Annotated in this window: 51 protein-coding genes and 1 rRNA gene (1 of these 52 running past the window's edge); 22 read left to right on the top strand and 30 right to left on the bottom strand. The window is 39.0% G+C overall.

What is annotated here, in order from left to right:
* From M2419_RS20015 to M2419_RS20005, 4 genes are all read left to right on the top strand, one after another.
* Positions 1–1133 carry the 3' portion of an LptF/LptG family permease gene (locus tag M2419_RS20015; protein WP_159731129.1) on the top strand. The gene continues 352 nt to the left of window position 1, outside the view, so 1133 of the gene's 1485 nt are visible here — the last part of the coding sequence; the start codon falls outside the window, past its left edge; it ends in the stop codon at positions 1131–1133.
* 71 nt (positions 1134–1204) lie between these two features.
* Complete coding sequence (locus M2419_RS20010) at positions 1205–2419, top strand: bifunctional 3,4-dihydroxy-2-butanone-4-phosphate synthase/GTP cyclohydrolase II (RefSeq protein ID WP_075994158.1); 1215 nt, start codon at positions 1205–1207, stop codon at positions 2417–2419.
* A gap of 142 nt (positions 2420–2561) precedes the next feature.
* Complete coding sequence (locus M2419_RS27530) at positions 2562–2957, top strand: thiol-disulfide oxidoreductase DCC family protein (protein ID WP_153847265.1); 396 nt, start codon at positions 2562–2564, stop codon at positions 2955–2957.
* A gap of 77 nt (positions 2958–3034) precedes the next feature.
* The gene (locus M2419_RS20005; protein ID WP_159731127.1) at positions 3035–4468 is read left to right on the top strand and encodes an NAD-dependent succinate-semialdehyde dehydrogenase; all 1434 of its coding nucleotides are present in this window, start codon (positions 3035–3037) and stop codon (positions 4466–4468) included.
* A gap of 22 nt (positions 4469–4490) precedes the next feature.
* Here the strand turns inward: M2419_RS20005 and M2419_RS20000 are convergent, their stop codons facing one another.
* From M2419_RS20000 to M2419_RS19975, 6 genes are all read right to left on the bottom strand, one after another.
* The gene (locus tag M2419_RS20000) at positions 4491–5378 is read right to left on the bottom strand and encodes a DUF4476 domain-containing protein (RefSeq protein WP_159731125.1); all 888 of its coding nucleotides are present in this window, start codon (positions 5376–5378) and stop codon (positions 4491–4493) included.
* 75 nt (positions 5379–5453) lie between these two features.
* Positions 5454–5993, bottom strand: coding sequence for a CopD family protein (locus tag M2419_RS19995; protein ID WP_159731123.1), 540 nt, complete (start codon positions 5991–5993; stop codon positions 5454–5456).
* 171 nt (positions 5994–6164) lie between these two features.
* Entirely contained in the window at positions 6165–7202 is a 1038-nt protein-coding gene (gene hemE / locus M2419_RS19990) for a uroporphyrinogen decarboxylase (protein ID WP_153847269.1), read from the bottom strand.
* Positions 7202–7720, bottom strand: a complete 519-nt coding sequence (locus M2419_RS19985) for a hypothetical protein (RefSeq protein ID WP_227550269.1) — start codon at positions 7718–7720, stop codon at positions 7202–7204. The genes hemE and M2419_RS19985 overlap by 1 nt, the downstream gene beginning before the upstream one ends.
* Positions 7721–7730: 10 nt before the next feature.
* A complete protein-coding gene (locus tag M2419_RS19980) occupies positions 7731–8438 on the bottom strand; it encodes a response regulator transcription factor (protein WP_070563139.1) in 708 nt (235 codons plus the stop codon).
* On the bottom strand, positions 8428–9303 hold the full coding sequence (locus tag M2419_RS19975) for a sensor histidine kinase KdpD (RefSeq protein WP_088162930.1): 876 nt from the start codon (positions 9301–9303) through the stop codon (positions 8428–8430). The genes M2419_RS19980 and M2419_RS19975 overlap by 11 nt, the downstream gene beginning before the upstream one ends.
* 211 nt (positions 9304–9514) lie before the next feature.
* On the opposite strand from M2419_RS19975, the gene M2419_RS19970 reads away from it, so the two are divergent.
* A complete protein-coding gene (locus tag M2419_RS19970) occupies positions 9515–10219 on the top strand; it encodes a YjjG family noncanonical pyrimidine nucleotidase (protein WP_159731121.1) in 705 nt (234 codons plus the stop codon).
* A 32-nt stretch (positions 10220–10251) separates the two neighbouring features.
* Here the strand turns inward: M2419_RS19970 and M2419_RS19965 are convergent, their stop codons facing one another.
* The 3 genes from M2419_RS19965 to M2419_RS19955 form a co-directional block, all read right to left on the bottom strand.
* A complete protein-coding gene (locus M2419_RS19965) occupies positions 10252–11061 on the bottom strand; it encodes a DUF1080 domain-containing protein (protein WP_083663849.1) in 810 nt (269 codons plus the stop codon).
* Between the two features lie 67 nt (positions 11062–11128).
* The gene (locus M2419_RS19960; protein ID WP_182330777.1) at positions 11129–13570 is read right to left on the bottom strand and encodes a TonB-dependent receptor domain-containing protein; all 2442 of its coding nucleotides are present in this window, start codon (positions 13568–13570) and stop codon (positions 11129–11131) included.
* Positions 13571–13668: 98 nt separating this feature from the next.
* A complete protein-coding gene (locus M2419_RS19955) occupies positions 13669–13950 on the bottom strand; it encodes an ATP-dependent Clp protease adaptor ClpS (protein ID WP_046671971.1) in 282 nt (93 codons plus the stop codon).
* A 78-nt stretch (positions 13951–14028) separates the two neighbouring features.
* Here M2419_RS19955 and M2419_RS19950 point away from each other — a divergent pair, with 78 nt between their 5' ends.
* Positions 14029–15075, top strand: coding sequence for a 3-oxoacyl-ACP synthase III family protein (locus M2419_RS19950; RefSeq protein WP_159731117.1), 1047 nt, complete (start codon positions 14029–14031; stop codon positions 15073–15075).
* Between the two features lie 73 nt (positions 15076–15148).
* Here the strand turns inward: M2419_RS19950 and atpG are convergent, their stop codons facing one another.
* From atpG to M2419_RS19915, 8 genes are all read right to left on the bottom strand, one after another.
* A complete protein-coding gene (gene atpG, locus M2419_RS19945; RefSeq protein WP_153847273.1) occupies positions 15149–16048 on the bottom strand; it encodes an ATP synthase F1 subunit gamma in 900 nt (299 codons plus the stop codon).
* Between the two features lie 77 nt (positions 16049–16125).
* Positions 16126–17700: a F0F1 ATP synthase subunit alpha gene (gene atpA, locus M2419_RS19940; protein WP_153847274.1), complete on the bottom strand. Its 1575-nt coding sequence runs from the start codon at positions 17698–17700 to the stop codon at positions 16126–16128.
* Between the two features lie 54 nt (positions 17701–17754).
* A complete protein-coding gene (locus tag M2419_RS19935) occupies positions 17755–18297 on the bottom strand; it encodes a F0F1 ATP synthase subunit delta (protein WP_259255540.1) in 543 nt (180 codons plus the stop codon).
* 29 nt (positions 18298–18326) lie between these two features.
* Positions 18327–18827 (bottom strand): F0F1 ATP synthase subunit B, encoded by a 501-nt coding sequence (locus M2419_RS19930; protein WP_046671966.1) that lies wholly within the window; start codon positions 18825–18827, stop codon positions 18327–18329.
* 96 nt (positions 18828–18923) lie between these two features.
* Complete coding sequence (gene atpE / locus M2419_RS19925) at positions 18924–19112, bottom strand: ATP synthase F0 subunit C (protein ID WP_021188666.1); 189 nt, start codon at positions 19110–19112, stop codon at positions 18924–18926.
* A 34-nt stretch (positions 19113–19146) separates the two neighbouring features.
* Complete coding sequence (atpB, locus tag M2419_RS19920; protein ID WP_227550270.1) at positions 19147–20343, bottom strand: F0F1 ATP synthase subunit A; 1197 nt, start codon at positions 20341–20343, stop codon at positions 19147–19149.
* A gap of 488 nt (positions 20344–20831) precedes the next feature.
* Positions 20832–21047 carry an AtpZ/AtpI family protein gene (locus M2419_RS27525; RefSeq protein ID WP_075994172.1) on the bottom strand — a complete coding sequence of 72 codons (216 nt, stop codon included), beginning with the start codon at positions 21045–21047 and terminating at the stop codon, positions 20832–20834.
* An 83-nt stretch (positions 21048–21130) separates the two neighbouring features.
* Positions 21131–23356 (bottom strand): helix-turn-helix domain-containing protein, encoded by a 2226-nt coding sequence (locus M2419_RS19915; RefSeq protein ID WP_259255539.1) that lies wholly within the window; start codon positions 23354–23356, stop codon positions 21131–21133.
* A 196-nt stretch (positions 23357–23552) separates the two neighbouring features.
* Between M2419_RS19915 and M2419_RS19910 the strand changes: the two genes are divergently transcribed.
* The 4 genes from M2419_RS19910 to M2419_RS19895 all read left to right on the top strand — a co-directional run bounded on the left by M2419_RS19910 (position 23553) and on the right by M2419_RS19895 (position 27185).
* Positions 23553–24050 (top strand): cupin domain-containing protein, encoded by a 498-nt coding sequence (locus M2419_RS19910; RefSeq protein WP_046671961.1) that lies wholly within the window; start codon positions 23553–23555, stop codon positions 24048–24050.
* Between the two features lie 237 nt (positions 24051–24287).
* Entirely contained in the window at positions 24288–25034 is a 747-nt protein-coding gene (locus tag M2419_RS19905; RefSeq protein WP_159731111.1) for a hypothetical protein, read from the top strand.
* Between the two features lie 10 nt (positions 25035–25044).
* Positions 25045–26154 carry a hypothetical protein gene (locus M2419_RS19900; protein WP_088162938.1) on the top strand — a complete coding sequence of 370 codons (1110 nt, stop codon included), beginning with the start codon at positions 25045–25047 and terminating at the stop codon, positions 26152–26154.
* Positions 26155–26189: 35 nt separating this feature from the next.
* Complete coding sequence (locus M2419_RS19895) at positions 26190–27185, top strand: hypothetical protein (protein ID WP_182330774.1); 996 nt, start codon at positions 26190–26192, stop codon at positions 27183–27185.
* A 72-nt stretch (positions 27186–27257) separates the two neighbouring features.
* On the opposite strand, the gene M2419_RS19890 is transcribed toward M2419_RS19895, so the two are convergent.
* A complete protein-coding gene (locus tag M2419_RS19890; protein WP_153847278.1) occupies positions 27258–28367 on the bottom strand; it encodes a zinc finger domain-containing protein in 1110 nt (369 codons plus the stop codon).
* 23 nt (positions 28368–28390) lie between these two features.
* A complete protein-coding gene (locus M2419_RS19885) occupies positions 28391–29545 on the bottom strand; it encodes an SPFH domain-containing protein (RefSeq protein ID WP_159731107.1) in 1155 nt (384 codons plus the stop codon).
* A 166-nt stretch (positions 29546–29711) separates the two neighbouring features.
* Between M2419_RS19885 and M2419_RS19880 the strand changes: the two genes are divergently transcribed.
* The 3 genes from M2419_RS19880 to M2419_RS19870 all read left to right on the top strand — a co-directional run bounded on the left by M2419_RS19880 (position 29712) and on the right by M2419_RS19870 (position 34307).
* Entirely contained in the window at positions 29712–31565 is a 1854-nt protein-coding gene (locus tag M2419_RS19880; RefSeq protein WP_120333218.1) for a DNA topoisomerase IV subunit B, read from the top strand.
* A gap of 37 nt (positions 31566–31602) precedes the next feature.
* Positions 31603–32445, top strand: a complete 843-nt coding sequence (gene purU / locus M2419_RS19875; RefSeq protein WP_153847280.1) for a formyltetrahydrofolate deformylase — start codon at positions 31603–31605, stop codon at positions 32443–32445.
* Between the two features lie 83 nt (positions 32446–32528).
* Positions 32529–34307, top strand: coding sequence for a hypothetical protein (locus tag M2419_RS19870; RefSeq protein WP_182330773.1), 1779 nt, complete (start codon positions 32529–32531; stop codon positions 34305–34307).
* Positions 34308–34386: 79 nt separating this feature from the next.
* On the opposite strand, the gene M2419_RS19865 is transcribed toward M2419_RS19870, so the two are convergent.
* The 3 genes from M2419_RS19865 to M2419_RS19855 all read right to left on the bottom strand — a co-directional run bounded on the left by M2419_RS19865 (position 34387) and on the right by M2419_RS19855 (position 36902).
* Positions 34387–35292: a class I SAM-dependent methyltransferase gene (locus tag M2419_RS19865; protein ID WP_153847282.1), complete on the bottom strand. Its 906-nt coding sequence runs from the start codon at positions 35290–35292 to the stop codon at positions 34387–34389.
* A 107-nt stretch (positions 35293–35399) separates the two neighbouring features.
* Positions 35400–36158, bottom strand: a complete 759-nt coding sequence (locus M2419_RS19860) for an ABC transporter ATP-binding protein (protein ID WP_088162946.1) — start codon at positions 36156–36158, stop codon at positions 35400–35402.
* A 9-nt stretch (positions 36159–36167) separates the two neighbouring features.
* Complete coding sequence (locus M2419_RS19855) at positions 36168–36902, bottom strand: ABC transporter permease (RefSeq protein WP_046671950.1); 735 nt, start codon at positions 36900–36902, stop codon at positions 36168–36170.
* 246 nt (positions 36903–37148) lie between these two features.
* On the opposite strand from M2419_RS19855, the gene M2419_RS19850 reads away from it, so the two are divergent.
* Positions 37149–38096 carry a LiaI-LiaF-like domain-containing protein gene (locus M2419_RS19850; protein WP_182330772.1) on the top strand — a complete coding sequence of 316 codons (948 nt, stop codon included), beginning with the start codon at positions 37149–37151 and terminating at the stop codon, positions 38094–38096.
* A 45-nt stretch (positions 38097–38141) separates the two neighbouring features.
* Positions 38142–40151, top strand: a complete 2010-nt coding sequence (gene ispG, locus M2419_RS19845) for a (E)-4-hydroxy-3-methylbut-2-enyl-diphosphate synthase (RefSeq protein ID WP_182330771.1) — start codon at positions 38142–38144, stop codon at positions 40149–40151.
* Between the two features lie 116 nt (positions 40152–40267).
* Here ispG and M2419_RS19840 read toward each other — a convergent pair whose 3' ends face one another.
* On the bottom strand, positions 40268–40702 hold the full coding sequence (locus tag M2419_RS19840) for a T9SS type A sorting domain-containing protein (protein WP_153847285.1): 435 nt from the start codon (positions 40700–40702) through the stop codon (positions 40268–40270).
* A 259-nt stretch (positions 40703–40961) separates the two neighbouring features.
* Here M2419_RS19840 and M2419_RS19835 point away from each other — a divergent pair, with 259 nt between their 5' ends.
* Positions 40962–42908 carry a KUP/HAK/KT family potassium transporter gene (locus tag M2419_RS19835; protein WP_153847286.1) on the top strand — a complete coding sequence of 649 codons (1947 nt, stop codon included), beginning with the start codon at positions 40962–40964 and terminating at the stop codon, positions 42906–42908.
* Between the two features lie 77 nt (positions 42909–42985).
* Positions 42986–43897 carry a 23S rRNA (adenine(1618)-N(6))-methyltransferase RlmF gene (gene rlmF / locus M2419_RS19830; protein ID WP_153847287.1) on the top strand — a complete coding sequence of 304 codons (912 nt, stop codon included), beginning with the start codon at positions 42986–42988 and terminating at the stop codon, positions 43895–43897.
* Positions 43898–43985: 88 nt separating this feature from the next.
* Here rlmF and M2419_RS19825 read toward each other — a convergent pair whose 3' ends face one another.
* The gene (locus M2419_RS19825; RefSeq protein WP_153847288.1) at positions 43986–45680 is read right to left on the bottom strand and encodes an amino acid permease; all 1695 of its coding nucleotides are present in this window, start codon (positions 45678–45680) and stop codon (positions 43986–43988) included.
* Positions 45681–45760: 80 nt separating this feature from the next.
* Entirely contained in the window at positions 45761–46444 is a 684-nt protein-coding gene (locus tag M2419_RS19820; protein WP_153847289.1) for a hypothetical protein, read from the bottom strand.
* A gap of 103 nt (positions 46445–46547) precedes the next feature.
* Here M2419_RS19820 and tyrS point away from each other — a divergent pair, with 103 nt between their 5' ends.
* Positions 46548–47831 carry a tyrosine--tRNA ligase gene (gene tyrS, locus M2419_RS19815; protein ID WP_182330770.1) on the top strand — a complete coding sequence of 428 codons (1284 nt, stop codon included), beginning with the start codon at positions 46548–46550 and terminating at the stop codon, positions 47829–47831.
* A 121-nt stretch (positions 47832–47952) separates the two neighbouring features.
* Here tyrS and M2419_RS19810 read toward each other — a convergent pair whose 3' ends face one another.
* Positions 47953–48462, bottom strand: a complete 510-nt coding sequence (locus M2419_RS19810; RefSeq protein WP_120333207.1) for a GNAT family N-acetyltransferase — start codon at positions 48460–48462, stop codon at positions 47953–47955.
* A 272-nt stretch (positions 48463–48734) separates the two neighbouring features.
* Between M2419_RS19810 and M2419_RS19805 the strand changes: the two genes are divergently transcribed.
* Positions 48735–51470 (top strand): DNA translocase FtsK, encoded by a 2736-nt coding sequence (locus M2419_RS19805; protein WP_153847291.1) that lies wholly within the window; start codon positions 48735–48737, stop codon positions 51468–51470.
* Between the two features lies 1 nt (position 51471).
* The gene (locus M2419_RS19800; protein WP_153847292.1) at positions 51472–52125 is read left to right on the top strand and encodes an outer membrane lipoprotein carrier protein LolA; all 654 of its coding nucleotides are present in this window, start codon (positions 51472–51474) and stop codon (positions 52123–52125) included.
* A 110-nt stretch (positions 52126–52235) separates the two neighbouring features.
* Here M2419_RS19800 and M2419_RS19795 read toward each other — a convergent pair whose 3' ends face one another.
* On the bottom strand, positions 52236–53048 hold the full coding sequence (locus tag M2419_RS19795; protein ID WP_153847293.1) for a lytic transglycosylase domain-containing protein: 813 nt from the start codon (positions 53046–53048) through the stop codon (positions 52236–52238).
* 242 nt (positions 53049–53290) lie between these two features.
* On the opposite strand from M2419_RS19795, the gene M2419_RS19790 reads away from it, so the two are divergent.
* Both M2419_RS19790 and M2419_RS19785 read left to right on the top strand, forming a co-directional pair.
* Positions 53291–54982: a pseudouridine synthase gene (locus tag M2419_RS19790; RefSeq protein ID WP_159731098.1), complete on the top strand. Its 1692-nt coding sequence runs from the start codon at positions 53291–53293 to the stop codon at positions 54980–54982.
* 94 nt (positions 54983–55076) lie between these two features.
* A complete protein-coding gene (locus M2419_RS19785) occupies positions 55077–55544 on the top strand; it encodes a nucleoside triphosphate pyrophosphohydrolase family protein (protein ID WP_159731096.1) in 468 nt (155 codons plus the stop codon).
* Between the two features lie 150 nt (positions 55545–55694).
* Here the strand turns inward: M2419_RS19785 and M2419_RS19780 are convergent, their stop codons facing one another.
* The 3 genes from M2419_RS19780 to rrf form a co-directional block, all read right to left on the bottom strand.
* On the bottom strand, positions 55695–56636 hold the full coding sequence (locus M2419_RS19780) for a TIGR01212 family radical SAM protein (RefSeq protein WP_120333202.1): 942 nt from the start codon (positions 56634–56636) through the stop codon (positions 55695–55697).
* 16 nt (positions 56637–56652) lie between these two features.
* Positions 56653–57444, bottom strand: coding sequence for a hypothetical protein (locus M2419_RS19775; protein ID WP_159731094.1), 792 nt, complete (start codon positions 57442–57444; stop codon positions 56653–56655).
* Positions 57445–57583: 139 nt separating this feature from the next.
* Positions 57584–57671 (bottom strand): 5S ribosomal RNA (gene rrf / locus M2419_RS19770); the annotation flags it as partial.

The following is a 57671-nucleotide window of genomic DNA, read 5'->3' as shown; positions in this document are numbered from 1 at the left end:
CTGACTATATTCTCCCCGTAGTGAACCTAAAAATGGGTACCCTACTTACTGATGTACGTAATAAAAAGGCAGATTTCCTCATCAAACCCGGAATCTTTAACAACACCATTCCAGGTTACTCGATCCGCGCTAGAGGAAAAAACAAAGCGGGAACAATTCTCTATGACTTGATGATCTATGATCATCGTGGCGGTAATACAGCCAATAATGTACTTATGGCTAAAGAAGGGTATATCTATAACTCTCCTGACAACAATTATATGATCCTAAAACTTAAGGATGGTATCCGCTATGAGGAAGCACGGACTAAAAACTCAAAAACCTACGATCCACGTCAGCAATTTACGCGATTTAAGTTCAAGGAAACAGAGCAAAAGTTTGATATGGGAAGTTTTCAACAAGGTAAAACGGATGAAAATCTCTTCAAGAGCCACCATGCAATGTTAAACCTGAAACAGTTAGACATGTACATCGATTCCAACCATATTAAGATAGACAGTATGGGAAAAGCAATCGTCCGTACATTAGACACCCGATATAATATCTATTCGAAATATTTTAGTGCGAATCAACCTGGACAGCCAAAAGTCAAAGAAGCTAAGATCAAACCTTTTAAAAATTTGCTTACCGATCTGGTTCCCCAAGAACAACGGGCACAGATCACCATGAATGCGTTAAACCAGTTGAATTATTTAAAGGAAGATCTGAATGGCCGTACACTTGAATTTAAAGATTACAAATCGAAAGATATACGCTATCGTATTGAATGGCATCGCAAGTTTACCCTAGCTGTCTCCTGTCTTTTACTATTTGCAATCGGAGCTCCACTAGGAGCAATTATCAGAAAAGGTGGACTCGGTCTTCCGGTCGTGATGGCCATCATTTTCTTTCTGATCTATCACATTATCTCTACAGTTGCAGAAAAAACAGCGAAAGATGGTGCTATATCATCAGCCGTAGGTATGTGGATGGCCATTATTGTCTTAACACCATTAGCCGCTTTTCTAACGTACAAGTCGACGACTGATTCTGCCTTATTTGATATTGATCAATATAAATTAAAAATAGAAGCCGCTTGGAAGTGGATTAAGGAAAAGCTTGCAAAAAAGAATAAATTAAAAGAATCACATTAGATTGTGACAACGCTATTATAAATAAATTTAGATTCTACACTAACTTTGTACCAATTACAATATATCAATAAATGGATTTCAAATTAAACACGATCGAAGAAGCGATCGCTGATATACAGGCAGGAAAAGTAGTAATCGTCGTGGATGACGAAGATCGCGAAAATGAAGGAGACTTTGTCACTGCGGCCCGCAATGCAACCCCCGAAATCATCAACTTTATGGCGACTCACGGTCGTGGACTAGTGTGTGCCCCAATTACAAAAGAAAGAGCAGATGCATTACATCTTGACTTAATGGTGGGACAGAATACAGCGGTATATGAAACGAACTTTACAGTTTCCATTGACTTACAGGGATATGGTTGTACAACTGGTATTTCTGCGTCGGACCGCTCGAAAACAATTAAAGCAATGATCGATCCTAATATTCATTATGAAGAATTAGGTAGACCAGGACATATTTTCCCGCTCATAGCGAAAGATGGTGGTGTATTACGTCGCACAGGACACACTGAAGCTACAGTTGACCTTGCTCGATTAGCAGGATTTGAACCAGCGGGTGTATTGGTTGAGATTCTAAAAGAAGATGGTGAAATGGCCAGACTTCCGGAACTAATGGAAGTTGCTAAAAAATTTGATTTAAAGATCGTTAGTATTGAAGATCTGATTGAATACCGTCTTAAGCACGACTCTTTAATCAATGAAGAAGTCACTGTTAATATGCCTACGCAATATGGTGATTTTAAAATGAAAGCCTTTACACAAAAGGACACTGGCGAACAACATTTAGCGCTTTACAAAGGTGAGTGGAATGAAGATGAACCTATTTTAGTACGAGTGCACAGCTCTTGTGTTACCGGTGATATTTTTGGTTCTTGCCGTTGTGACTGTGGCCCTCAATTGCACAAAGCAATGGAAATGATCCAACAAGAAGGTAAAGGTGTTATTGTCTATATGAATCAAGAAGGTCGTGGTATTGGACTGATCAATAAGCTACATGCTTACAAATTACAAGAAAATGGTTTGGATACGGTAGACGCCAATGTGCAGTTAGGGTTCAAGGCAGATTTAAGAGACTACGGTGTAGGAGCCCAGATTCTTAGAAATCTTGGTGTCACAAAAATGCGTCTTATGTCAAATAATCCGACAAAACGTGCTGGCCTAGTAGGTTATGGTCTTGAAATCATAGAAAATGTACCTATTGAAATAACGGCAAATCCCTTTAATGAAGAGTACTTAAAAACTAAAAGGGATCGTATGGGACATACAATCATGAAAAATCTATAAAAAGGAATTAAAAAAGGCGGTGTTTCTATTGGAAACACCGCCTTTTTTAACATAGAGAATTAAACTCCGATGATGATAAAATCACTCCCATTTATGATCTTGTTATGGCAGTACTTTCAATAAATAGAAGTAACTTTATAATATGGAACAACAAGGGAGATATATCATCTTTTTCGATGGTGATTGCTTGATCTGTAATCGCTTTGTTCAACTATTATTAAGGATAGATCGCAGAAAGAAATTCTTATTTAGTTCCTTGCAGTCTGAATTTGCCCGGGCCGCGCTAACAAATATTCCCAAAAATACTGATTCCATCGTTTTCCTATCTCCAGCCGGTACCTATCTCAAAAGTGAAGCTGTTTTAAAGATTTGTAAGCAGTTGGGCTTCCCCTACATTACTTGTTATTTACTGAAGATTTTACCACTCAAGTGGAGAGATGTGCTTTATGATTATTTTGCTAAAAACCGCTATCGATGGTTTGGAAAAAATGAGTTTTGTACAATACCTTCAAAATCTGAACGAGAAAGATTCATTTGAACAAACAACAATCATATTAAAGTGAAGTTTTGTTCAGAAATCTTCTAATTATACTTGTGACAATTAAATTTACATCGATGAAAAATACACTTTTAATTGACAGTGCCTATATCAATGGGAAATTTATCAAGTCAAAACACACCTTTGATGTGGTAAATCCTGCAACAGGAAAAGTTATTGCTTCGTTGCCAGATCTAAAAGTTGTTGACTGTACTAAAGCCATAATTGATGCTGACAAGGCATGGAAAAGCTGGAAAAACACAACTGTACTGGAACGTTGCAACATCGTCCGCAAATGGTACGATCTTATTCAACACTATAAAGACGATCTTGCGGAAATCATGACCCTAGAAAGCGGCAAACCGCTAAGCGAATCGAGGGTAGAGGTTGACTACGGTAGTTCTTTCGTAGAATGGTTTTCAGAAGAAGGAAAAAGGGCCTATGGCGAAACGATACCCTCTCATAAAAAAGGAACGAGAATGCTTACAATTAGGCAAGGTGTAGGGGTCGTAGCTGCAATTACACCCTGGAATTTTCCATTAGCGATGATCACCCGAAAGGTTGCTCCAGCTTTGGTAGCTGGTTGTACCGTTGTGCTAAAACCGGCCTCCCAAACCCCATTTTCCGCTATAGCATTGGCTAAACTGGCTGAAGATGCTGGGATCCCGAAGGGTGTTTTTAATGTCATTACAGGAAAAGACAGTGTTGGTATAGGCAAAGAACTAGCTACGAACGACCTGATAAGAAAACTATCCTTTACAGGCTCAACCGAAGTCGGAAAAACACTCATAGAACAATCAGCCTCTAACATTAAAAAAGTATCTATGGAGCTCGGTGGTAATGCTCCCTTTTTGGTTTTTAACGATGCGGATATTGATGCTGCTGTCGAAGGAGCCATTGCCGGAAAATTTAGAAACTCAGGGCAAACTTGCGTTTCCATCAATAGGTTTCTAATCCAAGAAGATGTCTATGATGAATTTTCGATGAAACTTAGCCATGCTGTCAGTAAATTGAAAGTTGGCAACGGACTTGACAAAGACGTCCAGGTAGGTCCCTTAATCAATGCAAAAGGGCTAGAAAAAGTACAGCATCATGTACAAGACGCATTAAATCATGGTGCCGAATTGGCTACTGGAGGAAAGGTCATCAAAGATCTATTTTTCCAGCCAACTGTGCTGACCAACATTCCGAAAGAAGCGCTTATATTCCGCGAGGAGACTTTTGGTCCGATTTGCGCCCTTTTCAGTTTCAAAACAGAAGAAGATGGAATAGCAATGGCCAATACGACTGAATTTGGACTAGCCTCCTATTTTTATAGTACAAATATAAATCGCTGTTTTCGTGTCGCTGAACAGCTAGAAGCTGGCATGGTAGGTGTCAATACAGGCCTTATTTCAAATGCAGCAGCTCCTTTTGGTGGAGTAAAACAATCTGGTGTAGGTCGTGAAGGATCTAAACACGGTTTGGATGAATATATGGAATTAAAATATATCTGCTTTGGCGGTGAATAAAAAAAGGAGCAAAATGCTCCTTTTATTTTTTTAAAAAATCCACTAGCTTTTCCCTTGTTGAACTGAACGATAAGGCGTCCCCTACTTTCTCATAATTCTGTTTATCCACACAGGTCGGATAAGCATATTTAGCAAAGGCCAGTTTATTATCATCTCGTATAAAAAGTTCCATTAAATCAACAATTTCAGTAACACTTAGACGCATACTTTTTAATTCCTGAGCAGCTACAGCAAGTCTATCCTGATCGTTTTCCTTCTGATTTAATAGATCGTTCAATCGATTGGAATTCGTTTTATTCATTCCTCCTTTATCAGACTGACCACTATTTTCATTATATCCACGATGATCCTCTACACCGTTGCGATAAATCTGAGAGTCCCCTGTCTGTCTACTGCGATCATTACCCCAACCAGTATTATATCCATCTCGATTATTATTCGGTAAATCGTCACGATCTTCTGATTGTCTGTATCGCTCATTACCTTGTTCATTATTATATCTATCCAGGTTATCATAGGGTAAATCCTCACGATAATTCCCATTGTTATACCGATCAACAGGATTCATGGATTCCAAGATAATCCCCCTATTTCCGCCTCTGCTACTGACAGAAAATACAACGTTCATATATTGCCCATTTCGATTGACAAGTTGCACGCCACTGCCATTCAATGTGCGTTGCTGTCTGTCAGCAAATACAATACGCAAATCATAACGACGACTCGTCAAATTGGATACCCTAATATCCGTGGAAGCCCTATTATTATACAAAACGTTGTTGATATAAAGAAAAAATGGAACATCTGTAGAATAGATATTTAATGCCCCTCCAAAAGGTCTGTATCGCTGCGCAAACCCAGCCGTTGCGACAATAAGCAACGAGACCATAACCAAAATTTTCCTGTACATAATCCGATTCAATTAATAATCCTTCGACTACACAGAATAAAAAAGGATTAAGAAACCAAAGAATTTAACATTTTGTTATGCTTTCTTGTTCCGGTACTTCTTATAAAGTTTTACGGCCATCATTAAAGCGATGGATAAAATTAAGAGCCCCAAAACGCCAAATATCCAGTTCAGTGCCGATTTTAAGACAACAGTAAAAACAATCGCGAATAATAAAACTGTTGCGACTTCATTAAACAAACGGAGATTTGTTGAGGTTAATTTGGATTCTTGACGACTCAATTTGAACATAATCTTCTGGCAGCTAAAATGATAGATAATCATCCCCAGAACGAATGTCAGTTTTACATGCATCCACCCCATGGATAATAAACCAGGGGAATAGCATAACATAACTAGTGCAGAAAGGACTGTGATGTACATCGCAGGAGTAGTAATAACCCACCACAGTAATTTTTCCATCTTACTGAATTCTTTATGCAAAACATCAAACGCTTCTTGACTCTTGTCCTTAGCTTCTGTATGATATATAAAGAGTCGAGGCATATAAAACAGACCTGACATCCAACAAATCACAAAGATAATATGAACTGCTTTTGCATATAAATAGACCATAGTTACAAAAATAAGAAAAGTTAATAGCATTCAATACGTCCAAACATCAATTGCGCAAATCTTACATCCAATATACAAAAGTGCTATATCAACCGAAATAGATTAGATCTTGTTAAAACAAAAACGACTTGCCTTTGGCAAGTCGTTTTTGTTCTTGAAGCGGATAGCAAACTAATAGCTAAATTCCTTTACAACCTCAATGGCATATTTTACATTATCAAAAGGAATATCTGGCATGATACCATGTCCCAAGTTAAAGATAAAACCATTTTCACCTCTCATGCGCTCAAATAGTTCGATAATCTTCTTTTTGATAACAGGTTTATCTGCATACAAAACAAATGGATCCAAATTTCCTTGAACAGCAATACCCTGTGGCAGAGATTGTTTAATATTTTTTAAATCTGCGTTCCAATCGATAGAAACAACATCAGGTTGCGCTTCGACCATCATTGGTGCAAAAACAGAAGATCCTTTACAAAAGGAAATGACTGGAATATCCTTACGGTTCAACTTAGCGATAATCTGCTTATTATAATAATGCGAAAAATCACGGTAATCATTCCATGATAAAGCCAAGGCCCAGCTATCAAATAATTGAATCGCATTTACGCCAGCTGCGATCTGCATATTCAAATATTCAACCGTTACATCTGCAATCTTTTGAAGGATCATATGTGCCAACTCGGGCTGATTATTCAACATCAACTTCGTTAACTTAAAATCTTTTGAAGATCCACCTTCAACCAGATAACTTAAGATTGTAAATGGTGCTCCCGCAAAGCCAATCAAGGGGATACGGCTGTCAAGACGTTGTTGAATGACCTTGATTGCATCAGCAACATACTGCAATTTATCCAAACAATTGGTAGACAAAGCTTCTGCATCCTTTACAGAACGAACAGGATTAGAAAAACGAGGGCCTACACCTTGTTCAAAGGACAGATCCCCTCCCATAGCTTCAGCTGTAACTAAAATATCAGAAAATAAAATAGCTGCATCAATACCTAGCAAATCTACCGGAAGCATAGTGACATCCGCAGCGATTTCTGGCGTTTTACACATTTCCAAAAAGGAATATTTATTCTTGATATCCCAATATTCCTTCATAAAGCGTCCAGCTTGACGCATCATCCACACAGGGGGTCTTTCCGTTTGCTGCGAGAATGCAGCTTTAATCAATAAGTCGTTTTGTAAAGTAGTACTCACTATAAATGTTTTGAAATTTCGTTTTCTATTTTTGTAATAATGCTGTTCTGTCTAGCGGTCAGATGTAACTTATTGGCAACATCTGTATACGCTCTCGCTCTTTCATAATCCAACTTTCGCAGCGCTATATTTGCCAGATTAATCATGACCATGCCCTTTTCATTATCTTTTTTCCAAGGCAGACGTGAAGCTAGCTGAAAATGATATTCGGCCTCATCGACACGTTCTTCTTTAAGCGCAATATTTCCCATCATAAATTCATAGAAATTACGTCTACCCTTGCGAAGGGCATCAGGGTTCTTGATCTCATTGAGCAAATTTTTTGTCTTTTCATAATCTTGCCTATGAAAAGCCTGCGTTGCCAAAAAAACGGAGCCTTCTCTAAAATGGCTCCAAATCAAATAGCCTATCCCACCAGCTATCAGAACAGCCGTCTGATAATGCCCTTCATATAAGCCATAGCCCAAAAATAATGCAGCAATAAAAATAACGGCTATTCTAGCCCTGATTGTCATCATCTCTTTCTACCTATGCGTTATTGTCGGTAAACTTATAACCAACACCTCTGATAGAATGGAAATAAATCGGATGCTTTTGATCTGGTTCGAAATATTTTCGGAAGGTTAAGATAAAATTGTCGATGGTACGTGTAGATGGGTAAACATCGTAATTCCATACGGTCTCCAATATTTGTTCCCTGGATACAGCCTCATTACGTCGCTCAATCAACAGTTTCAACAGCATGGTTTCCTTCTTTGTCAACGAAGTGATCGTGCCATCCGCATGATGTAGCTCATACGAATTAAAATAGATCGTTTTATCACCTATTTGATAAGAATTTAGTTCTTTCAAATCATCCGGTTTCATGCCACGACGCACCAAATTTCCAACACGAAGGATCAATTCTTCTAAGTTGAAAGGTTTTACCAGATAATCATCCGCCCCTTTCTTAAGACCCGTAATTCGATCCTCACTGCTATTTTTCGCAGTTAAAAACATGATAGGAACCTCAGTGTTTTGCAGTCGAATAGTTTCAGCCACTTGGAATCCATCAATTTCTGGAATCATCACATCCAAAACCACCAAGTTGAAACGTTCCTCCTTGAAGACTTTTAGTGCTTTTTTTCCATCGGTAGCCGTAGTAACACGGTAACCTTCCATTTCGAGATTCAACTTGATAGCTTCTAACAAGTGTTCTTCATCTTCGACAAGTAATATTCTTTGTTTACTTTGCATTTCTTTCAAATGTTACTTCAAAAATACTCCCTTTAGGAGTGTTATCTTTAACTTTTATGGTCGCGTCGTGCTTCTGCAATACGGTTTTCACGATATATAACCCCAAACCTGTGCCTTTGGTTTTTCGTGTTGCCTCACTTCCCACGCGATAAAACTTATTAAAGATAAGTTTTTTCTCTTCATCACTGATACCGATACCATGGTCAGCAACAGAAAAAATTATTTTATTATTCTCCGTATATAATTTCACATCCACCATAGCACATGCCGGCGAATACTTAATTGCATTTTCTATCAGATTAGTAACCACATTACTAATCGCAAACTTATCCGCATGAATAATGATATCCGCTTCCAAATAAGGTTTCAAAACTTGTGAACTACAGGAATTCTTCTGAAGCCTATCTACAACCTGTTCTACCAAAGCAGTAAAATTAAAATCCTCTTTAGGCATACTGTAATTTCGGCTGTCCAACTTAGTTGTCATCAATACATTTTCCACCAGATCATCCAAACGCTCGATATCCTTCAGCGAGTTTCTCAAGAACGTTTGTTGTTGCTCTTTGTCAAGATCACGTCTCAAAATAGTTTGAATATACAATTTGACGGAAGCCAATGGCGATTTAAGTTCATGCGTAATAGCCAAGAGAAAGTTCTGCTGTTGTTGAAGCAGCTTCTGCTCCCTTTCAACCAGCCGCTTCAACCGCCATGCACCCCACAAGAAAATAATCAAGAAGAATATTCCCTCTCCTATAATCATGTTCTTTTTACTCGGATCAAAACGGATAAACATCACCCCCCACCATATCAGTTGCATAACCGCATAGAACAATAGAAAATAAAAGAGTAACAGCGCTTTCTTCATGTGACAAAAATAGGTATTCACCCATGTATTCGGAAATATCAGAAGGATTATGACACAAAGAAGAAAATTAACCGATTCGCAATAAGACTAAAATCACCAAACAGTCATATAAACCATCGGAGACCCCATATCGATAAAAGTGACCTTTAATTTCATCACTAGATAACCCAACTGACTTGGAATTTCAGGTTAATTTGTTTTAATTTTGCATATGTTTAATCACAAGAAAAAAGACATTTTCTTCGACCTAGATCATACCATATGGGATTTTGATAAAAATGCCGAAGAAAGTCTGCACGAGCTATATTTTAAATACAAGTTTGATCACTTGTTTAATCAACAGTCATCCACTCGTTTTATAGAAACTTATACGGTTAACAATCATCGACTTTGGGGACTCTATCATCACGGAAAGATTTCAAAACCAGAACTCAGGAAAGCTCGCTTTGCAGATACCTTTACTGAGCTCGGTGTGGATCCAGAGTTGTTTCCTGAAGAATTCGAACTGGAGTATCTCACTATCTGTCCCAAAAAAACAAATCTGTTTCCCCATGCACATGAAACCTTGGCTTATTTGGGTGACAGATACAATCTTCACTTGATATCTAATGGTTTTAAAGAGGCCTGTGAGACCAAACTGGAAAAGAGCAACCTAAACAAATATTTCAAACACATTTTTATTTCCGAAGTCATCGGTGTGAATAAACCGGATCCCCGAATATTTGAGTTTGCTATGACGACTGCTCAAGCGCAGGCCCAGCAATCACTGATGATCGGAGATAATCTTGATGCCGACATCCGTGGAGCCGTAAATGTAGGCATGGACGCCATTTTCTTTAACCCAAATGTTATTGAAAAACCAGACGATGTATCACATATGATTATCGACTTAAAAGAACTACAATCGATACTATAGAAAATAGAAAAAGCAGCTTTAAGCTGCTTTTTCTATTTTAGAACCTTAACGGTAATATTCTTAAACCATACATCATTTCCATGATCCTGAAGACCGATAAGCCCCGATTTGCTATCGCCACCAACATGGCTCAACAATTCAAAAGCCAAAGGCCATTTTTCTTCACTGAATTTACTTTTTTGCAATAAATCAATCCAGGACTTATCCCATAATGTATATTCAACAACCTTTACACCATTTTGAAAATGCTCTACCTTGCCATTGTTTACTCTGATCTTAACTTTATTCCACTCGCCATACGGTTTACCATTCTGAGGCTTAGCAGGGATCATATCGTACAATGATGTCGATTTACGATTTCCATCTACACCCATTTTAGCATCAGGATGGTTCTCATTGTCCAAAACCTGACATTCTGGAGACGAGATATAAATCGGTTGTCCTTCCACTTCCTTCGCTAAAAAGAAGATACCTGAATTTGCTCCTTTAGCAACTTTCCATTCCATCTCCAATTCGAAATTCTTGAAATCATGGGCAAAGACCAAGTCACCACCTTCTTCTTTACCAACATTGGCCTGACTATCAAATTTGATCGCCCCTTCGTTAATAACCCATCTTTTTGGGACTACCGTCTTATCATATCCTCTCCAGCCTTCCATCGAAGTACCATCAAAAATAACATAGGCTCCAGCTTTATTCTTTTTAAATTTCTTGATATCTACACGGGGTAAATCTAAGATTTTGTAAGCAGGAACCTCTTTTTTTGCTTGCGCTACGGCAGTATTAAGATGTGCTGAAAAAGCAATCACCGATACCGCAAGAACTGTTTTTAATAACTTCATTCTTTTTAGTTTTAGGTTTGTTTTAAAATTAAATTTAAGCATTTGAGTGTATAAAGAGGAATATTTTTTAATATTCCTCTCCGCCCCCCATTTCATTTGTATTCGACACTTTTTTCTTTGATTTGTTTAAATCTTGGCTACCAAACCGATAGGAAAGTGATAAGGTTACCATCCTCTTCATCCAACGGTGCTCAAAATTTGATATAAGTTGAGCTGTCTCTGTCACACCATTCATTTTTCGCGAATTAAATACATCTCTCACATTCAACATAATAGAAGATTTCTTCTTGAACACATCTTTTTTCAAGGCTAGATCCATACCTTTCATTGCATTCATCTGTCCCTGAGCCATTACACGCGAAGAATTATACTCGCCTCTCATTTGAGCAGAAAACGTTGATGTAAAACGATAATTAGCGGTCAGATTGGCATTATAAGCGAAATCCTTTCGTTCTGTAATATCGTAGTCCGGGTTTGCATTATACTGAATGTGGATCAAATTGAGATTAAATGTAAAGTCAAAATCCTTCGTTGCGTTGACTTTTGAAATAAACTCAAAACCCGAAAGATTACGACTGGTCATATTCTCCCATCTACTGTATGTTCTTCCATCCTCTATCTTGTAAACAAATGGCTGAATAACCTCACTAGCGTGATTGAAATAAGCCGAAGATATCAGGTTTACTTTACCAAAGGTTTTGGCAAAGCTCATTTCCAAGCTGTGCACATCTTCCGGTTTCAGATTCGGATTTCCCTGACGATAATTCAAATCATCGGATACATTTAAAAATGGGTTAACTTGCCAACCACGAGCCCGTTGGACACGGCGCGAGTAGCTAAATTGAACTTTATCCCCATTTTCACCAACATCGTAGGTTAAAAACAGTGTTGGATATAACCTGAAAAATTTCTGTTTAGCATTGGATTCCTTTTCCACAGCAGCTGGATCCTTGGAGAAATAGGTGGACTTGAGTTCAAATTGCTCTCCCCGGAGTCCGATTTGATAACCAATTTTATCTGTTAATTTATTTTGATAATTCGCATAGATCGCATGGACAGTACTCGTGAAATCAAAATCGTTGCTGATTCTATAGTCCGGCACATAGGTACCTATAGAATCGAGTGATCTGGAAAACTGGGTATCAAATGATTTTCTGATTTGAGACCTGTAGCCCGCCTCGAATTTGCTTACTTCGGAGAAAGGTAAAACATAATCCAATTGAAGGTTGATATTCTTGCCATCCTCAGACGTAACATTCTTCCGTGAGGTGGCCTTCCGTCCATCGGTGTAATTTTGAGAAAAATCATTTGTACCATCTTCCTTATCTCTCCCATAACTCGCATTCCCCGTCAACTCCTCTCCTTCTCGCTTAAATTGATGTCTAAAATCGGCGTTTAATTCATAACCAAGATCGTCTTCAAATTGTGTTGAATTTCGAACGCTCGTTCCTGTCATCTGTGACTGTTTAAAGAACTCATAATTCAAGTCTTCTATTCGCTTGTTATCACGTATACTTAAATTACCCGAAAAACTCAATGAAGTACGGTCTGACATATTATAATCAAACCCAGCTTTTACCGTATGGCTATTGCCCTTTCTTGACGATTCGGATTCGCTATGATTACGCGTGCTATCACCAAAAAACGTGTTGTCCGTTTTCCCACTTCCCACCATGTTTCGTTTATTGAAGTTATAGGATCCGAAGTAATTGAATTTCCGATCACGATAATTCAAGGTCAATCCCGCCATATAGTTATCATAGGATCCTGCAGAAGTATTTACAGATCCATTTAATCCCGTCCTAATATTCTTCTTTAAAACGATATTGATAATTCCTGTTTGCCCCTCCGCATCATATTTCGAGGAAGGGTTCGTGATAACTTCAACTTTTTCAATTGAATTGGCAGGTAGACTCTGAAGCAAAGAAGTTACATCGTTTCCTGCTAAAGCAGACTCTCGGCCGTCGATTAAAATTTTCACACTACTTGATCCACGCAAACTGACCGATCCATCCTGATCAACTTGCAAAGTGGGAACATTCGCAAGCACATCGGTCGCTGTTCCACCCGCGCTGACCAAACTCTCACCTACATTGAAGGTTTTACGGTCTATACCAATTTGCATAGCTGGAGCTCTTCCTTCAATAACAACTTCGTTCAACATATTACCTGTAGATTTCAAAGCGATTCGACCTAAGTCCTTACTTTTATCCCCTAATACCTCTATACTATCAATAGTATGTGTCTCGTAGCCAACATAAGTGATACGGACATTATATTTACCAGGTTTAATATCAGACAACAAAAGGAATCCTTGGGATACAGACTGTCCGCCCTTAACAAAGACGTTACTATTGACGTCCAAGAGCGCGACACTAGCCGATGAAATAGGTTTAGAAGTTTCGCTATCGACTAAAATAGCTTTGATTTGACCTGTTTGAGCAAAAAGGACAACAGGTAAAAAGAATACGAATAAGAAAGATTTAAACGATTTAGCGTAAAAAAACATGCTTCAGCTTAGTTTATAGTTATAGTGCAAAGAAAACTAAAACTTACAGACAAAATTGAAGCGTAACCATATTATTACGGTAACAAAAGAATAGCAAATTATTCCACAGAAACAGTCAATCCCTCGGCTTTCAGAATTTTACGATAGATCTCCATCTCCGTATAAGTACCCTCCAATACAGCACATTTCCCTTCAGTATGCACTTTCCAGGCAATCTTCTCAGCTTGCTTCTCGGTATATTGTAAATGATAGATGAGACAATGAATCACATGTTCAAACGTATTGGTTTCATCATTCCACAAAATGAGTCGATTAGACTCTTTGACAGAGGCTAATATCTCTTCTAACGTAAAGGTTTCTTCAGCAGTTTGGGTACCCATTCTGCAAAAATAGAATATTTTTTTCTAAATTAACGATAATATAAAAGGGAAGAATACAATCAATTAGAGGAATTTATTATGTTACAGTCAAAAATTGCAGGAATTGGCTACTACGTTCCAAAAAACGTATATACCAATAATGACCTAACACGCTTTATGGATACCAGTGACGAATGGATTCAAGAACGAACTGGCATTAAAGAACGTAGATATGCAGACCGAATAGGCGAAACCACCACCACTATGGGTGTCGAAGCAGCTAAAATTGCCATCGAACGAGCCCATATTACACCCGAAGATGTCGACTTCATCATCTTTGCCACCTTATCACCAGATTATTATTTCCCGGGCTGCGCCGTACTACTGCAACGGGAAATGGAAATGAAGGAGGTCGGGGCACTGGATATTAGAAACCAATGTTCAGGTTTTATATATGCGCTTTCCATTGCCGATCAATTTGTCAAAACAGGGATGTACAAAAATGTGCTAGTGGTTGGTTCCGAAAAACACTCTTTTGCACTTGACTTTTCTACGAGAGGACGAGCCGTTTCCGTGATTTTCGGCGATGGTGCTGGAGCAGTGGTTGTGCAACCCACAACCGAAAATGGCAAAGGAATCCTGAGCACGCACTTACATTCAGACGGAGCCGATGCTGAAAAGCTAGCGATGTATTACCCCGGAGCTTCTAGTGGAATTTGGCTGGATAAAATGCCCGACTGGCCGGATCAGGAATTGGGCGGATTATTGATGACCAAAGAGATGCTCGAAGATGGAACTGCGTTTCCAAATATGGATGGCCAGGCCGTCTTCAAAAAAGCTGTTGTCAAATTTCCTGAGGTCATTCATGAAGCACTAGCAAAAAATAATTTAAAAACCAGTGATATCGATTTATTGATTCCACATCAGGCCAATCTTCGCATCTCGCAATTTGTACAGAAAACTCTTGGATTAAGGGAAGATCAGGTATTCAACAATATTCAGAAATATGGTAATACCACTGCTGCCTCTGTACCGATAGCACTATGCGAGGCTTGGGAAGAAGGAAAGATTAAAGAAGGTGATCTCGTATGTTTGGCTGCTTTCGGAGCAGGATTTACGTGGGGTTCAGCCTTAATTCGATGGTAGATAATAGCGTATATAGAAAAAGGGCTAATCATGTATGATTAGCCCTTTTTCTATATATTCCCGAATAAAAAAATTACCCGTTTGATAATGCTGCTGCACCAGATACGATCTCCGTCAATTCTGTTGTAATTGCAGCTTGACGTGCCTGGTTGTAAGATAGCTTAAGTGATTTGATTAAGTCACCAGCATTCTCTGTAGCTTTATCCATTGCCGTCATACGTGCTCCATGCTCAGAAGCATTCGAATCTAAAACAGCTTTGTATAATTGAATCTTGATTGCTTTAGGAATCAACTCCTCGATAATCTTCTCTTTGGAAGGCTCGATGATATAATCCACCTCAGCTTCTATTTTTGCTTTATGCGTATGTTGTTTGTTTTCCTCCGCAGGTAATAATGGTAAAATCTGCTCTGCAGTCAACTCTTGAACTGCTGCATTTTTGAACTGATTATAAACCACTTCAACACGATCAAAATTACCTTCTTTGAATTGTTCCATGATAAATTCAGTCACCACAGATACAGAACCAAAATTTAAATCAGAAAACAAATCAGAGTGATTAGCTACCACATTGAAGTTACGTTTCGAGTAGAAGTCATAACCCTTTTTACCAATACCAATGATACTCAAATTACCCTTTGCATGTTGCTCGGCATATTTGTTAAAGATCAAGTTATTAGTCGCTTTGATAACATTTGCGTTGAATGCTCCAGCCAAACCTCTGTTAGAAGAAACAACAACGATCAACACCTTATTTGGCTCGCGGTCTACTGTAAAAGGAGAGTTACTTCCTTCAACACTCGCAGAAACATCCGCCAAAATATCTCTTAGTTTATTCGCATATGGGCGCAATTGTAAGATAGCGTTAGTAGCGCGCTTCAATTTAGCAGCCGAAACCATTTTCATAGCTTTCGTGATCTGCTGTGTTGATGATACCGAGGTAATCCGGTTTCTTACTTCTTTTAAATTTGCCATATTTGTTTTAAGTATTAAGTATCTAGTATTGAGTATCGAGCCTTGTCAATAGACTCAATACCAAATACTCATTACTATTAATATTTTGATGCTAAATCCTTAGCTACTGTTTCTAATACTGCAGTTAATTCATCGGAGAACTTATTAGCTTTAAAAGCTGACAAGACTTCTGGATGACGTTGCTCCAAATGCGTTAAGAATTCTTCTTCAAATTCTCTCACCTTGTTTACGGGAACATTACGCAATAAACCTTTTGTTCCGATATAAATAATCGCAACTTGTTTCTCTACAGAAACTGGAGAGTATTGACCTTGTTTCAAGATCTCAACGTTACGAACACCTTTATCTAAGACAGATTTAGTAGCAGCATCTAGATCAGAACCGAATTTCGCAAAAGCTTCCAATTCACGGTACTGAGCTTGATCTAACTTTAATGTACCAGATACCTTTTTCATCGGTTTGATCTGCGCGTTACCACCTACACGAGATACAGAGATACCTACGTTGATCGCTGGACGAATACCTGCGTTGAACAAGTTAGACTCCAAGAAGATCTGACCATCTGTAATTGAAATTACGTTGGTTGGGATATACGCAGAAACGTCACCAGCTTGAGTTTCGATGATCGGAAGTGCAGTTAATGAACCACCACCTTTCACCAAGTGTTTGATCGACTCAGGTAGATCATTCATGTTGCGTGCGATATCATCTGAAGAGTTGATTTTCGCTGCACGCTCCAACAAACGGCTGTGTAGATAAAATACGTCACCTGGGTATGCTTCGCGGCCCGGTGGACGACGTAACAATAAAGAAACCTCACGGTAAGCTACCGCTTGTTTAGACAAATCATCATAAACGATCAATGCTGGACGGCCTGTATCACGGAAAAACTCGCCGATAGCAGCACCCGACATTGGCGCATAGAACTGAAGTGGAGCTGGATCAGCAGCAGATGCAGCAACAACTACTGTATAAGCCATAGCACCTCTTTCCTCCAATGTACGCACGATATTCGCAACTGTAGAATTCTTTTGACCTACGGCAACGTAGATACAAAATACAGGTTCTCCTGCATCATAGAATTCTTTTTGGTTCAAGATTGTATCGATACAAACAGCTGTTTTACCTGTTTGACGGTCACCAATAACCAACTCACGTTGACCACGACCAACTGGAATCATCGCATCGATCGCTTTGATACCTGTTTGTAATGGCTCAGTTACCGGTTGACGGTAGATAACACCTGGGGCTTTACGCTCGATAGGCATTTCATACAAATCACCTTGAATAGGTCCTTTACCATCGATTGGTTGACCTAAAGTATTTACAACACGTCCCAACAAGCCTTCACCAACTTTGATGGATGCAATACGGTTGGTACGTTTAATAGTATCTCCTTCTTTGATTTCATCAGAAGGACCTAAAAGTACAACGCCAACGTTGTCTTCTTCTAAGTTTAATACAATACCTTGTAATCCGTTATCAAATTCAACCAACTCACCGGACTGAACTTTAGTTAAGCCGTAAATACGAGCAATACCGTCACCTACAGCAAGTACGGTACCCACTTCCTCTAGTTCGGCTTCTGATTTAAAGCCCGACAATTGCTCTCTTAGAATTGCCGAAACTTCATCTGGTCTTACCTCTATCATTTTAATTATTATAAGGGGTTTTTTGATTTATTTTACTTCAAGTATCAGAACAAATTAATTATTCTGATTCAAATATCTTTCCAATTTATTCAACTTACCATCAATACTTGCATCAATTTGGCGATCGCCGATATTGACTACAAATCCACCGATCAAACTATGATCAACTTTATTGATCAATATCACTTGAGCGTTGGTTTCTTTCGCAAGTACATCTTTCATCGCTGCCAAATTAGCTTCAGAAAGCGGCGCTGCAGATGTAACTGTAGCTTTCACAATTCCTTTTACCTCGTTGTACTCACGAATAAATTCTTGAGCAGTGGCATAAACAATCTCGCCACGACCTTTATTGATCATGATCTTAAAGAATGCCAAGATATTTGGATTGATCTTATCTTTAAATAGCGCATCCAATATGTTTTTCTTCTTGTCCAAAGGAACAATAGGATTGGCAAAAACCGCTTGCAATTCTGTACTGGATTTCAAAACAGCAATGAATGAATCCATATCCTCCTTGATTGTTTCCAGTGAGCCTTGCTCGCTAGCCAAGTCGATTAATGACTTAGCGTATCTTGATGCTACTTTAAATACTGACATAATTCTATTTCGTAATTTGAGTGACCGGATTAGTTCAATTTAACGTCATTAAGCAAATCTGCTACTAAAGCTTCTTGCTTTCCTTGGTCCTCAAATTCTTTGTTTAACACTTTACGAGCAATATCCAAAGACAAAGAAGAAACCTGAGACTTAACCTCAGCCAAAGCTTTGTTCTTTTGTTCGTTGATCTCGATTTTTGCTTGTGCAATCAATTTTGCACCTTCAGCCTGTGCCTGAGTTTTTGCCTCAGCTACAATCTTATCTTTAAGTTCTTTTGCTTCCTTAAGGATAACATCGCGTTCTGCGCGAGCTTCTTTTAGTAATTGTTCGTTCTCATTTGTTAAACGAGCCATTTCTAATTTAGCTTTTTCAGCAGCCTCCAAAGCACTTGCAATACCTTTTTCACGTTCGTCTAGGGCATCAACAATTGGTTTCCATGCGAATTTACCTAATAAAAAGATAATAACCACAAGGACGATGACCATCCAAAAAAACAAACCGTACGAAAACGAATGTATTAATTTATCCATTGTTATACTATATAATGATAATTCTTATTTTTTAAGATTCAGGAATAATATAACCTGCAACCAACCGTTGCAGGTTATACCATAAAACCGTTGTGACTATTTACCTAATAATAAAGCACCGAATGCTAAACCTTCAAGTAAGGCACCAATGATAATCATTGCAGTTTGGATTTTAGATGCTGCTTCTGGTTGACGAGCGATAGCTTCCATTGCAGAACCACCAATTTTACCTAAACCTAAACCTGCACCGATAACGATTAAACCGGCTCCAATTAAATTGTACATAATGTATGATTTGAATAATTAAAAAATTTACTAATTAATGATCGTGATGTTCTTCAACCGCCATACCGATAAATAAGGATGACAACATCGTAAAAATAAATGCTTGTAAGAATGCTACCAATAATTCGATAACCATCAAGAAGATTGTCAAGAACATGGAAACACCGATACTACCCACTACTGTCAATTGGTGTTGCAATAAATAAACAATTGCAATCAATCCCATTACGACCGTGTGACCAGCTGTAATATTTGCAAACAAACGTACCATCAAAGAGAATGGTTTTGTAAACAATCCCAATACCTCAATTGGCGCTAAAACAAATTTAAATGGAACCGGAACTCCTGGCATCCAAAAAATATGCTTCCAGTAGTTTGCGTTTGCTTTGATATTCACAATTAAGAACGTAAAAAGAGCCAAACATAAAGTTACCGTAATATTTCCTGTAACGTTGAACCCTAGTGGTGTCAAACCAACCAAGTTTAAAATCCAGATCAAAAAGAATACAGACAATAAATAAGGCATGAATTCCTTGTAACGATGACCAATGTTTGGAATAGCCATCTCATCACGTACATAGATAACCAAAGGCTCCAATACACGTCCAACACCTTTAGGTAAATTGTTAGCGCCTTTTTTATATGTTTTAGCCAAACTAATAAATGCCCAAAACATTAAAAATGCAGCCAAAAACAAACCAACAACACTTTTAGTGATCGAAAAATCTAAAGGCATCGCTACAGATGGATGAAAATCAACAGCATCATGAATTTCATGAGAACCAATCACATAAGAAGTTTCAAATTCCTTTTTCTCTTCTTTTCCATCTTCATTTATAGTCATAACATAACTACCATCAGCATTTTTACGATACTCATGACCAGTCAAATTACCAGTAGCATCAGTCTTATAAATTTTCCCGTGATACAATGCATAATATTGGCCATCAACCTCAGCAACTTTATTACCGTGATCGAATGCCGAAGCCATAAAAACTTTCAAGCCATTATCGATCAAAATTACCGGCAATGAAAAACCATAATGTTTACCTGTCTCTTCATCCGAAAAGAAGCTAAAATAATAATCATCTTGTAAGTGATGCTCAATATGGCTATTGATTTCCTCAGCCTGCGATTTTTCTCCGTGTGCATCCTCATTCGCCTTTGTTAAAAATGGCGCAACTGCAAACAGAATAACTGCTAAAAATTGAAGTGTTCTTTTAAGACTCACGATACTACTATTATGTTATTTAAAATTTTTTGCGAAAATACTATATATAAAGCACAAAAGCTACTTTAATATTACATTTTTTTGAAAAAACTATCGTTTTCTCCCTTAGGATTTGTTTAAAGCCTTGTAAGCAAATATAACATCGTAAAAAAGGAATAAAACGACAACGATCAAATAGTTATATTTTAAAATATCAGCCTGCGGTTTTGCCAACCCATTATGGATATATACATAATTTAGGACAAACTTTAAAGTCAATAACCCCAAGAAAACAAAACCAACATATTGCGGAAATTTCTGCGAACAGTAACTTATCCCCACCATGATGATCACGGATAATATCAGTTGAAAAATATAAATTTCATACAATGGAAAATGTAGATCTCCCAGGGAATGTATACCATCAAAAGACTTTAACAAAAAGAAATGAACGGCAAAAATTAATACCGCAACAAAAAATAAAATAAGGGCCTGCTTTATATATACTATCATCTATCGTTTAATCGATTCACTTGTCTAATGACTTGATATAGAGAAATTCCAATCCCTCCAAGGGTACAGATCTTCATCCATAATTGGTTCTCAGCATGAAACTTACCGTCCAGCCAATCCCCCAATAAATAAAATGCGTAAATGGTAAAAACCATCTGGGTTGAAATAGTCGTCAGCACAAGCCACTTGTTAGGATCTTTCTTGTTTTCCATAAGCAATCTTAAGGTTATCAATGGGCTTTCAACAAACTATATCACACAATTTGTTACAAATATACGCTATAAATTTTTATTGCCTACAATCCCAAAACTTTTTGTCCAATTTTAATATCCGGATAATCAATATCCGCCCCCAAAAGCATTTTAAGTTCCGAAGAAGACTTATCCGGATTTGCACGAATAACACCAAGAATACGATCCAACTTCTCCTGTTCGATCAACTCTGTTGCTTCCACTTCCGTACCAACAAAATTAATTAAATGTCCATATATCGTACCCGCAACCATCCCACGCTTAACCGCTATATTAGGAATACTCATACCATCCTTAAACATTTCTAAGGAAATATCCTTTGTATCCAACTTCTTAGGTCCTTCTTCATCTGCACTTTGTGCAGCCAATTCATCTTTTTCTTTGGTCTTCACGCTGGCAGCAACATCGAGCATCGCTGTTTGAAAATCTTCCCGTTTTGAAAGCGTTTCAGCAATAAGCAGACAATGTTGCAACTGCTCGCGTTTTCGCTTGTAATCAAGCAATAGTGCTTTTAACTCGTCAATATATTTCTTCGTACGTTTTCGTATCTGGTACTCTTCGATATGTTTGGTTAAAGCCTCAATCAGATCTACATCCATTTTCGGTAAAAACCAATTGACCGCAGCAGTAGAACGTTCACAGATTACGTCATAATCGATCGCGTTTTTATCCCGCAACAAATCATACAGTACAACAATAAACTTATGTGCAACTTTCTCTTGGGTCTGAAGGTGCTTGACCAATTGTTGAAAAAATAGTAATGCTTGTTCCTTTCCATCAATATTACGCTCCTCAAGTGATTTCAGTAACTCAGAAGTCTCGGCCAATAGACCGTCCCAACGGAAACCGTGCATTAAAATCTGGCCAAGATAATTCCGTTGGCATTTCTCTAGAATTTCATTGACATCAGCCTGACCCTGAGTACGCTGCGCAAATTCAACAACTTGATAATCTGTACGGATGGCATAAGAAGGGATGATCGATTTTAATACAAGTCCATCCAAACTCGTTAAACGGCTCAATGCAACGTATACCTGTCCCGCGGCAAAAGAGGTCCCCGCGTCGATGATTGCTTTTTGGAAAGTTAAGCCCTGGCTTTTATGAATGGTGATAGCCCAAGCCAGTCGAAGTGGAAATTGCGAAAATGTACCCAATATCTCCTCCTTAATCTGATCTTGCCCCTTATCGTAATTATACCGAATATTTTCCCAGGTCTCCCTTTTTACCGTTACAGATTCCGACCCATCAGGAAATGTAACCGATACTGTGCCCTGCACAGTATCGATGTCCTTTACCGTACCGATCTTTCCGTTGTAATATTTACGTTCATCTCCCGAATCGTTTCGAATAAACATCACCTGTGCCCCTATTTTTAAAGACAACGTTTCTTCAGCAGGATAGGAACCCTGCGCGAAATCGTCCTTTACAACTGCCTTAAGATTTAACATTTTACCCGATAATGACGCCAACTTGGCTCCGTTTATTTCATCAGCATTTCGATTATGGGAGGTCAATGTAATATACTGCTCAGCTTCGCTTGGAACGAAGTCTTTTTCATAGTAACCATTTAAGGTCGTGAGCATGTCACTTGTACACTGATTGTTTCGTATGGCATTCAAAATGGAAATAAAACCCTCATCTTGCTGGCGATAGATTTTATTAAGCTCTAACATCACCAAGGGATTATCTCTTAAAATTTTAGCGTTAAAGAAGAAAACAGAAGAATAATGATCCCGTAAAACATTCCATTCGGCGTCTTTCACAACTGGTGGCAACTGATACAAATCTCCGATAAACAGAACCTGCAACCCACCAAAAGGTCGCATATCGCGACGAACAGATTGCAGGATCACATTAATCGCATCCAATGTATCTGCACGGACCATTGAAACCTCATCAATCACCAATAGCTCAAGTTCCTGCAAGATAGCCCTGCGCTGCTTGGTCAGTTTAATCGTACTGAATAAACGTGATTTATTGTAAATATGACTATCCTGCTCGTCCCAACGTAATTCATAATCTTCTATAAAGGTTCCAAAAGGAAGCCAAAATAAAGAATGTAAAGTGGTCCCGCCCGCATTCATCGCCGCGACGCCCGTAGGAGCCGTAATAGCCATCTTCTTGTAGCTATGCTCACGGATATACTTCAAGAACGTCGTTTTTCCTGTACCCGCCTTTCCTGTAATAAATACGTTCTGGTTCGTTTGGTTAACAAAAGCAACAGCCTGCATAAATGCAGTATTTTCTCGATCGACTTGAAAGTTTGACATATCCTGAAATTAGATTGATCACAAAATTAGCAATTTCATTTTTAACTTCACGCGACACATTATAGCTTAAGACACCTAAAACCGCTCCATTATAACGTATTTAGATAAAGCTAAAACGGTTAACTTAAAATATTAATGGATTTTTTTTATATTTAGCAACTGAATTAACGAATAACAAATTTTTAGAATTTTTAATATGGCTATAGATAAAATCGCATTGTTTGAGAAAGTACAGGAAATGCTGACATCCAAAGGTTTTCGTATTGATAAATCAGATGCTGCACGCCCTTGGGGAGGATTTTTCGTTATTGACGAATCCCAAGCACAAGAATTTGCCGATGAATACTTCGGCGGAATGGATGTACAAGAGTTAAGAATCTCAGGGAAATTAAGTCCAAAAATTTTAATTGTTGCACCAGAGAAAAGACTTTCATGGCAATATCACCACCGTCGTGCCGAAATCTGGCGTGTTATCCAAGGTAACGTAGGCGTTATGGTTTCTGACACAGATGAAGAATCGGTTGTTTCAACATTGAAAGAAGGCGAAACGATTAGATTGCGTCAAGGGCAACGTCACCGTTTAATTGGATTGGATGGCTTCGGTATTCTAGCCGAGATCTGGCAGCACACAGATGCCAACAACCCTTCTGATGAAGACGATATTGTTCGCGTACAAGATGATTTTGGCAGATAATAGTCCCACAGGACCGTTACCGCCAAAACAAAGATTCCCAATCAACAATTGGGAATCTTTGTTTTTACCCTAAACATAAAGTGCCATAGAGGCCAATTCACTCCCCCTACTTTGCATTTCATCGCTTTTATTCAAGCTCCTATCACCCCCATGTCCATTTCGGGTATTCCATAGCGCAATTCATTAGAAGAGAATATTAATTTTTATTATTTTAGTAGAGATATAATCAACTATGACATGATGAGCAACGACGATACTAAAAGAGGATCCAGTATATTAAACAGTCTAAAGAAATTAATTTTTGAGGACGATCAGCCGCAGCAAACTCCACCGGTACAAGCCCCCCCGACTCCGAGCACTAATGCTGCTCCTGAAAGACTCCATGTACCACCGGCATATTCATCGCCCACGGCTCAGGCTCCAACTGGAAAGACACCGCCCCCAATCCCTATAACAGCCAATGATGGAACAACCGATCTCAAAGAAATGAAATTAAAGGTCTATGCCATTCTTGAAAAACTCAACGAGCAAGGTGTAGATTTTTTCGAAGTGTGGAACGCTGCTGCTGCAATGGGAAAAGTAGAGGAAAACACATTAAAAGCAGCCTATACTTCACTGAAATTTGTAGACAGTTCGTTAACCAAGGATAAACTGGTAGCAACTGGCACAAATTATGCTAATAAATTGAAAGAAACCATTGCCAAAGAATCGGAACAAAAACAGGCTGAAAAGAAAAAGACTGAACAGGACCGAACCATGGAGATTGCAAATCTGAACACCGAAATCAAAACAATAACGGAGAATATCGCCAAATTGCAAGATGATCTACAGAAAAAACAAGTCGCTTTGGAACAAATTAATGAAAAGTACGAACCAAGAATTAAAGATATCGAACAAAAAATAAACATCGGCAACGCGGCCGTTGATGAAGTGGTCACCGAAATCAACACTGCATTGCAGATGATTAATCAATCAATAACATAAAAATAAATCAATGGAAAGAAAAGATCAGTATGTTAATATTCCCGCTGAGATAAAGACGCAACTTCCGATATTTCAAGTACTGGGCGATCATTTGCCTGCACAATTAAAATCACCAGAAGCGAAGAAGACAGCTTCGTCGATCTTCTTTTGGGCACTTTTACTTGGTGGAGCCTTTGCTTTTTTCAAGTACTTACCGATTATGTTGGAATATGCCGGAAAAAGTATACTTTTTGTGATATTCAGTATAATCCTGATTACCTTATTATTGCTAGCTCCAAAGATCATTGCGCTATTGCACCGATTGGGAACCGTCCTACTTTTTAAAGGTGAAAAATCCATCATTAGAAATAACCCTATCGAAACCTTACAACTGTTATCAAGAGATGCAAAAGACACCCTGAAACGTGTGAAGGAAAAAATCAGCAATGTAGACGGTGTCCGCATCGACATGATTCAAAGCGGTGAAACTGCTCAAAAAACAGCCGAAGAGAAGTACACCTATGCGAAACGTTTCACCGCTGAAGCGGCTAATCTCGACGAGAAATCAAAAGAGGAAACGAGCAAAAATAATGCAGAGAAGGCAAATGCTTATGCAAGAGATGCCAAAGAAACACGTACCAAAGCATTTCTATTGGGAAAAGAAGGTGAATCTGAAGAGCAAAATGCGCGCAGTTATGTCCAATATGCCAATCAATTTGCAAAAGTATTGGAAGTCCTAAAAGATAATGAAAGCGCAGCGCGTATCTATGTCAGCACCTTGGATAGCAGCATTTCCATCATTTCCAAGAAGCTAGAAGCCACTCAAAAGATGAAAAATGCCACCGATGGCCTAGCCGATGTTTTCAATATTAAAGATGGCTGGGCATTTCAGGAGGCCATGAATGCAGCAACAGGTGCCATCAGTCAAAATATTGCCTCTATCCGATCGAATCTTGATTTCTTGGATCAAAACAACAACATCACCGTGGGTGGCACGCCTACTCAAGGTGAACTGGAAGAGTTTATCCGCAAAGTTGACGAACGTAATCTAAATGTATTAAACGTAACGCAAATGGCAGATGCTAGCTATGAACTCAAACCCGAAGAAAAAGTAGATAAAGGATTTACATTACTCGATTAATATTTAACTAAAATCAAACTTATTATACGAACATCATGGAAGAAAAATCAACATGGGCAAGATTAAGATGGCCAATCAAAGCAATTATCATCGCCTTACCTATTCTCGCAATCGGTTATTGGGCCATTCAATCGGGCAAATTTGATGCTAATTCGACAGTCCAAACAACAGATTCAACAAGCAATAATGGTCATGCGGTCGCACCTTCATCAGGCTCAGAAACGACTCGTTCATTCAACTATCAACCCGAAAAACCAGTCGACGGCGAATACAAGGGCGTCGTTGAAGTGGGCGCTTCGGGTTTCAATTCCTTTGTCGTCAATATGGACAAAGAAAATCGCTGGGAGATCATTTCCAAAGACTTTGGAAAGTCATTTGCATACGAAGGATTGGCAAATACGGAAGACATCCGTAAAGGATTAAAAGATTATATAGGCATGATGCTCGACAAAGGCGTCAAATCCAAAAACATACATTTCGTTATTAGCTCCGGAGCTCAAAAAGAACCTAAAACTTCAGTTATCAGTGCTGAACTTAGAAAAATGGGCTTTGTGGTCAACCTGGTTACAGCAGAGCAGGAAGGAAAATTAGCGTTAAAATCGGTTCTTCCGAAAGCTTACGAAGACAATTCATTTGTTGTTGATATTGGCTCCGGTAACACCAAAATCTCCTGGATCGACGGTGACACAAAATCGGTAGAAGCACCTGGTGCGAAATATTATGAAAAAGACCTCAAAGATGATGCGGTCTATACAGAAATAAAAAAATTAGGCGAAAAAATTCCAGCAAATAAAAGAGAAGTTTGTTTTATTATAGGCGGGGTTCCTTTTGAATTAGCATCGCAAACACGCCAAGGTGAAGAGCGTTTTACGGTTTTGAACGATCCAGCATCTTACAAAACAGATAAAGTGAAAACAAAGAGCGGTGTCAACATCTATAAAGCAATTAAAGATGCAACCAATTGCGACACCTTCGTATTTGATTGGGATGCCAATTTCACGATCGGATTCCTACTTTCATTAAACAAATAGTCAAGACGATTAACATAAAAAAAGCGCTGTTCTCTTTTATTGAGAACAGCGCTTTTTTTATAACCTTTTTTGTTATCCCATAAAACTCAATAGATACAAAATAATAATGATTGCCAACACCAAAAAAGCTATTTTCCAAAAGCTATAAGGTCTTTGTCCATAAACTTTACCGTTAAATGCATTGACCATGATCTGATAACTCTTTCCTTTGTACTGATAAGCAGATAACCACACAGGCAAAAGAATATACTTCAATTTAATGGATTTAAAATCGCTATCAATGGAATCAATATCCTGCGTATCACCACCGATGTCATTCTCAACCTGACGTTCGATTTCCCGATCCATAACAGTCCGGGCAGTTTCCGCCGCTTTTACATGATCCACACTAAAAGTTTCAGCGATAAAGCCACTTAAATATTGCTCATTGAAAGGTTTTAGATAGCCCAAATTCCAAGGTCCGATTTTATCAGAGAACTTTTCGGGAAGAGATGTTGATCCCGAAATGACAATATCCTTAAATTGACTATAGATACTACCTGAAGCTGGATACCAATTTGTTCGTCTTTCTTCGTATTCTTCCGTCTCACCATCCGAATTGCGTCTTGTACGCGTCACATAATAATACTCTCCACGTGACCCGACGTAATCAGAATGTACATCTGCATCATAGGACCAAAATGGTATATACACGCCTTTTAAACGATCATTTCTTGAATTAAAAATTCGCTTAAAGTCATTCGGAGCGAACCATATCTTACCGGCCCATTGTGTCAATAGCCCAAAAGCATTTTTGTAATCAACGGAAAAGGGAACAAGACCATGTGGCTTCACAATACGCTTTTGCTGATGGTCAATTACCAAAGGTGAAGCACAAAAAGCACATAAATCTGCTGTAACATGAGGATTCAAGCGCGAGTTTGCACCACAGTTACTGCAATGCACAACTTCAGCCAAATAGCTATAGCGCTCATCGGCGACTCCTTCCATTGCTTGTCCAAAGACTTTATAATCTGTTGATTCAATATGCCCATTTTCCGCTATCGGGTCCGCTATTTCATTTCTAGTTCCACAATAAGAACATTCTAAATAGGAAGTACCAGGCTGATAAGTCAAGATAGCACCACAGCCCTGGCATTTTAACCCCTGCTCTATTTCGGAGGTTTTTTCTTCAAAACTCATAAAACTCGGTCGTGCGTTTTATCCTAAACTCCTGGTATCGGTGGCGGGTTCTGCGAAAACAGATCCTTTAATTCGCCTACCTTTTCAGCCTCAATCCAGTTTTCAAGTCCCTCTTTCCAAACCAAGGTGGCAAGTGTCATCGTCCCCTCTTTTACTAGACCGCGTAGCTGTTCCGGATCAAATGGCCCTTCCTGTTTACCTTTAATGGCCAGGTAATAAGCTGCCGTTTTTGGCAATGGAGGCGGTCCAACTGCCCCGGCAGACGAAGCCACAGCAGCTGAGCCCGTACCGGCAGGATTATTCCCATCAAAGCTGTTTTGCTGAAATACATTGCCCATTTGACCAACCATTCCCGCCCCCAGTCCGGCGCCAAATCCAGCACCTACGATCCCCCCACTATTGGGATTCTCAGCAGCTTTCTCCATGGAATTAGCTGCTTGAAATTGGGCATATGCCCCTAGATTACCAACGACCCCCATACTGCTTCGCTTATCAAGGGCTTTTTCCACCTCTTCTGGGAATGAAATATTTTCGATTAAGAATTTCGTTAAGCTCAAACCCAACTCATCAAAATCAACCCCAATTTTTTGTTGTATCAAGGCCGAAACTTCATCGTAGTTGGATGCTAGGTCTAAGGCTGGTATCTTCGACTCAGCAATAGCATCCATCCCACGCGATACCGCAATATTTCGAAGCTGCTCTATGATATCTTCAACAGTAAAAACAGGCGTCGTCGCAACCAGCTGTTTCATAAAAACAGTAACGTCCTTCACCTGAAAGGAGAAATTACCGAAAGCCCGAAGTCGAATTGGTCCAAATTCAGGATCCCGCAGCATAATCGGATTTTTGGTTCCCCATTTCTGATTGACAAATTGTCGAAGGTTGACAAAATAGACATCGGCTTTGAATGGACTATTGAACCCATATTTCCAGCCTCTGATGGTTGTCATGATCGGCATATTCTGTGTTGTCAATTCATAGCGACCAGGCTGAAAGACATCTGCAACCACACCTTCATTTAAAAATACCGCAGCCTGCCCTTCCCGCACAGTCAACTGCGCACCCATTTTTATTTCATTCTGATACCGTGGAAACTTCCACACAATCGTATCTGTGCTATTATCGACCCATTCGATAATGTCGACAAACTCATTCCTGATTTTATCAAATAATCCCATAAATTATTCTCGTTACAATTACTTACACTAAATGTAAACATTTCCCAGCAAACCAGCAATTTTCTCCAGCAGCACGCAAACTATCGATATCTAAAAAATTTAGCCTTTTAAATACTTATCGTAGTTTATTTTTTTTACTTTTGTTAGCTAAGTTCTACATTAATTTATGAGTACATATAACGAAGACAGCATTAGGTCCCTGGATTGGAAAGAGCATATTCGCCTTCGTCCGGGAATGTACATTGGAAAATTGGGGGACGGTTCGGCCTATGATGATGGTATCTATGTTTTATTGAAAGAGGTCGTTGACAACTCGATTGATGAGTTTGTTATGGGCGCTGGTAAAATTATTGATATCACGGTAAACGAAAATAAAGTTTCCGTACGCGATTATGGACGTGGTATTCCAATTGGTTCTGTGGTTGATGTTGTTTCTAAAATCAATACAGGTGGTAAATATGATAGTAAGGCTTTCCAAAAGTCAGTTGGTTTAAATGGTGTCGGTACAAAAGCCGTAAATGCTTTGTCCAGTCAGTTTACCGTACAGTCATATCGTCAAAATATAACGCGCATCGCCCAATTCTCTAACGGAGAATTAATCAACGATGAACAAAAAGATACCACGCAACGAAATGGGACAGCAGTAACATTTTATCCGGACGATTCGATTTTCCGAAATTATAAATATAGACTTGAATTTGTAGAAAACATGATCTGGAATTATGTCTTCTTAAATTCTGGTCTTACCATTAATTTCAATAATCAGAAATTTATTTCCGAGCATGGTCTAAAAGATCTATTGGAACGGAATATCGATGCCGAGTCCATGCGCTACCCGATCATTCACCTCCGTGGTGAAGATATTGAAATTGCCATGACACATGGTCAACAGTACGGAGAAGAATACTATTCTTTTGTCAACGGTCAGCATACCACGCAAGGTGGAACACACCAGGCAGCCTTCCGTGAAGCACTTGTCAAAACAATTCGCGAGTTCTACAAAAAAGAATTTGACGCATCGGATATTCGTTCCTCGATCATTGGTGCTATCGCTATCAAAGTACAAGAACCTGTTTTTGAGTCTCAAACCAAGACTAAATTAGGCTCGCAGAGTGTCGGTCCAGAAGGTCCTACAGTAAGAGGGTTCATTAGTGACTTTATCAAAAAAGCATTGGATGATTACCTGCATAAAAATCCGGCTACGGCAGATGCTCTTCAAAAACGTATTCTACAATCTGAACGTGAACGTAAGGATATCGCCGGTATCAAAAAACTCGCCAACGAAAGAGCGAAGAAAGCCTCTTTGCATAATCGTAAACTACGTGACTGTAAAGTGCACTTCAGCGATAAAAATGAACGTAACCAAGAAACAACTTTGTTTATCACTGAAGGGGATTCTGCGTCTGGTTCAATTACCAAATCGCGGGATGTGCAGACTCAGGCAGTTTTCAGTTTAAAAGGAAAACCGTTAAACTCCTACGGTATGTCCAAAAAGATTGTTTATGAAAACGAAGAATTTAACCTCTTACAACATGCACTTAATATTGAAGACGGTCTCGATGGATTACGCTACAACAATATCGTAATCGCTACCGATGCCGACGTCGATGGAATGCACATCCGTCTGTTGTTATTGACATTTTTCTTGCAGTTTTTCCCAGACCTTGTCAAAGCTGGCCATGTTTCCATCTTACAGACACCACTTTTCCGAGTCCGCAACAAAAAGGAAACGATCTATTGCTATTCCGATGAAGAACGACAAAAAGCAATCGCAAAATTAGGCGCTAAACCTGAAATTACTCGATTCAAAGGTTTAGGTGAGATATCACCTTCCGAATTTGGATTATTTATCGGAAAAGATATCCGTCTTGACCCGGTTATCTTGTCCAAAGACAATAAAATTCAACAGTTATTAGAATATTACATGGGCAAAAACACACCAGACCGACAAAAGCATATTGTCGAAAATCTACGTGTTGAAGTTGACCTTGAAGAAGAACTAACAAAAAAAGCGGGTTAAAATAACCCGCTTTTTTAGCAACCTACAACCACCTTTCATGCACAACCAAACCTTAATTCTGATCCAATGTCAAGATGCCGTTGGATTGGTCGCCAACATTTCTAATACGCTAGCAAAATTTCAACTCAATATTGTCACCATGCGTGAATATGTGGATGAAGAAGCCAACAAATTCTTCGTGCGTGTCGTGTGTAACGGTCTCGTGCCAGAGCAGAAACAGCTTTCCGATTCCCTTGCCGAAGTACTTCCTCCATCCGCTCAAATACAGATAAACCCCAATAATCGTAAAAAAATCGTCGTCCTCGTGACCAAAGAGCATCACTGCCTTGCCGATATCCTGGTACGACAACACTTCGAAACATGGGGAGCAGAAGTGCAGGCCGTAATTGGTAATTATGAATCACTACGCTCCTTTACGGAAAAGTTTGATATTCCATTTCATTGTATCTCACATGAAAACCTGACAAAGGAAACATTCGAAAAACAACTGATCGCACAAATCCAAAACTATAATTTCGATTATATTATTTTGGCGAAGTTCATGCGGATCTTGTCTTCTCAGTTTGTCAGTACCTTTGAAAATAAACTGGTCAACATACACCATTCATTTCTCCCCGCTTTTATTGGCGCCAATCCGTACAAGCAGGCCCATGCAAGAGGCGTTAAGATCATAGGCGCCACAGCGCATTTCGTGACCGACCAGCTCGATGAAGGTCCCATCATCGTACAGGATATACGACATGTCAACCACACCTATACTGTAAAAGATATGGTAACTGCCGGAAAAGAAATAGAAAAGGCTGTTTTGAGCCGAGCAATTCGTCTGCTTAGCGAAGATCGTGTGATGCGCAACGATTACAAGACAATTGTATTCGAATAGTGATTACAATCATTTCCCGATAAAACAATCATTACTTTTTTTCAGCGTTATTCTCCATTATTTCGTAAAAGAAATATTTAAGAATGACGCATACTTTTCATATCCCCGTATTAGGCTTAGCTTTCTCCATCGACTCCGCACTTAAGGTCGCACAATACGGCATCTCCTCCGTAATGTCTATTGTTGACGATGAACTAATCGAGCGCATGCGCCGCTATTACTGCGGACAATATCAAATCTCCTATCGTCCGATCGCTAAAACAGAAGACGATTACCGAGCAAAGAGAATTACGGCCTATCTCAATCTTGTACAGTTTGTGGTCAATAGACAAATCGAGGCCTTAAAGCGTCAACCCTTTACCGAAAATTCCGAACTTACCAAATATTTTCAGCTTCTACCCGATTCACACCCTTCAAAACCAATTTATCATGCGATGGAAATTGAAAGCAATCGCGCGATTAAAACCGAGCTGCAAGATCTATTGATCAATTACCTCAAAGCGGGAGACATCGATGTTAACATTATGTCTAAAGTAGATAAAATGAATTACCAGGATAGTAACCTATTGGATCAGCGTTATTCTGATGCTTCAGCAGCCTTACGTGGTTTTGCAAATTCAACACTGCATTCCTCTCTTATTCTTTCCGCAGGGATGAATCCACACCTATATGCTTACCTCGCTGAATTACCGGGTTTCTTCCCCAATAGTGAAGGCCTATTTGACAAAAAGATCGTTTTGAAAGTAAGTGACTTTCGATCGGCGCTCATCCAGGCAAAATATCTCGCTAAGCGCGGTGTATGGGTGTCTGAATTCAGAATAGAATCCGGTTTGAACTGTGGTGGTCATGCTTTCGCAACCGATGGTTTTCTTCTAGGGCCAATCCTTCAAGAGTTTAAAGAGAAAAAAGAAAGTTTGAAAACCGAACTTTTCGAGATATACCACGAATATTGGACTTCCCAAGAGCGCTCATTAACAACTCCCCCCATCATCAAATATACAGTTCAAGGAGGTGTGGGAACTGCTTCAGAACATCAGTTCTTGTTAGACTACTATGGATTCGATGCCGTAGGATGGGGCTCCCCATTCCTGATGGTTCCCGAAGCAACCACGGTAGATCAAGAAACCTTAAAAGCATTGGAAACTGCCAAGCAAGAAGACTTCTACTGTAGCGGAGCATCTCCCTTGGGAATTCCCTTTAACAATTTCAGACAAAGTGGCGCGGAGCACCTACGATTGGAACGTATAAAAAAAGGGCGCCCCGGTAGCCCTTGTAAAAAAGAATACCTTATTTCGAACACAGAGTTTAGTGATAAACCGATCTGCACCGCATCACGCGTATATCAACATCAAAAGATCCAGGAACTACAAAAACAAAACCTGTCCGTTGCGGAATACGATAAAGCCTTTGACGCCATTACAGAGAAAACCTGTCTTTGTGAAGGGCTCGCAGCACCCGCCTATCTCAAGTACAATATCCAGAAGAGCAAAGAACAGACCGCTGTATCTATCTGCCCAGGTCCAAATCTTGTCTGGTTCAAAAAACAATATTCTTTGCGGGAAATGATCGATCACATCTATGGCCGTATATCAGTTTTTGAAAATGAAAACAGACCTTTTGTTATGATCAACGAACTCAACCTTTATATCGATCATATTCAAAAATATGTCACAGACAATAAAAATATCATGAACGATAAAAAAATAAAATATGTAGCCAAATTCAAAGCACAATTACAAGCTGGAATAGCTTATTACAACGAACTTACCCAGCACTTATCACTTATTCCACACAACATCAGCACAGCGATACCTAGACAGCTTGAACTGGCATCACTACGTTTAAAAGACATCCATATGTAACCCCCTAATATAACTTTAAACAAACACAGGGCGCTTAAACAAGCGCCCCGTGTTATTATCAGGAATCTTTTGACAAGTCTTACTTCGCTATTTTGCGGAATTTACCAAATACGCCAAGTGGAAGTTTTGGTCCTGCAGTTGCTTGTAAAAACAACTCGCCTATTTCTAAGTTTTCCACTTTTGGAAAAGCCGTCTTAATTAAATTTTCAACAATAACAGAAGAAAACCCTAATGAATACGTATTCAAAATCAAGAAATGTTCTTTAGGATCCAATAGTTGAACGACCTCAGTCATCATTTCCATAATGTGATCTTCCAATTTCCATTTCTCTCCTTTCGGCCCATGTCCGTATGCCGGTGGATCCAAAATAATCCCATTATACGTATTGCCTCTTTTCAGCTCACGCTTTACAAACTTCAAAGCATCTTCAACCACCCAACGAATGTTATCCAAATTGGAAATTTCCATATTTTCATTAGCCCAGGTAACAACCTGTTTAATCGAATCGACGTGAGTTGTATCCGCACCTGCAGCCTTTGCTATTAAAGATGCTCCACCAGTGTATGCAAAAAGATTTAGAACCTTCGGTTTCTCCGTCTTAAATGAGCGAACAGATTCCGAAATATAGTCCCAATTTACAGCCTGTTCCGGAAAAATCCCGACGTGTTTAAAAGATGTCAAGCCCAATCTAAATTTGATGGCCACATCCTCATTTTTATATTCGACGTGCCAACGGTCTTGGACCTTTGGATTTTTCTTCAACCATTCTCCAGAAGTAGCCGAACGACCTTTGAATTTGATATGATAACGTTTGTTCCACTCTGCATCACCCAATGCCTTAGGCCATACAGCCTGAGGTTCTGGTCTGATTAAAACTAAATCACCAAAACGTTCCAGTTTTTCAAAATCACCACAATCAATGAGTTCATAGTCCTTCCAATGCTGTGGGGTCAATAGTTGTATATTTGTTGCTGCCAAAATCAAAATTTTCCGACAAAACTAAGCTAAATTTCAATATAAAAGAAATCTGCACGATGCTAACGCCGATCAAACACATAAAATTAAGCGCAATAAAGCCTTCTTCTCACGTGTTATTGCCCCATAGAAGCCTTAGCACTTTTCATTAATGGGCTTGCAAAAACAAAGTTGTTCAATTCTTCCACATCCGATCGCATCATATCCTTATTGGAACCTTCCCAGAATTTTTGTCCCTTATAGAGAAACAAAATATACTCACCGATTCCCATCACAGAATTCATATCATGTGTAACAACGACTGTTGTACATTTCAATTCTTGTGTAATTTTTAGCACCAATTCATCAATAACAATCGAAGTCTCCGGATCTAATCCCGAATTGGGCTCATCACAAAAAAGGTATTTGGGGTTCATACTAATTGCGCGTGCAATTCCAACCCGCTTCTTCATCCCCCCCGAAAGCTCCGCAGGAAACAATTTATTTCTTCCCTCCAGATTAACCTGTTCCAGACAATGATTTGCCCGATCCAATTTCTCCGCTTTGGACATATCCGTAAACATGTCCAACGAAAACATGATATTTTGTTCGACCGTCATCGAATCAAACAGCGCTGAATTTTGAAAAAGCATGCCTATTTCTTTTCGAATAGGAACACGCTCTTCAAAATTCATCCGAGTAAAATCCTTGCCATCAAAAATCACTTTTCCTTTTTCCGGTTGATGCAGGCCCACAATACATTTCAATAAAGTACTCTTTCCGGAACCCGACCCTCCGATAATCAAACTCACTCTTCCAGGTTCGAAATTTGCACTGATACCCTTCAGAACGTGATTGTCTCCAAATGACTTGTTAATATCTTCGATTTGAATCATAAAATCTTTTTAAAGCATTAATGCGGTTATCACATAATCCGCTGCAAGAATAGTTATACAGCCAACTACAACTGCTTCTGTGCTAGCTTGCCCAACTTCCAAAGCTCCTCCCTTTACATTATACCCTTTATAAGCTGATATCGAGGTAATAATAAACCCAAACACAACAGCTTTAACAAGGGCAACTGTCACCGTGAAACCGTTGAAGCCATCTTGAATTCCTAAAATATAATCCGCCTGTGTCACAGCACCCGAAAGTGACCCGCCCAACAGACCGCCCACTAAGGCGCATACGATGGAAATAATAACCAACATCGGAATCATGGTAATACCCGCCAATATTTTGGGTAATATCAAATAACCAGGGGCATTGATCCCCATAATTTCCAAGGCATCAATTTGCTCTGTAACACGCATGGATCCGATCTGTGAAGATATAGAAGACCCAATTTTTCCCATTAAGACTAGTCCCGAGATCGTTGGTCCCAATTCCAAAATATTTGAATCCCGGTTGATCGAACCTATAATAGAATTTGGGATCAAGTCGGAAACCATCTGAAAGGCAATTTGCATGGTCATAACAGCTCCAATGAAGGTGGAAATAATGACGATAAGCCCCAAAGATCCTATACCAATATCGGTCATTGCCAATACGGTTTCCTTCCAATAAATTCGACCTTTCTCCGGTCTTTTAAAAACTGATTTCAGGAGTATGAGATATGCACCAATGTGATGAAAGATCATATTATCTATTTAATTTCAATGTATTACGCCAATTTTACGGCTATACTAAACCAAGCAATCCATTAAAGGTAATTAATTCCAGCAAATATATAAACAAGCAAAAACCCAAAAAGTATACGAAAAACGAAATTACTTACCGATCAATTAGTCACATTTACCGATTTTTTATGTATAATAGCCTAAACATTCATACGGTATCTCTCAAAGCGACTTACTTTTGAGACATATTAACAAACGGAATTAGTTATGAATACACGAAGAATAACAACTGGTATCACCATTCTCTTTATAGGAGTTGTCTTATTATTATCACAGCTCAACACGATTTCTTTCAACTGGGTAGGTATTTTTAGATACTGGCCGCTGTTTATTGTCCTTGCTGGAATTCGTATGCTGGTACCCAAAGACCAACAGATTGGACAGTTTGTCGCCATTGGTTCTACCGTAGTGATTTTAGGTTTTTTGACTTATATAGGGCTGTCGACACCAAAAGAGCCGATTTTAACACAATTATTGAAAAGCAAAGGTGTCAACATCAATATCGACGACCCTAACGACAAAACAAATTATACAACAGAAAAACTCAATGTACCGTTGGACGATAAAATCCATAGCGCTACCTTAAACCTCGATTTGGGGGCCACTTCATTAAGAAATGATAGTAGCACTACGACAGAAATCTTCTCGGCATTCAATACATCAAAAGAATATTTACTGGGCATAACTGTACATGGAGAGTCTGCGGACAAATTAGATATCAACCTAAAGGGAAAATTCAAAAACAAGGATTTTAACAGCAAAAACAACAATACGTTTATCGCTTTAAACCCTAACATCCTATGGAATCTGAATTTTGATGTAGGTGCAATTGATGCCAAGTTGGATCTTTCACCCTACAAGATAGAAACATTGGATATTGATGCTGGAGCGACTAGCCTAAAGCTAAAATTAGGACAGCCCCTAGCAACAACTAAAATTTCGATGGATGCCGGAGCCTCCTCTATTGAAATCTCCATCCCAAAAAATGCTGCCTGCCGCATTACAAGCGACAATGCATTATCCTCAACAGATTATGAGGGCGATTTCCTAAAAAATGAAGGCGAAGTAAAATCGACAAATTACGACGCGGCTGCTCAAAAATTCGATTTCGACATCAACGGTGGCATCGCGTCAATAAAAATTAGAAGATATTAATTGACAGCCAATTTTTAGCCAAGAAAAGCTAACTTTGTGTTAGATATGGACACAAGTAATATGTTGACATTACCTGGAATCTATTGCAATTCCAAGGTAGATTATTCGAGATGGAAAACGAGGGAAATTCAGATCGGTGATATTCCCATGGGTGGCGATAATCCCATTCGTATTCAAAGTATGACTACAGTAGATACAATGGATACGATGGGCTCGGTTGAGCAGACCATTCGAATGGTTGAGGCGGGCTGCGAATACGTTCGTATTACCGCTCCTAGTATTAAAGAAGCACAAAATTTAGCTAACATAAAAAGTGAACTTCGCAGAAGAGGCTATAAGGTCCCTTTAGTTGCTGATATTCATTTTACACCAAATGCTGCCGAGGTTGCCGCTCGTATCGTCGAGAAAGTAAGAGTCAATCCTGGTAACTATGCAGACAAGAAAAAGTTTGATCAGCTATCTTATACCGATGCTGAATACAAGCGTGAGTTAGAGCGCATCTATCAAAAATTCACTCCGCTCGTAAATATCTGCAAAGAAAATGGTACCGCCATGCGTATTGGTACCAACCACGGCTCACTGTCGGACAGGATCATGAGTCATTACGGCGACACCCCCGAAGGAATGGTCGAATCTGCCATGGAGTTTATCCGGATGTGTGAAGATCTGAATTTCTACAATCTCTGTATCTCAATGAAATCATCCAACCCACAGGTCATGGTCAAAGCCTACCGATTGCTGGTCGAAAAAATGGTTTCCGAAAACATGAACTATCCCCTACATCTCGGTGTAACCGAAGCTGGAGACGGTGAAGATGGTCGTGTAAAATCTGCCGTTGGTATCGGAACACTTTTGGAAGATGGACTGGGTGATACTGTACGTGTATCGTTAACCGAAGAGCCTGAACGGGAAGCTCCAGTCGCTATAGCACTTGTCAATAGATATAGTAAAAGAAAGGCAAACATCGAGAGTCAACCCAAACAAGAGATTGTTCAGCTCTCTCCAGAGACGCCGCATATTCCTTATGCCAGCCAAGAAGTAAATACCTTCATCGGTGGTTCTTTGGTACCACGAATTGTGGTCGACATTTCTAAGGAAAATCTGAAAGACGCTCAGATCCTTTCCAAAGTTGGCTATCGCTATGATATCCTATTAGATAAATACCACATGGGTGAGCAGTCTGTAGACTTTGTCTATCTCGCAGACAATTTGCCATCCTTTACTATGCCGGCAAATCTGAAGCAAGTATATAACTATAACACCTGGTCAAAACTTACCGATCAAACTAATATTCATCCCCTCTTTACCTTAGACGAATTCGTAAAGTCGGACAACAAGGATAAAGTCCTGAATATGGTCAAAATCTGTAATTCAGATTTGTTAACCTCACTGTTTGAATCTTTACAGCTTGACAAAACTGTCGTATTTATAGTAGAAACCGATTATTTGCACGGTATGGCAGATCAAAGACAGTTCTTTCGAAATCTACAGGAAATCGGTATCGATAATCCGGTCATTATCAAACGTTCTTATTTGGAAGAAGATTTCTCAGGACCCATTGGTGATTTTATGAATCCCGAAGAACCTATTTCAAAAATACAGCTGTACGCCTCTACAGATCTAGGAGCATTATTAATCGATGGTTTGGGTTCAGGAATTTGGATTGACTCTCCGGCAACAGCATTGGAGAACATCGCTTCGCTTTCTTTCGGAATTCTACAAGCAACACGATCCAGAATATCCAAGACAGAATATATTTCCTGCCCAAGTTGTGGCAGAACTTTATTTGATCTCCAAGAAACCACGCAGATGATCCGAAGCCGCACCAATCACTTAAAAGGCTTAAAAATTGGTATCATGGGCTGTATCGTTAATGGCCCTGGAGAAATGGCGGACGCTGACTATGGTTATGTTGGGGCGGGACCTGATAAGGTGACACTATATAGAGGTCAGCAGATCGTTAAGAAAAATGTAAGTTCCGCACATGCCTTAGACGAATTGATCAAGATCATTCAAGATGATGGACTGTGGATCGAAGAAATACAACAAGACTAGAATGAACAAATGAAGCTTTACATAAAACAGCAAAGGGAATCAAATGATTCCCTTTGCTGTTTTATGTATACGAATGAACTTACATTATATCTTACCTTCTTATCGAACAGACCTCTTTATCGAACAGAAAATCTTTTCACCACAGTTTCTGAACCAGCGACTACTCGTACAAAATAAAACCCTGTCGTTAATTTTCCTCCATGCTCAAAGGAAAGATTTTGAATTCCTGAGTCTAGGTTGCCATTCATTAACTGGAGAATCTCATTGCCCAATGCATCCATTACTTTAATAGAGACACTTGACGATTTTGCCAATTTGAAAGAAAGATTTATTTGTTCCGCAATCGGATTATAGAAAACCTTCACATTATTGATAAGTTTCTCTGTGTCCTTGATGTTATTGTCTTCCCCGAATGCCTCACTGCCGTCCCAAATATGTTGCGAAATAGTATGGTCATAAGGAGACTTTGCATACACCCGACTCACCCCGCTGCACAATGTCAGTGCGGATAAAAGTGTTAAACAAGCTGCTTTAAGTAGATTTCTCCCCATAGTGTTAAATTAGACTTCAAATACTGGTTACGGTTTAATCAAATATAACGCTAACTATTTGAATTATCAACAACAAAGTTAGTATTTTGTTTAAAAGTTTTTCACCAAATAGATTCATTATAAGTTTCTTTTAACAAATTTTAACAGCTCTTGCGCATGTCAAAGTAAATGCTAAAATTTGGCGCAGGAAATGTACCTACTTAAAGTACAGGCAAAAAGTATATTTTTGCAGTATATTTTGAAATAAAATAATTGATAAATGGCAGACAACAGTCATCACAACAGTATCAATAAGGTGAGTTTCGCCGGATTATTGATCAGTTTAGGAATCGTTTTTGGAGATATCGGAACTTCTCCATTGTATGTTTTCAAAGCAATCATGGGACAAGGAGCCATTCAAAAAGACTTAGTTTTGGGCGGACTATCCTGTGTTTTTTGGACACTGACCCTCCAGACAACAGTAAAGTATGTTTGGATCACACTCCGGGCGGACAATAAAGGTGAAGGTGGTATCCTATCCCTTTATTCATTGGTACGCAAGCGTGCCCCTTGGTTAATTTTTCCAGCGATGATTGGTGCGGCGACCTTATTAGCAGACGGAATGATCACCCCTGCCATCACAATATCCTCGGCTATTGAAGGTTTGGATCTCAAATTCCCAGGATTACCTACAGTACCTATTGTAGTTACGATTATCTCCTTATTGTTTATTATTCAACGATTTGGAACATCTGTAGTAGGAAAGGTTTTCGGTCCATTAATGACCATCTGGTTCTCTATCATCGGTATTATTGGTTTATCCCATCTACACCTCGCACCGGAAGTGATGAAAGCGATCAACCCCTACTATGCTTTCCATATTTTAATTACCTATCCACATTCGCTATTATTGATCGGAGCTGTATTTCTATGTACTACCGGAGCTGAAGCATTGTATTCGGATATGGGACACTGTGGTAAAAACAATATCCGCATCAGCTGGATCTACGTAAAAATCACACTTATACTAAATTATTTCGGACAAGGAGCCTGGTTATTAACACAGGAAGGACGTGTCCTAGGGGGTGAAAATCCGTTCTATTCAATCATGCCCGATTGGTTTATCGGTTACGGTATCGCTATCGCGACGATTGCGGCGGTCATCGCCAGCCAAGCCATGATATCCGGATCTTATACCCTAATTTCGGAAGCAGTACGTTTGAATATATGGCCTAAAGTCGCTATCCGCTACCCCAGCGAGCATAAAGGACAGTTGTATGTACCATCCATCAATTTAATTTTATGGGTCGGCTGTATGATCGTCATCTGGGTTTTTGAAGAATCAAGCCGAATGGATGCAGCCTATGGTCTTGCGATCAACTTAACGGTATTGATGACCACGATCCTAATGGGATATTTCCTCGCCATGAAAAAAGTCAACCGTGTACTTATTGCGGTATTTTTGGTCGCTTATTTTGTTATTGAACTAACTTTCTTAATAGGAAATGGTGTCAAAATAGCCCATGGTGGTTGGTTAACCCTTATGCTTGCAACTGCGTTATTTGGAACAATGTATTGCTGGTATACGGCGCGAAAAATTAAAAATCGTTTCGTTAATTTCATCAATATCAATAAATACTACCCAATTATCTCCGAATTGAGTGAGGACAAATCGGTTCCCCCATATGCATCACATTTGGTATATCTGACAAGTGCAAATTTCAAATCCGAGATAGAGGCTAAAATTATTTATTCAATTATTAATAAAAAACCAAAGCGTGCGGATGTATATTGGCTAGTCCACGTTGATGTGATGGATCATCCACATACAAAAGAGTATTCGATCGATCAGCTTATCCCGGGTAAGTTAATACGGGTTGATTTTAAACTTGGCTTTAGAGAAGAACAGCGCATCAGCCTGCTGTTCAGAAAAGTAGTTGAGGAAATGGTAAAAAAAGGTGAAATTGATATTACCAGTCAATACGACACCTTACGTAAACACAATATTCCAGGTGACTTTAAGTTTGTTGTTTTGGAAAAAGTACTCTCCAAAACCAACCAAATGACATGGATAGAAAAGGTAATTATGGACATCTATGGTTACCTCAAAAAAATGAGTCTGTCCGAAGAAAAAGGTTTCGGTTTAGATTCCAGCTTTGTTACAATTGAGCGGGTTCCACTCAATTTTCCACAGACTTCAGAGGTCCATCTCATACGGAAAGATTAATACTCCTCAAGGTGATGCTCAAGCATCACCTTTTTTATTCAATAGAATTGCATTACTTTTGTTGCAAATAATACATCATGGCAGACGCTAATCCAAAAAAGAAATTACACCCTAGAAATAGACATCTCGATAACTACAATTTTGAAGAATTGAGCAAAGTCGAACCTTCGCTCAAAGATTTTGTTATAGAAAATGCTTATAAAGTAAAATCCATCGATTTTAACAATCCCGATGCTGTTAAAACGTTAAACAAGGCGCTTCTAAAAAAATATTACCACATTCAACACTGGGATATTCCCAAAGAGAATCTTTGCCCCCCTATTCCGGGCCGAGCAGATTATATTCATTATATCGCAGACGTGCTTGCAAGGGATAATAATGGTGAGATTCCAAAAGGTGGAAATATCCATATACTCGATATCGGTGTTGGTGCAAATTGTATCTACCCCATTATCGGGCATCAGGAGTATGGATGGAGCTTTGTAGGATCTGAAATTATCAAGAGCGCATACAAAAATGCAATCGAGATAACGCGGACAAATATGAGCTTAAAAAAGAGCATACAAATCCGTCTACAAAATAACCCGAAAGCCATATTCAAAGATATTATTCTGCCAGGTGAGAAATATGATGTGGTGATCTGTAATCCTCCATTTTTTAGCTCTCAAACCGAGGCTTTACAGCAGTCCATCCGTAAGACCACAGGCATTAAAGAAGCTAAAATAGACGAAAAACCTGTAACACAAGCATTTTCTGGACAAGGAAGCGAGTTGTGGTGTGATGGTGGTGAAAAAGCTTTCTTGTCACGCATGATCTTTGAAAGTCAATTTCACAAAGATCAAGTAAAATGGTTCACAACATTAGTTGCCCACCGCGAAGACATTCGCTTTCTACAACACAAACTAAAGAAAATAAATGTAAAAGAGACCGAGGTGATCCGCATGGAACAAGGCAATAAGGTAAGCCGAATCCTTTTATGGAGATTCTAATACGTCCCTGATATTCAAAGAAAAGGAGCTATCTTTTATCAGATAGCTCCTTTTCTTTGATCCATTATTGTACGACGCTTCTCGTATACTATACTTGCGCCTGTTTATTTAACTTTGAATGTTTATAGCCATACATAAAATATACAGCCAATCCAATTACGAGCCAGATCACAAATATTATCCAGTTACTTGCCCCTAATTCCGTCATCAAATACAGATTGATCAGGATACCAACGACAGGCAATAGCGAAAAGTTCATTTTAAAGCTATAAATACTCAATCCAAGCCAGGTTAACCAAAATATAATGACCAACATTTTATGTTCTATAATTTCAAGGATGGAAAGCGATTTCCACTCTTGTATCGTCTCTTGCCCATAGATAAAAATGAACACAATAGCGATCAGTAGTCCCGCACCAACTAAATATTTACCGTTGATGTAAGGAACTTTAAATTTGGATTTTGCAGATAAGCCCGAATAATCCATATACAATACACCTGCACAAACAAGGATGAAGGCAAAAAAGGTACCCACGCTCGTTAGATCCACAAAGAAGTCCATTTTAAAAAATAACGAAGGGATAGCAACCACCAAACCCGTTATAATAGTCGCAAAAGAAGGTGTTTTATATTTTGGGTGGATCGTCGCGAATTTTTTCCACAACAAACCGTCCCGACTCATAGTCATCCAAATTCTTGGTTGAGCCAATTGATACACCAGCAAGGCACTGGTAATGGCAATCACAGAGGTCACCGATATAATTCCGGCCATATGGTCAAAGCCTACATATTTAAAAACAAAAGCAAGTGGATCTTTTACATTTAATTCTGTATAGTTTACCATACCTGTCAATACCAAAGTAATGGCAACATATAGTACAGTACAAATCAACAAACAATAGATCATTGCCTTAGGCAGATCGCGCTGCGGATTTTTACATTCCTCAGCAGTCGTCGAAATTGAATCGAATCCAATAAACGCGAAGAAAACTGCGGCCACACTTCCGAGTACGCCTTTGAGACCATTCGGTGCAAAAGGGGTCCAATTTTCTGGTTTAATGAAAAATATACCTCCAAAAATTACAGCCAGGATAATAGCTACCTTAATCATCACCATGACCATACTGGCTTTCTGGGACTCTTTGATTCCGATGTAAACCAACCAAGTGACCAAAAATGTAATAACACCGGCTGGTAAATCGAAAATAATAGGTAGACCTCCAATTCGTGGAGCACTATTAAAAGCATCCAGACCATGTTGGTCGATTGCGGTAAGGGCAGCCGCGCCATGTTGGTTCATCTTGTCTACAGCATCATAAGCGTAGCCTGGTGCCATGGATAACCAAGCCGGTATATGCAGACCAAAGCCCTCCAACATGGAAACAAAATACTGCGACCAGGAAATGGCAATAACCGTATTGGAAACAGCATACTCTAAGACCAATGCCCAACCTATAATCCATGCAAACAACTCACCAAAGGCTACATAAGCATACGTATACGCCGACCCTGAAACAGGAACTGTACTGGCAAATTGAGCATAGGCCAATGCTGTAAAAACACAGGCAAAAGCCGTAAAAACGAAGAGAAGTGAGACTGCTGGCCCACCTTCATAACTCGCCAATCCAATTGTGCTAAAGATTCCGGCCCCTACAATAGCGGCGATACCCAACGAAACCAGATCTGTTACCCCCAATACCTTTGCAAGGCCCGTTCCACCCTCTTTTTGAGAGTCATGCAGAATCTGATCAACACTTTTCTTCCGAAAAAGTCTATGTGACATGTAAATTTAGTTTTTGATACTTAAAATTATGCGAAAATAAATATTTTCAAGGTCTTATACTATTGGTATTTTCTGATAGACTAATTAAAGTCCACCAGCTCATATTGAATATACTGGTAAATTTCCTGATAATCGGTCATCTGCGTATATAAATAGGAAATCAGCTGTTCTGTCAGAAGCTGTCTTTGCTCCACTGAAACTTCAAATTGCCACAATCGCTTACAAATATTAAAAAGTGCACCTGCAATTTTTTCCACCTGTGCATAGTCATAAATATACTCCCACTCAATGAACTGATGATAGAACTTTTCAAACTTAGGAATATCATTCAGTTGATTAATTTTCAAAAACTTCCGAACAGCGTCTTCATTGACATGCATTAGTGCAGCGTAGAATTTATCGATGGAGACCGCTTTATTTTGTGTTAGGATATGATCCAGCAATAGCTCCAACGCGATATGGGCCATAAAGGAGGGCCGGATAGGCAGCCCCGCTAAACTAGACTGTATTTTTAGTTTCAGTTGATGTGTATGACGAAAAAAATAAGGTGAATTGTGAAACAGTCGATCTACCTCGATATGACGGTTCCAACCTATATACAATTGCTCGAGTAAAGGGTTGTCCAAAAGCTCATCTTCATACTGACGTGGTTTTAGCATAAAGGATTTATCAGCATTTTTTAATAGATCGGGTAACAATCCACCCACAATACGCTCGGGATTGGTTGCAAACCGCTCAAAATAGAAATGTGATAAAAAATTCATACCAGCTTATTAGCGTGTGCTTTTATATGGAATTATTCGCTCAATATACGCTTAATCTCCTATCTTTGCATCTTGTAAATTAAAAAATTAAATCCATTTAACAATGAGCTTTGTAGAAGAATTACGTTGGAGAGGCATGTTGCAAGATATTATGCCAGGCACTGAAGACTTACTGAATAAAGAAAAAGTCGCTGGTTATATCGGCTTTGATCCCACAGGCGACTCTCTACACGTAGGACACTTGACGCAGATCATGACTTTGATTCACTTCCAAAATGCAGGCCACAAACCAGTTGCCCTGGTTGGAGGAGCGACAGGAATGATCGGAGACCCTTCTTTCAAATCTGCAGAGCGTAACTTGCTGGACGAAGCTACCTTACAGCATAATGTAGCTTGTCTGAAAAAACAGTTAGGCAAATTTCTTGAATTTGGAGAAGGTGAAAATGACGCCCAAATGGTTAATAATTACGACTGGTTCAAAGATTTTAAATTTTTGGATTTTATTCGTGATATCGGTAAAATGATTACCGTTAACTATATGATGTCAAAAGATTCGGTAAAAAAACGTCTGGAAGGCGACAATGGTCTTTCATTTACAGAGTTTACCTATCAATTGATTCAAGGATATGACTTCTACTACCTTTGGAAGCACCATAACTGTAAAGTTCAAATGGGTGGGTCCGACCAATGGGGTAACATTGTAACAGGAAGTGAAATGATTCGTCGCCAAGATCAGGGAACGGCCTATGCAATCACCACGCAATTAATCAAAAAAGCCGATGGTCAGAAATTTGGAAAAACCGAATCTGGTGCCGTATGGTTAGATCCAAAGAAAACCTCTCCGTATAAATATTACCAATTTTGGTTGAATACGTCAGATGATGATGCTAAAAACTGGATCAAAATTTTCACGCTCAAACCTCAGAACGAAATAAAGTCTATTATTGCAGAACATGATGCAGCGCCACACTTACGTTTAGTTCAAAAAGCACTGGCAAAAGATATCACCATTCGTACCCACTCCGAAGAAGCATACGAAACTGCGATCAAAACTTCTGAATTTCTTTTTGGTAATGGTTCTTTAGAATTTTTGAACAACTTAGACCACGAGGCTGTTTTAGAGGTATTTGAAGGCATCCCTCAGTTTCAGGTCGCTAAAGCAGACCTTGCAGCAGGCATCAATATTCTTGATTTACTGGCTGTTCAGACACAAGTATTCCCTTCCAAAGGTGAAGCCCGCAAAATGCTTCAGGGCGGCGGAGTTTCTATCAACCGAGAAAAAGCAACTGATATAGAAGAGTCAGTTACGGAAAATCACCTTGTAAACAATAAATATATTGTTGCACAACGCGGTAAAAAGAATTACTACCTGATTATCGTAGATTAATGATCAGCAATATCCTGATTTAATAATCCATAAGTATAAAAAAGTCCCTTTTGATTTAATCAAAAGGGACTTTTTTATGCAATCCAAAGCTATTCTTGCACCGCTAAAAAATTCGGTCCGGTTATTTTAATAGTTTTTCAAATGCCTTACGCGATGCTCCTCTAAAATGTACCTCCCCACAATATTGATACCCCAGCTTTTCGAACACATGCAACATTCCTCCATTGTCAAAATTAGTATCCACCTTAATACTATAAACCCCATGATCAACCGCGATCTTCTCCACCCCAGACATGATTCCCGTTCCCACACCTTTCATATGCGGATCCTGCGCCGAAGCCAATCGGTGTATACCGACATAAGGACCATCACTTAACCATTTTCCGTCAATATCATTATAAGCAGGTTCGACATCAAAAATAATAGCAACATAACCTACAATCCTATGCTCCACTTCAACGACATGCCCGTAGCCCTTATCAATATCCGACTGCACAACATCTTCATTCGGATAACCATCTTGCCATTGTCGGCTCCCTTGTTCTTTCCTGAGGGCAATTGCTTGTTGTATAATTTCCCAAATCCGTCCTTTATCAGCCAATGTAGCTTTTCGTATTTCAAACTTGTTCATCCTATCTGTTATTTTTATTCGTAAAACTACATATTTTACAGCAACTCCAAAGAATACACCAAAACAGCAATCTGTATAGATATGCACATTCTTTGATCAAACCTATTTGCAGGGCATAGTATTTGCTAGTCATTATAGCTATCAAGCTTTTTAGCTACATCTAAATTTATTCATTCATAAAAAACGACAAACTTAAAATAATAGGCCATCAGCATCTTTAAAATACTATCAAAATAACTAAGTTTGTAAGCAGTATAATTGTGAGCTTTTCAATGTCAAACAAAGGAAATACATTTAGGCAGACAGGGAATTCGGTTTCCGGCAAACGTGCCCCTCAAAAGGAATCAACAACATTTAAAAAAGAAAAAAGTCAAAAAAACAGTGTACCAAGAGATTATTCCGATGCACAGCAGAAGGCTGTCAAGATATTAGGGATTTTATTGATCTTGCTTTCATTGGCATTTGCTACAGCTTTCGTCTCCTACCTATTCACTTGGGAAGACGATCAAAGTTATATCGCAAAAACCAATGGCGGATGGTCGACATTATTCAGATCTACAGAAGAAATTCATGATGAAGCTGTTGATCTACCCGTTGTCGATAATAAACTAGGGAAATTTGGCGCATTACTTGCCAACCAATTCATGTACGAATGGTTTGGCGTCGCATCTTTTCTTTTTATCCCGGTATTATTCATTTTAGGATATCGCTTGTTGTTCAAGAAATCATTGCTTCCATTATACCGTACTGTAGTCTATTCTTTTGTTGCAATCGTTTTTATCTCGGTAACATTAGGCTTCCTCCATGGATTTATGGCCGATACACCGCATATGCTTGAGGGGAAATTTGGTTTTTGGACTAATAAATTACTGGAAGCACAAGTTGGCATTGTCGGCGTAGGCTGTATATTGGCTTTTGCCTACCTGACAACATTAATCTTACTTTACAACCTCGATTTTAAATTTGTCCTATTCAGTAACAGAAAATCCAAGTCATTCTCCGAAGATTTGGACGAAGAGGATGAGGATGAATACGCTCCACACAATCTAAGAAACAAAATTCATATTGAAGATGATTCCATCCAATCTGTACGGGAATCTATTCAACGGCCAACATCAATCAATGAGCGATTTCAATCTGCTCGTGAAAAAGATTTACAGGAAGAACTTCAGCGCCCTGCCTTTACACATCACCCCGTACCTGAAGTACAAATTGATCCGAAAGACAAAGTGGTGCTCTCATTCGACGACAGTCCGCTGGAACGAACAGATAATACGCCTTCAATCAGTTTTACAATTGATCAGCCGAATGAAGAATTTGGAGCGGAAGACTTACCGCTAATCCGGGAATATCAAGCACCGAAAATCGAAGCAGAACCTCAACAAGAGCTAGAAGCTGCCATTGAACCCGATGCAGTACCTGGTCTGGTGGTTGAAGATATCAAAGAGGAAAAAGAAATCACTGCTAGTGACCTTGTGGCCCAATTCGGACAATATGACCCAAAATTGGACCTTTCTGGCTACCAACATCCGACATTGGATTTATTGAAGGACTATGGTGGTGGTAAAATTACCATCAATCAACAGGAACTCGAAGCGAACAAAAACAGGATTGTTGATACACTAAGAAACTATAGCATCGAGATCGAAAGTATCAAAGCAACTATAGGTCCAACGGTAACTTTGTATGAAATTATACCAAAACCAGGTGTACGGATTTCAAAAATCAAAAATCTGGAAGATGACATTGCCTTAAGTCTTGCGGCATTGGGTATACGTATTATTGCACCTATGCCAGGAAAGGGAACGATCGGTATTGAGGTGCCAAACTCCAGTCCGGAAATGGTATCCATGCGATCTGTACTTGCTACGGAGAAGTTTCAGAAAACAGACATGGATCTCCCAATTGCTTTAGGTAAAACGATTTCTAATGAAGTCTATATTGCCGATTTAGCTAAAATGCCTCACCTTCTAGTTGCAGGGGCTACCGGACAAGGTAAATCAGTAGGTATCAACGCCATTCTGACCTCCTTACTGTATAAAAAGCATCCGGCCGAACTAAAATTTGTCCTTGTTGACCCTAAGAAGGTGGAACTTTCTCTATTCAAAAAAGTAGAGCGCCACTTCCTCGCAAAATTGCCTGACGACGGAGATGCAATTATCACCGATACGAAGAAGGTAATCAACACCTTAAATTCTCTGTGTATAGAAATGGATCAACGTTATGATTTGTTAAAAAATGCGCAGGTACGGAATTTAAAGGAATATAATGCAAAATTTATCAATCGCAGATTAAACCCTGAGGAGGGTCATCGATTCTTACCATATATCGTTCTTATTGTTGATGAGTTTGCCGACTTAATGATGACAGCAGGAAAAGAGGTCGAAACACCGATTGCACGATTGGCACAATTGGCCCGCGCGGTAGGGATTCACTTGGTTATTGCAACCCAACGTCCTTCTGTCAATATCATTACCGGTACAATCAAGGCCAACTTCCCTGCACGTCTTGCATTCCGTGTATTATCGAAAGTCGATTCACGGACCATTCTAGATACAGGCGGGGCAGATCAGTTGATCGGTCGAGGTGACATGCTTCTAGCGACTGGAAGTGATTTGATACGTATTCAGTGTGCTTTTGTTGATACTCCAGAGGTTGAACAAATTTCCGACTATATCGGTGCACAACGAGGCTACCCCTCGGCATTTATGCTTCCGGAATACGTAGACGAAAACGGAGATGGTTCTGGTAGTGTGGATTTTGATCCCAAAGACCGCGATCAGTTGTTCGAAGAAGCTGCCCGATTGATTGTCATGCATCAGCAAGGCTCTACTTCATTAATCCAACGTAAATTAAAATTGGGTTATAACAGAGCAGGACGAATCATCGATCAATTGGAAGCTGCTGGAATTGTAGGTCCATTTGAAGGAAGTAAGGCCCGCGAGGTACTTTATCCAGATGAGTATTCATTAGAACAATTTTTGGAGACGTTAAGAAAGGACAACTAAGATGAAAAAACAATTGTGGTTTATGGTAGGTTTGCTAATTATTGCATACAGCCAAAACAGTTATGCACAAAATGATGCCGCTGCTAAAGCATTACTGACGAAAGTAAGCCAAAAGTACAGTGCATACAAAACAATACAGGCCAACTTCTCATTAGATATTAAACAAGCTAATGGTGGCTCACATACTGACGCTGGAACAATATACCTGGACAAGAGTAACAACAAGTACCAGGTCAATACCAAAAATCAAGTATTGATATCGGATTCCAAGACACAGTGGAATATCATGAAAACAGAAAAGGAAGTTGAAATCTCAGAAGCAAGCAATTCGACCAACGAGATCAATCCAACAAACATATTCAGCTTCTACACCAGCGGTTTTAAATATACCTTGACCAATACTGAAAAGGTAAAGGGGCTTACGCTAAGTGTCGTTGAATTAAGTCCGCTCGATAGCAAAAAAAACTATTCAAAGATAAAGCTACGTATCAATAAGGCAAGCAACCTGATCTATGACACGACCGTTTTTGATAAAAGTGGTAATCGCTATACCTATACATTAGCTTCGCAAGAGGGCAATAAGGGCTTTTCAGCTAATCTATTCGCATTCAACAAAAATGATTACAAAGGTTTTGAAATCGTCGATTTAAGATAAAAATCTACCGACGCTATAACACTGATTAAACGCAGTACCATAAAAAAGGCTTTCCAGTATTGGAAAGCCTTTTTTATGGTACTTTAATCGTTATTGTACTTTGCGCAATTTTATAGCATATTAGGTTCTTTATCCAACGTCTCGCTTTCTTTGTTTGCATAACGCGAATAACCATGCTTTTGCGGATGTTCGATAATTTCCTTCATAGAAACAAGTTTGTAAACATACGAACCCGTTTCATTATTCAATTTCAATGCAAAATAGTCGTCCTTTTTTTGTCTTCTTATAGAACCTCTTAAACTACCATCACCGACATTATATGCTGCAGCTACCAAGGTCCAGTTTCCAAATTGGGCATACAGGTATTTCAGGTATCTGGCAGCAGCATGTGTAGATTTGACAAGATCTTTCCGGTCATCTACTGTACTATTGACTTTCAATCCATACAATCGCGCTGTTGCCGGCATAAACTGCCAATAACCACCAGCTCCCTTAGATGAAACAACAGCTTTACTAAGCCCGCTTTCCACTAAGGGGATATACTTAAAATCTTCCGGAATACCATGTGATTTAAGGATCTTTGCAATCATAGGCAAATAGGTCTCTGCCTTTTTGTGCATATCGTATGATCCTGTTTTTTTAAACGAGAATCGATTGAAAAATTTGCGCAATTTACTTTCCACAAGCGGACGATCCATCGGTAATGAATCTTCGGCAAATGTCAATGAATTCATATAAGATTCAAACGAATTGCTTTTTTCTTTTTTTTCTTCTTCGTCCCCATGATGAGCGGGAACTACTACGAGCTTCGGTTCAACGATCTTATCGCCGTTTGAAGCGTTGTTGTGTGGGGTTGAGTATAATTTTGACAGCAATAAAGCAAACAAAATCAAACTACTACATAAAACTTTCTTTCTTATCATTCACTCCCTTAATGCTATCCTATCCACGACTCTAATCGATCAAAAAATAGCTTGGTTCAAATTCAAGGGTACAAAGGTAAACACTATTTATTTAAAAAACAAATAGTTACAATACAGACAATTTAAAGCGGCTTTTTTAGCGTAAAAACGCAGTAAATTCAAGAAAAGACAAAAAGATAAGGATTTTTTCGCAAAACCCAAAATTATACCTAACTTTGTGGTTCACATTTTAGCAAAACACAATGCCATTCAGCAATAAAAGGAACAGTCGTGATGACAACTCCAGAAAGTCACGAGGCAACTCAGATAGCTTCAAATCTAGAGGCGATAATAATAATAGTTTCGGAAAAAAATCATATGGGTCAAATGACCAATCTGAAAGAGGCTCTTTCAGAAAAGATGATAATCGTGAGAACAGATCATTCGGATCTAAAAAATTCTCAGACAAACCTCCCTTCCGAGGAGAGAACAATTCCTTTCGTTCAAAAGATAATTCAGAAAAATCCTTTGGTAGAGGAAGCCGTTCATTTGATAAAAATGATTCTTCAAGATCTTTTGACAAAAAAGATTCCTTCAATAAATTTGATAGATCAGAACGTTCTTTTGACAAAAAAGATAACTTCAAACGTTCCGATAGAAATGACTCTTCAAGATCTTTTGACCGTTCAGAACGTTCTTTTGATAAAAGAGATAGTTTCAAACGTTCAGATAGAAATGACTCTTCAAGATCTTTTGACCGTTCAGAGCGTTCTTTTGACAAAAAAGATAACTTCAAACGTTCAGATAGAAATGACTCTTCAAGATCTTTTGACCGTTCAGAGCGTTCTTTCGATAAAAAGGATAACTTCAAACGTACAGATAGAAATGATTCCACAAGATCTTTTGACCGTTCAGAGCGTTCTTTCGATAAAAAGGATAACTTCAAACGTACAGACAGAAATGATTCCACAAGATCTTTTGACCGTTCAGAACGTTCTTTCGATAAAAAAGATAATTTCAAACGTTCAGACAGAAGTGATTCTCCAAGATCTTTTGATAGATCAGAACGTTCTTCCGATAAAAAAGATAGCTTCAAACGTTCAGACAGAAATGACTCTTCAAGACCTTCTAACAGAAAGTTTGATGGCGAAAGAAGTAGAAATTTTGATGACAACAAAAACTTTGGTGATAAACAATATATTAAACGTCCAAAGAAAAAAGCAGAGGATGCAGAGGATGACGGCTTAGTTCGTTTAAATCGTTACATCGCCAATGCTGGTATTTGTTCAAGACGTAAAGCTGATGAGCTTATCACTGCTGGTGTCATTTGGGTAAATGGAGAACCTGTTACAGAATTGGGTACTAAGGTAGATCCTGCAACAGATGAAATCCGTTACAATAACGAACGATTAAAACGTGAAAAAAATGTTTATGTTTTGTTAAACAAACCAAAAGATTATATCACGACTACAGATGATCCTCAGGAGCGTCATACCGTAATGGAACTAGTTTCTAAAGCGACAAAAGAAAGAATCTATCCTGTTGGTCGTCTTGACAGAAACACAACGGGGCTACTTTTAATGACAAATGATGGTAGTCTTGCTGAAAAACTTTCACACCCGCGCAACAGCATCAGCAAAATCTATAATGTCGAGTTAAACAAAAGCCTTACACAAGGCGATTTTAACAAAATCAACTTTGGTATCGAATTAGAAGATGGTGTAATCAAACCCGATGACTTGAGCTATGTCCAAGGTGGATCAAAACGTGAAGTTGGCATCCAAATCCACTCGGGAAAAAATCGTATCGTACGTCGTATTTTTGAGTCACTAGGATATGAAGTCGTTAAATTGGACCGCGTGGTTTATGCAAACCTAACGAAAAAAGATCTTCCACGTGGCCGTTGGAGATATTTAGAGGAGCGTGAAATCGTGCAATTAAAGCACCTGATTTAATCGCTTAAGAAGATAAATAAAAATAAAGGACGGTCATTCAGTTAACCGTCCTTTATTTTTTATATTTGCTCTTTCAAATAAAACAACAAAGAATATGACTGATCCGAAAACACTTTCATCCGTTGCGGAATTCCATAAAACATTCCAACATCCAATCCTAGACACCCCTACTATTCCATCTGAACAAAGATGTGCCTTACGGGTATCATTGATCGCTGAGGAATTAAAAGAATTAGAAGAAGCCATCCAGGATAAGGATTTGGTAGAGATTGCAGACGCACTATGTGACATTCAATATGTACTTGCTGGAGCGGTATTAGAATTTGGTTTAAAAGATAAATTCTCCGCTCTTTTTGATGAAGTTCAACGTTCCAATATGAGCAAGGCATGTAAAGACGAAGCAGAAGCCATCGCTACACAGGAGCACTATAAATTAAAAGGTGTAGAATCCTATTATAAAGAAGTTGATGGCAAATTTCTGGTATTCAGAACAGCCGACAATAAAACGTTAAAATCTATCAATTATTCTCCAGCCGATCTAAAAACGATTATTGAAGGCTAAATAAAAGATGGTGATCGTACGCTATTTTTTGCAGGTAAACAGCAAAGGCTTCTTTAGAGAAGCCTTTGCTGTTTTTATAGGGCGAAATATATTCATTAAACGCGATAGCATACAATGATCTATCAAAAGAGTAGAAAATATTAGGGGCGACTAAAAAAGACTTCCCTGCACGACCTGACGCGCTTCCAATCCCTTATCGATGTATGTTTGAATACCTGATTTCGGTAAGCCCCAGTTCGGGGCAATTAACAATTCTTTATCTGCAATCCCGAAAATACGTTGAATGATCAGATCAGGACGCAATCGAGGAATAAACTTCGCTAAGAACTCGGTGTAACCTTCCATCGAAAAAAGTTCAAAGGGCTCACGTTTGAACTTAACCCCCATAATAGATCCCTCTACAATATGTAGGTGATGCAACTTCACAAATTTAATCTGTGGAAACCGGTTGATTTCATCTGCATATTTCAACATCATTTCTTCAGATTCCCATGGGAAGCCAAAGATTGTATGCACACAAAGCTCCAAAGGGGTATCTTTCAGCATATCCATGGCCTGAACAAATTCGTCGTGAGAACAGCCTCTATTGATCTGCTCCAATGTATCGTTGTAGATAGATTCCATACCCATTTCCAAATCCACATCGTAACGATCTGTATAAGACTCCAACAATGCAATCTTTTCAAAATCCAAACAATCAGGACGTGTGCCAACAGAAAGCCCCAAAGTATTTTCAGGATCAATACTTAAGGCCTCATCATACATCATTTTCAGTAGATGAGTCGGCGCATATGTATTTGTATTTGGTTGGAAATAAATAATAAACTTCTCGGCGCCATAGCTATTACGTGCTCTTTCAATACCCGATTCCACCTGCTCCCGTATCGAAGGAATTTTCCGGGCAGTATCCGGTGTAAAAGAATCTACATTACAGTAAGTACAACCACCATAACCCTTACTACCATCACGATTGGGACAAGTAAAATTACCATCCACAATCACTTTAAACACTTTCTGTCCGTTATACTTTTGCTTTAAATAAGCCCCGTAATGATTATACGGTTTAATTCCGTTGTCCAATAATGTACCCATTGCGCTGCAAAGTTACTCAATAAAAATCATATGTGACCATTACTTTCTCAGGATCAAATGTTAAACTGATATGGCCATCACGAAAATCTTCCCAAGATAATTTATACGAACTATCCTTAACTGTTTTCTCCAAATCGAAGTAATTTCTTTTAATGGCTAAATTGGGGGAATTATCATAATAAGTAGGTAAACCGTAATAGAATACGAAAAATTGTTCAAATTCTTTAAATGACAAATAGCTATAAAACCTATTCCTATTTCTTGAAACTAATATCTCAATTTTTTTTAGTCTGCCATTTGTATAAAAATAATCAAGTGTTTTATAATACAGTGCATTCAACCATTTACCGCCAATAAATTGGATATGACCAGGATCGATGACGACCATTGTATCCCTACTCCCTGTATATGTCCCCAATTCCCCTATAGAAGATCTTTCCCCAAGATTAATGATATACTGGCGAGCTATATTGGTCGATCTACCATCTTTATTTGCCGGTATCCACTTTGATATGGATGAAAATTTTTGATTCATTTCTTCAGTCTTATCTACATGGCCAAAATTGCTAGAAACAACTCTGACAGTGCTATCCTTACTAACCTCGAATCCCACATGTCCTTCATCATTAAGCATATTCTTATCACGTTTCCATTTTTCATTTAACTGCCTATAAAAATCAACAATACCTATCTTGGGGGTTGGAAGATAGTTTTCGTAAGAAACAAAAATGTAATCCTGTCCGTCTTGGCAAATACCTGATCTCAAATTAAACAAGAGAAGGCAGACGATGATCAAACAATTTCTCATATGGCCAGTAAGTAATATTTACAGCAATATACAAAAAACCTAGATACGGGAGTTCTAGAACAGGCGAGATGCTGCTTCACATGGAAGTATTTAAACGAAAGAAGCCCTTGACTGTTTCCAGCAAGGGCTTCTGTGTAAAAAAAGGCACCGACCTACTCTCCCACCTGTTACGGCAATACCATCGGCTCTGGCGGGCTTGACTGCTCTGTTCGGAATGGGAAGAGGTA

This window comes from Sphingobacterium sp. BIGb0116, assembly GCF_024808035.1.
In the GTDB taxonomy this organism is placed as follows: domain Bacteria; phylum Bacteroidota; class Bacteroidia; order Sphingobacteriales; family Sphingobacteriaceae; genus Sphingobacterium; species Sphingobacterium paramultivorum.
The sequence above is the reverse complement of the archived record's forward strand: the minus strand, read 5'-3'. Positions and strand labels throughout refer to the sequence as shown.

Bases quoted from the DNA above. Each gene is read 5' to 3' on its own strand.
- M2419_RS20010 (WP_075994158.1), top strand. From the start codon at position 1,205: ATGGATTTCAAATTAAACACGATCGAAGAAGCGATCGCTGATATACAG.
- M2419_RS27530 (WP_153847265.1), top strand. From the start codon at position 2,562: ATGGAACAACAAGGGAGATATATCATCTTTTTCGATGGTGATTGCTTG.
- M2419_RS20005 (WP_159731127.1), top strand. From the start codon at position 3,035: ATGAAAAATACACTTTTAATTGACAGTGCCTATATCAATGGGAAATTT.
- M2419_RS20000 (WP_159731125.1), bottom strand. From the start codon at position 5,378: ATGTACAGGAAAATTTTGGTTATGGTCTCGTTGCTTATTGTCGCAACG.
- M2419_RS19995 (WP_159731123.1), bottom strand. From the start codon at position 5,993: ATGGTCTATTTATATGCAAAAGCAGTTCATATTATCTTTGTGATTTGT.
- M2419_RS19985 (WP_227550269.1), bottom strand. From the start codon at position 7,720: ATGATGACAATCAGGGCTAGAATAGCCGTTATTTTTATTGCTGCATTA.
- M2419_RS19980 (WP_070563139.1), bottom strand. From the start codon at position 8,438: ATGCAAAGTAAACAAAGAATATTACTTGTCGAAGATGAAGAACACTTG.
- M2419_RS19975 (WP_088162930.1), bottom strand. From the start codon at position 9,303: ATGAAGAAAGCGCTGTTACTCTTTTATTTTCTATTGTTCTATGCGGTT.
- M2419_RS19970 (WP_159731121.1), top strand. From the start codon at position 9,515: ATGTTTAATCACAAGAAAAAAGACATTTTCTTCGACCTAGATCATACC.
- M2419_RS19965 (WP_083663849.1), bottom strand. From the start codon at position 11,061: ATGAAGTTATTAAAAACAGTTCTTGCGGTATCGGTGATTGCTTTTTCA.
- M2419_RS19960 (WP_182330777.1), bottom strand. From the start codon at position 13,570: ATGTTTTTTTACGCTAAATCGTTTAAATCTTTCTTATTCGTATTCTTT.
- M2419_RS19955 (WP_046671971.1), bottom strand. From the start codon at position 13,950: ATGGGTACCCAAACTGCTGAAGAAACCTTTACGTTAGAAGAGATATTA.
- M2419_RS19950 (WP_159731117.1), top strand. From the start codon at position 14,029: ATGTTACAGTCAAAAATTGCAGGAATTGGCTACTACGTTCCAAAAAAC.
- atpG (WP_153847273.1), bottom strand. From the start codon at position 16,048: ATGGCAAATTTAAAAGAAGTAAGAAACCGGATTACCTCGGTATCATCA.
- atpA (WP_153847274.1), bottom strand. From the start codon at position 17,700: ATGATAGAGGTAAGACCAGATGAAGTTTCGGCAATTCTAAGAGAGCAA.
- M2419_RS19935 (WP_259255540.1), bottom strand. From the start codon at position 18,297: ATGTCAGTATTTAAAGTAGCATCAAGATACGCTAAGTCATTAATCGAC.
- M2419_RS19930 (WP_046671966.1), bottom strand. From the start codon at position 18,827: ATGGATAAATTAATACATTCGTTTTCGTACGGTTTGTTTTTTTGGATG.
- atpE (WP_021188666.1), bottom strand. From the start codon at position 19,112: ATGTACAATTTAATTGGAGCCGGTTTAATCGTTATCGGTGCAGGTTTA.
- M2419_RS27525 (WP_075994172.1), bottom strand. From the start codon at position 21,047: ATGGAAAACAAGAAAGATCCTAACAAGTGGCTTGTGCTGACGACTATT.
- M2419_RS19915 (WP_259255539.1), bottom strand. From the start codon at position 23,356: ATGTCAAACTTTCAAGTCGATCGAGAAAATACTGCATTTATGCAGGCT.
- M2419_RS19910 (WP_046671961.1), top strand. From the start codon at position 23,553: ATGGCTATAGATAAAATCGCATTGTTTGAGAAAGTACAGGAAATGCTG.
- M2419_RS19905 (WP_159731111.1), top strand. From the start codon at position 24,288: ATGATGAGCAACGACGATACTAAAAGAGGATCCAGTATATTAAACAGT.
- M2419_RS19900 (WP_088162938.1), top strand. From the start codon at position 25,045: ATGGAAAGAAAAGATCAGTATGTTAATATTCCCGCTGAGATAAAGACG.
- M2419_RS19895 (WP_182330774.1), top strand. From the start codon at position 26,190: ATGGAAGAAAAATCAACATGGGCAAGATTAAGATGGCCAATCAAAGCA.
- M2419_RS19890 (WP_153847278.1), bottom strand. From the start codon at position 28,367: ATGAGTTTTGAAGAAAAAACCTCCGAAATAGAGCAGGGGTTAAAATGC.
- M2419_RS19885 (WP_159731107.1), bottom strand. From the start codon at position 29,545: ATGGGATTATTTGATAAAATCAGGAATGAGTTTGTCGACATTATCGAA.
- M2419_RS19880 (WP_120333218.1), top strand. From the start codon at position 29,712: ATGAGTACATATAACGAAGACAGCATTAGGTCCCTGGATTGGAAAGAG.
- purU (WP_153847280.1), top strand. From the start codon at position 31,603: ATGCACAACCAAACCTTAATTCTGATCCAATGTCAAGATGCCGTTGGA.
- M2419_RS19870 (WP_182330773.1), top strand. From the start codon at position 32,529: ATGACGCATACTTTTCATATCCCCGTATTAGGCTTAGCTTTCTCCATC.
- M2419_RS19860 (WP_088162946.1), bottom strand. From the start codon at position 36,158: ATGATTCAAATCGAAGATATTAACAAGTCATTTGGAGACAATCACGTT.
- M2419_RS19855 (WP_046671950.1), bottom strand. From the start codon at position 36,902: ATGATCTTTCATCACATTGGTGCATATCTCATACTCCTGAAATCAGTT.
- M2419_RS19850 (WP_182330772.1), top strand. From the start codon at position 37,149: ATGAATACACGAAGAATAACAACTGGTATCACCATTCTCTTTATAGGA.
- ispG (WP_182330771.1), top strand. From the start codon at position 38,142: ATGGACACAAGTAATATGTTGACATTACCTGGAATCTATTGCAATTCC.
- M2419_RS19840 (WP_153847285.1), bottom strand. From the start codon at position 40,702: ATGGGGAGAAATCTACTTAAAGCAGCTTGTTTAACACTTTTATCCGCA.
- M2419_RS19835 (WP_153847286.1), top strand. From the start codon at position 40,962: ATGGCAGACAACAGTCATCACAACAGTATCAATAAGGTGAGTTTCGCC.
- rlmF (WP_153847287.1), top strand. From the start codon at position 42,986: ATGGCAGACGCTAATCCAAAAAAGAAATTACACCCTAGAAATAGACAT.
- M2419_RS19825 (WP_153847288.1), bottom strand. From the start codon at position 45,680: ATGTCACATAGACTTTTTCGGAAGAAAAGTGTTGATCAGATTCTGCAT.
- M2419_RS19820 (WP_153847289.1), bottom strand. From the start codon at position 46,444: ATGAATTTTTTATCACATTTCTATTTTGAGCGGTTTGCAACCAATCCC.
- tyrS (WP_182330770.1), top strand. From the start codon at position 46,548: ATGAGCTTTGTAGAAGAATTACGTTGGAGAGGCATGTTGCAAGATATT.
- M2419_RS19810 (WP_120333207.1), bottom strand. From the start codon at position 48,462: ATGAACAAGTTTGAAATACGAAAAGCTACATTGGCTGATAAAGGACGG.
- M2419_RS19805 (WP_153847291.1), top strand. From the start codon at position 48,735: ATGTCAAACAAAGGAAATACATTTAGGCAGACAGGGAATTCGGTTTCC.
- M2419_RS19800 (WP_153847292.1), top strand. From the start codon at position 51,472: ATGAAAAAACAATTGTGGTTTATGGTAGGTTTGCTAATTATTGCATAC.
- M2419_RS19795 (WP_153847293.1), bottom strand. From the start codon at position 53,048: ATGATAAGAAAGAAAGTTTTATGTAGTAGTTTGATTTTGTTTGCTTTA.
- M2419_RS19790 (WP_159731098.1), top strand. From the start codon at position 53,291: ATGCCATTCAGCAATAAAAGGAACAGTCGTGATGACAACTCCAGAAAG.
- M2419_RS19785 (WP_159731096.1), top strand. From the start codon at position 55,077: ATGACTGATCCGAAAACACTTTCATCCGTTGCGGAATTCCATAAAACA.
- M2419_RS19780 (WP_120333202.1), bottom strand. From the start codon at position 56,636: ATGGGTACATTATTGGACAACGGAATTAAACCGTATAATCATTACGGG.
- M2419_RS19775 (WP_159731094.1), bottom strand. From the start codon at position 57,444: ATGAGAAATTGTTTGATCATCGTCTGCCTTCTCTTGTTTAATTTGAGA.